We start from the raw sequence: 57671 nt of genomic DNA on the forward strand, positions 1-57671 counted from the left end.
GACGTACCGGCTCGCCCAGTGCGTCGCGGCCGTGGGGCTGTGCTTCCAGCCGCTGCTGCCGTTCCTCGTCATCCGGGAGAGCACGACACCGGCCGGACCCGGGATCTCCGCCGGCGCGCTCTTCGCACTGCTCGCAGCCGCGCAGGCGCTCACCCTGCTGTGGTCGCGCCGGGCGCCGCGTACCGCGCTGAGCGTGCAGCTGCTCCTCGCCGCGCTCTGGCCTGCGGCGATGGCCGCGGGCGGGTACGCCGGACCGGCCGTCCTGCCGCCCGCGCTGAGCATGCTCGCCACGTGCGCGGCACTCGCCGTACGGGCCTCCGGCGCGGCCGAGGCGGACAGCACACCGGTCCGGCACAGACCGGTCCGGCGCGCGGCGGAACCGGACAGCGGTGAGCCGCCGGTGGTGGCTCCGGCGCCGCGCGCCGCGCTGTCCGCCCTGGGCAGTGGCATGGGCAGTGGCAGTGTGCCGTGGTTCCTGGCGCCCGCTGTGGCCGCCGCCGTGCACGCCGCCGCGCTGACCGTGGCCGTACTGGCCCGGGGCGGCACCGCGTCCGCAGGGGCGGTCGCCGGGGCCGCTGCCGCCGCGGCCGGACTGGCGGCTGCCGCGGCGTGGGCACTGGGCACCTGGTACGGCAAGCGGCGGCGCGCCGCCCTGGACGCACACGAGGAGCGCGTCGCCGCGTGGACCGAGGAGGCCGTCCGGGACGCGTGGGCCGAACGCCGGCGCATCACCACCGGACTGGAGACCACCGTGCTGGCCCGCACCGCCGAAGTGATCGAGGAGGCGGAGGCGGGGCGGCTCGCGGAAACGGCGGAGCGCGCCCGCGCGGCCCTGGCCGCCATGCGGGCCCTGCTCGACACCGTACGCGCCGGGGAACAGCACGCCGAACTCCGCCCGCAGCCCACCCTCCAGGCCCTCGACCTGCTCGTCGACCAGTGTCGGGCCGCCGGCCGCACGGTGCGGGTGCGGCTCACCGACCGGGTTCCCGAGCGGCTGCCCGCAGCCGTGGACATCGCCGCCTACCGCGCCGCCGAGACCGTACTGGAAGCAGGCGCCGACGGGGAGCACGGGCCCACCACACTCGTCCTCGACGCCACCGACGACGTCCTGACCGTCACCGCGACCGGCGTGTCCGGCGCGACCCGCCGGGCGGCACGGCAGCGGCTGATGACGCGCACCGCCGCGCTCGGCGGCACCCTGACCACCGCACAGCCGGGCACGGTGGTGCTGCACCTGCCCCTCCCCACCGACTCCGACCAGGAGGAATCCCGATGACCCTCGCCGTGCTGGTCGTCGACGACCAGGCGGTCGTCCGGGCGGGCTTCGCCGCCGTCATCGACGCCGAACCCGACATGACCGTCGTGGGCGAGGCCGCAGACGGCGCCGCAGCGGTGAGCCTCGCCGAGCGGCTCGCACCCGACGTGATCGTCATGGACGTACGGATGCCAGGGCTCGACGGCATCACCGCCACCCGCATCCTCACCGGACGCGAGGACCCGCCGCGCGTCCTCGTACTGACCACCTTCGACCTCGACGCCTATGTCTTCGACGCACTGCGCGCCGGTGCGTCCGGCTTCCTGCTCAAGGACGTGCAGGCGGCCGAACTGCTGCAGGGCATCCGCGTCGTGGCCGCCGGCGAGAGCGTCCTCGCCCCGTCCGCCACGCGCCGGCTCATCGGCCACTACGCCGCGGCGCCGCACCACGGACCGACCACCGGGACCGACGCCACGGTCCTGGACCGGCTGACCGCACGGGAACGCGCCGTCCTCACCCTGGTCGCCTCCGGCCTCAACAACGCGGAGATCGCCACCGAACTCGACATCACCGTCGGCACGGTCAAGTCCCACGTGAACGCGCTGCTGCGCAAGCTCGGGGTGCGTGACCGGGTGCAAGCCACGATCCTCGCGTACGACCTGGGACTCGTCCGCGCCACCCCACCGGGCGCCGCCCCGCCGGGCCCCGGCCCGGCACCCTCCTGACACACCGTCCGCATACCACCCACCCATCCACCCACCCACCCACCGACGAAACGCGGACCGCCATGACCCCCCACACCACGACCATGACGCACACCACGCACAAGGAGCCCACCACCGCCATGAACGACCCCGCGTCCAGCAACCCCGTCCTGCGCACCGTGCGTGACGCGCTCGGCAGCCTGCTCGCCCGTATCTACCTGGCGGTGTGCGCGGCCCTGCTCGTCTGGGCCGTCGTGGTCGGCTACGGCGACAACCCGGACGCCTCCTTCGCCGGCGTGGTGCCGGTGACAGCCACCGCACCGGTCAGCCTCGTCCTGCTCGTCCTGCCGGACTTTCCCGCCATGGGCTTCCTCGCCGTCGCCCTCGGTGCGCTGGTCAACGCTGTGATCATCGGCTGGTGCGCCCGCACCCTGCGCAACGCCCGCGCCGGTCGCTCATAACACCGTCCGCTCACCTCACGGCGCGTGCTGCGCCAACCGGGTACACCTGACCCGCAGGGACGCTCTGCCGGCGCAGTCGACGCATTGCCGCCGTGCGGACGGGTACGAAACGATCACCTATCCGTCCCCCACGGATACGCCGGAGGGCCCGCGCCGGTCGCGGGCCCTCCGTCATGTTCAGCGACTCACACCGGCTCGGCACCGTCCCACAACTCCCGCAGCGCGGCGTTGACGCGGTCCGGCTGCTGCGTGTGCGGGTAGTAGCCGGGCACCACCAGATGCTCGGCCCCGATGGCCGCGGCGATGTGCTCGGCACAGGCGATCAGCGGCTCGCCCGCGTACTTCCGGTACTGCTCGGGAGCCCCTGCCCAGTCCCCGGAGACCATCAGCTTAGGGAAGGGCGCCCCGGCCAGCGGCCCGAGCGGGATGTCCGCGTCCCAGCAGGGACGTTCGGCCATCGTGGCGGCCGCCGCACGCAGCCGCTCGGGCGTCGGCTCGGGCGTCGCCATCCCGACCGATTCGGTGGCACCGCGCAGGAACTCCTCCGGAGTGAGCCCGGCGGGCAGCGCCGCGGTGGCCGCCCGCGCCCGCGCCAGCGCCTCGGCGACGACGGGATGCCCCTCGGCCGGCCGCAGCGCACCGGGCTGGATCAGGGTGAGTGAACGGACCAGATCGGGACGGCGTACGGCAGCGGCCATCGCACCGACCCCGCCGTACGCATGCCCCACCAGATGCGCACCGGTCCCGAGCAGGCCGACGATGTCCTCCGCGTCCACCGCCCAGTCGCTGTGCGCGATGTCCGGACTGCGCCCATACCCTCGGCGGTCCATCACCAGCAGCCGGTACCGGTCCGCCAACGGCCGCTGCGCCGCGAACCCGTACCGCTCGTCATCACCCCAGGTGAGAATCCCATGCACAAAGACGACAGGCGCACGCCCGGCGCCGCCATCACCCCACACGGTGACGTGCACATCGCCAGCAGGCCGCGCCACCTCCGGCACCCCGCCCTGCCCCCCGCGCCCCTCATGACCGTACGAGCCCACACGCCCTCCCCGAACGCACCCTCTCCCTGCCGGACGATCCTCTCTACCGGACGAACAGGCGCGGGGAGAAGGGGCGCGCACATGGTGAACTACCGGCAATTGGCCCGTAGTTCGGTTCGTCAGGTGCGGGGTACCGGGCGGACGGCGAGGAGGGCGATGTCGTCGGCGTTGTCGGCGCTGAGGGCGATGAGGAGTTCGTCGCAGAAGACGTCGAGGGGCTTGCGGGCCAGGGCGGCGGTGTGGCGGCGGAGGCGGGCCATGGCGTCGTTGAGGGACTCGTCGCGCCGTTCGATGAGGCCGTCGGTGTACAGCAGTACCGTCGAGTGGGGCGGCAGGCAGTCCGTCGCGTGGGGGCGGGGCAGGTCGGGGTCCATGCCGAGCAGCAGGCCGGCGGCTCCTCCGAGGTAGCGGGTGTCGCCGTCCTCGGTCGTCAGCAGCGGCGGCAGGTGTCCGGCGGAGGAGTGCTTCAGCTCCCAGGGGCCGCTCTCGGGGCCCGACACCAGGGCGTAGATGCAGGTGGCGGTGGACTCTTCGTGCAGGCTGTGCTGTGCCATGTCCAGCCGGCGCAGGATCTCGCCCGGTGGTTCGTGGCGGTCGATGGCGATGCCGCGCAGCATGCTGCGGAGCTGGCTCATCGCGATGGCCGCCTCCAGGTCGTGGCCGGTGACATCGCCGATGACCAGGGCGGTGTCGCCGTTGGGCACGCGGAAGCTGTCGTACCAGTCGCCGCCGATCTGCGCGGTCATGGAGGAGGGCGCGTACCGGGCGGCCATCTGCAGGTGCGGGATCTCCGGCAGCACGGGCAGCAGGGAGTGCTGGAGGCGCTCGGCGATCTGCCGGGTCTCCTGGTACAGCCGGGCGTTCTCCACGCCCAGCGAGAGGTTGCGGACCAGGCCGTCGATCAGGGGCAGGTCGGCGTCGGTGAAAGGGTCGTCCGGATCGGTACGGGCCAGGGTCAGCGCGCCGAACACCGCGCCGCGTACCCGCAGTGGGGCGATCAGCGCGCTGCCGGCGCCCAGCTGCGCGAAGAGGCGGGCGTACCGGGTGTCGAGGGGGCTCCCGGTCCGGTTCAGCGACGGTGCTTCGGTGAGCAGCAGCGGACCGGCGCCGCGCAGCACCCGGGCCAGTGGTCCGCGCGCGGCCTCGGTCACCGGCGGGAGCCGGCCCGCGCAGGCCTCGGCGGGCAGTTCCCAGGGGTTGCGGTGGCTGATGCAGACCCGCTGCAACTGGTCGGACTCGTCGAGCAGATCCACCACGGACCAGTCGGCGAGCTGCTGGGACAGCAGCTTGCACACTCGTTGCAGCCCCTCGTCCAGGCTCGACGCGCTGCTCAGCGCCTCCGCGATGTCGGTGAGCAGGGACAGCTGCCGCTCCAGCGCCGGCCCGTCGGTCTCCTCGCCGCTCGCCTCACCGCTCGTCCCGCCGGTGACCTGGGGAGCGGCGCCTTCCTCCGTCTCGCCTTCCGCAGCCGTCTCGCCTTCCGCGCCTGCAACGCCGCTCGGCCTCGGGCTCGTGTTCGGGCTGGTGACGAAGGTGTCCCCGGCGTCCGCGACGGGGACGGTGAACTCCTCGTCACCCGGGGGCGGGAGGTCACCCGTGCGCGCGAGGTCTTCCGCGGTCTCCGGCGGGTACGGCCCGCCCGGCTCGGCCGGCATCGCGTACCGGCTCTCCCCGTACTGGCCCGGTGCCGGGGCCCGGGGAGCCGCCCTGGGAGTGAGCTGGGCGATGAACACCGTACGGCCGTCGGTCGTGCCCTGGGTCTGGATGAACAGCCGGATGGGGACCAGGCGGCCGTCCCGGTGCAGGGCCGGGAGCGGTACGGAGCGGCCCAGGATGCGCGACCGGCCGGTCAGCAGCAGCGAGTTGAACGCCGCGATGTGGCGTTCGCGCAGGTGCTCGGGGATGAGGGCGGTGAGCCGCTGGCCGACCAGTTCATCGGCCTGCCAGCCCAGCAGGTCGGCCGCCGTGCCGTTCGCCGCGATGATCCGGTTCTCGTCGTCGGCCGCGATCGTGGGCACCCTGCTCGCCCAGACGTGGGTGGCGTCCACGGGCACCAGCTCGGCGGGGCTCGCGCTCTGCTCGCGGGGCACCACCGTCCAGGCCACGGGCGATCCGCCGGCGAGCTGGCTGGTGATCTGGTCGAGGATCCACTGGCGGAAGAGTCGGTTCTGGGGAAGCGCCGGCCAGGCGAGCAGGCGCTCGTCGCGGGCCACTTCCTCGGCCACGTCGAGTACGTGGCGCAGGGTGATGACCGCCCTCGTGGCGTCCGCCGGGAAGGCGAGGCGCAGGGTGTGGATGTAGGCGGCCGCCGGCTGCTTCTCCAGCTCGGTCGTGACACAGGCGCTGATCACGTTGCTCATGTCGTGCGCCGCCGCGAGGTCTTCCGGGCGTACGCCGAAGTGCTGACCGGCGGACGCGGCGAGGACCATTTCGCGCAGCAGCGCGTGCCGGTGCTGCTGGGACGCCAGGTAGAGGGCGCCGGGCAGGTCGACCAGTGTGACGGTGCGGGTGGGGCCGGAAAGTATCGCGGCGGCCGCGGCGCTCCGCATGTCCGCCCCGTCCGGGGCCGGCCCGGTGGGGTCCGCGCCGGTCGTGATCTGCCAGGAGGACGGCGGGGACGGCGGCCCGCCGGGCCGTACTTCGCACCACACCGTCTTGCGTTCCGCGTCGGCGTCGACCCCGTAGCGGGACGCCAGCCGCTCGACCAGGGCCAGTCCCCGGCCCGGGCCGAGGAGGGGGAGGCGGCCCTGCGGCACCAGCAGCCGGGAGGGCCGCTGATCGGTCACCTGTACGTGCACCCCGTGGTCGAGCGGCCAGGCCGACACCTCGGTCTCGGTGCGCGCATGCAGGATCGCATTGGTCATCAACTCGCTGACCAGCAGTTCGGCCGTCTCCCTCAGCTCGGAGCCGGCGTCCTCGAGGACGGTGCCCACGAAATGCCGAGCCAGCGCCACGTTCTCCGGCCGCGGCGGGAACTTCCGCGTGTGTGCCGTATCCGGCTGCTGACTGATGTGGTCCATGCGGCCAGTGTGCTTCATGGGGCTGCCAGAACGGCCCGCCTCATGTGCATGTCCGATCCGCGACTCCCGGAATCCACCAGCTGGGTGAGGCGTGTCGGGCGGCGGCCGACCGGGGGCACCCGCCCGAGCAGCCCAGTCGACGGAATCGGCCCGAGTGGCCCGTGCTCAGCCGCCCTGACCGGCCCAGCCGGTGGACGGGACGGTCAGGGGCCGGTCGGCGTGATGGGGCCGTCCGGGGCACTGGTGCAGGGGACCGCTTCCGCAGCCAGGGCGCCCGGGGCCGGCGACTCCGGCGGGGCCGGTGACTCCCCGGAAACCGGTGGCTCCGCGGAGACCGGTGCCGCCGCCGGCGCGGTGTTCTGCGTCTTCGTGACCGCCTGCGCAAGGTGGTGCTGTACGGCATCGGGGAGCGCGCCGCCCTGGATGGTGCCCACCAGGTCGTCCGCCAGACGGTGCAGCTTGGTGTTGCTGTTCTGCGAGGCGGCGACCAGCACGTGCCACGCCTCCTCGGGGGTCAGGTTGAAGGAGGCCATGAGGATGCCGCGCGCCAGGTCGATGGTCGGCCGGGTCTGCATGGCTCGCCGCAACTGGGCGATCACGACGTGCGGGTCCTGGTCGTTGTCGTCGCGCGGGCCGGCGTCGTGGCAGGCAGGGTGTGTCATGTTCTCGTAGTCCCGATTCGGGTGGGGAAACAGTGCCCGGGTGCCGGTCAGGCCGAGCAGCCGCTCGACCGCGCGACTGCCGGCACCGATGGTGACCGTCTTGCAGTGGTCCAGTGCTCGCCGGCGCAGCCGGAGAAGGAGGTTGAGGCCGGAACAGTCGCAGAAGGACACTCCGCTCAGGTCCAGGTCGACGCCGCTGACCGAGCGGCTGAGGGCCTGGCGCAGGTCGGACTGGATCTGCTGGCTGGTCTCCAGGTCCAGCTCGCCCCGCAGGGCCACGCCGACCCGGTGGCCGTTCCGCGTGACCTCGACGGTCACCGGGTACGGCAGGGCACCCGCCGGTGCGCGGCCGTCTTCCTGCCCGTGACCGGCGCCCGCACCGGTGAGGGACTGCGCAGAGTACGTAGGCTCCGGCATGGCCTCTCTCCCTCGTCCGCCCCTCGTCCGTGGCTGACCGCCGCCTTCAGGCTGCCTTCCGCGGCCCACGTGCGTCAACTAATACACGAAATACTGTACGTGCTTTTGAATGCGCGTATACCTGGTCGCTAGAGTGGGCACATGGATGGAGTGCCTGAGCCATACACCGGATGGACGTTCATCACTAATCATGCACGGGTACTGGCAGCCATTGCGGATGATCACAGCGCCCGCATCCGTGATATCGCCGCGTACTGCCGCCTGACCGAACGTGCCGTCCAGAAGATCATTGCCGACCTCGAACGGGACGGTTACCTCTCCCATACGCGGGAGGGCCGTACCAATACATACCGGATCGAACCGAGCAAGGTGCTGCGCCACCCCGCCGAGTCGGGGCTGACCGTGGCTGCCCTGCTCTCCCTGCTCGTCCAGGACGAAGCCGACCGCGGCACGTCCCCCGAGCCCGAGGACAAGGCGCGCGTGACGGCCCCCGACGCCAAGAGCCGGCCGCACGTCACGGCCTGACGACCCTGGCGAGCCCCGCACCGTCGCCGCCGCACGCCGTCAGAGGCGGCAGGTACCACGCGGGGCGCTCGCCGACCGTGATCGACTGGTGTCATGGAAGCGCTCTGGGCAAGTGTCGTAGCGGTAGGGGGAACGCTGCTGGGGTCGGTGGTCACTCACGCCTTTCAGCGCGCCGCCTCCAAGCGGGGCGAGGCGTTCACCCGGTCCGAGGCACTCCGGCAGGAGCGCATCACCACGTACAGCGCCTTCGCCGAGGCCGCCGAGCAGTACCGGCACGGCCAGGCCCAGCGCTGGTACGGCAAGCGGGAGGACCCCGGCGGAGAGCCGTTCCGTGCGGCGCGGGACGAGGCGCACCGGCTCAGGACAGTCGCCCGCCAGGCCCTCTACCGGGTCAAACTGCTCACCGACGACCAGGAAGTGGTGCGCGCGGCGGAGCGGGCCTACCGGTGCACCTGGGAAGTGTCGAACGCACAGGACGAGACGGACCACCGCACACGGGATGCCGAGTCCCGGCAGGCCATCGAGGAGTTCGTCGCCAGGGCCGCGCCGCTGGTCCGCTGAGACACCCCCGGCCGCGCGCTGCCCTCCCCTTCCCTCCCCAGGATGACCGACTCGCCGGTGCGTGGGTGTATGACTTCCGGGGCACTGCGGAGAGTGGCACGCTCATCGCAAGAGGTTCGGGGGGCGAGAGGCAGGGCAATGGCATGACGACGTATGAGTTCGTTCCCGAGGCGGGAGACCGCCTGCGGTCGGACCACCAGCCGGCCGGTCCCCTGGCGGCCGAACCGGACGCGGCCGCCGCGCAGCTCAAGGAACGCCTCCACCAGCTGGAACTGACGTGTGATCACTTCCATGTGGCGGTCGACGGCACCACGGCGATCGTCAGCGGTGACGCCGCCGTGCAGGAGCAGAAGGAGAAGATCCTGCTCGCCGTGGGCAACGTCGTCGGAGTGGCACGGGTGGAGGACCGCATCACGGTCGGTCAGGAAGGCCTGAGCCCGCGGTTCGTGACGGTCCGTGCGGGCGAGACCCTCGTCGACATCGCGGAACGCATCTACGGTGACGCCGCGTTCTGCCCCCGCCTCCTCGAAGCGAACCGGCCCCTGCTGTCCGGCATGGACCAGGTCTACCCCGGCCAGGTGCTCCGCGCCCCCGTCTGGGACACGCCGTAACGGTCCGCGCCCGCTGCGCCCATGAGGACATCGGGGTGCATGTTCCCCAGTGGCCGGGGCACTCGCGTGGTGCAAGGCACGACGCACGACGAGATGGAGGAAACAGCCGTGGCTGCATCCAACAACTCGGGCAACTTCGCCAACGACCGTGAGCGCGCCGCCGAGGCCGGCCGGATGGGCGGCCGGCAGAGCGGGGGCAACTTCGCCAACGATCCGAAGCGCGCCGCGGAAGTGGGCCAGGAGAGCAGCGGGAACTTCGCCAACGACCCGAAGCGCGCCTCGGAGGCCGGCCAGAAGGGCGGCCACGAGAGCGGCGGGAACTTCGCCAACGACCGTGAGCGCGCCGCCGAGGCGGGCCGCAAGGGCGGCCGGCAGAGCGGCGGCGGGCAGCAGTAACGGCACAGGACCTACCGAGTGGGCCCGGCAGACAGCGCGTCTGCCGGGCCCACCCCTGTGCGTACGACCGTTACGTGCAGCGGAGGATCACCCGCGGTCCACCACCGGGCACACAGTGGTGGTCAGAAGTCCACGGTGGTGCGGTCGTCGACGCGTGCCACGGACTCCTGGGCGAACTTCTTCTCGTACGCGGACCGGATCTCCTCGATCTTGCGACCGCTGGGCCCCGCCTGAGCCGTGGGGTAGAACACGATCAGCTCGTAGGACCGCTCACGCTCGATGGTCCCGTGCCGGTCCCGGTACTGGCCGGTGCCCTGCTGGACGGTCAGCCCGGCCGGGAAGCGGGGCGTGACGAACTCGTCCACGAAGCGGCGGAACTGCCGGTCGGTGACGGGCGGGCTGCCGTCCGGATGGGCGGTGCCGAAGAAGAGACTGGTCTCGATGTACGGCCGCCCGCGCTCCGGCTGCCCGCCCTCCGGCTGCGGGACGGCGGCGGACACGGGAGCGGCGGATGCGGGAGCGGCGGATGCGGCGGCGGGCGCCACCGCAGGCGCGGACGCCGTCGCGGCGGCGCCCAGCAGGACGGTGGACGCCGCCAGGACGGCCACCCGCACACGGGGCTGGAACAGGGACGTCGATGCCAACGGACTTCCTCTCATGGGACTCGGCCGGTCAACGACAGCGAGCCGCGGAGGATGCGCACGGCGGATGATTCGCAGCACGCCCGCTCCGGGCCATGAGGTACAGTCGCAGGGTCCTGTTGTCTCCGATAGAGGTGGACGTTGCGCATCTGAGGTTCGCGAACATCACGCGGTACGGCATCGGCCGTACGCCCGTCACGTCGACCCGGCCTTCTCGCCGTCCGTGACCCCGCGTGCATGCGACCTCGGTGCTTGAGCTGTCCCTCGCCCTCCGGAGAGCCGCACCCGTCTTCCGCCGGTCCGGTCGCCGCCTGGTGCTCGCACACGTAGCCCCTTCCCACCGCCTACGACTGCGAGAATCATCATGTCCGCACCGGCGACCCCCAGCGCCTCCGTGACCTGCTCCGCCCTGTCCTTCCAGTGGCCGGACGGCACGACCGTCCTCGACGGGCTCTCCCTCACCGTCGGCCGGGGCCGCACCGGCCTCGTCGGCGCCAACGGCACCGGCAAGACCACACTGCTGCGCCTGCTGGCCGGCGAGCTGCGCCCCGCGGCGGGAACGGTGACCGTCGGCGGCCGCCTCGCCCACCTCCCGCAGAACATCACCCTGGACACCGCGCTCCGCGTCGACCAGGCGCTGGGCATCGCCGAACGGCGTGCCGCCCTCCGCGCCATCGAAGCGGGAGACGTGTCCGAAACACACTTCGAAACGGTCGGCGACGACTGGGACGTCGAAGAGCGCGCCCTGGCCACGCTGGGCTCCCTCGGCCTCGGCGACCTCGGCCTCGACCGGACCGTGGGGGAGATGTCCGGCGGCGAGACCGTACTGCTGCGGCTGGCCGCACTGCTGCTGCAGCGGCCCGATGTCCTGCTGCTGGACGAGCCCACCAACAACCTCGACCTGTTCGCACGGCGCCGTCTGTACGGGGCCGTCGACGCCTGGCGCTCCGGCACCCTGATCGTCGTCAGCCACGACCGTGACCTGCTGGAACGGATGGACCGCGTCGCCGAGCTGCGACCGGCGCCGGGCTCCGCACCGGGCACGGGAGCGGCCACGGTGAACTGGTACGGCGGCGGGTGGTCCGCGTACCAGGAGGCACTGGCCGCCCAGCAGGAGGCGGCGGGCCGGGCGCTGCGCTCGGCCGAGGCGGACGTCCGCCGCCAGCGGCGCGAGCTGGAGGAGACCCGGACCAAGGTCGCCCGGCGGCAGCGGCAGAGCAAGAAGCTCGACGCCCAGCGGCGCGCCCCGCGGATCGTGGCGGGGGAGCGCAAGCGCTCGGCGCAGGAGTCCGCCGACAAGCTGCGCGGCCTGCACGAAGACCGCCTCCAGGAGGCACGCGAGCGGCGCGAGGCCGCGGCGGACGCGGTCCGTGACGACGCCGAGATCCGGGTGGACCTGCCGCACACCGCGGTACCGGCCGGCCGCAGGGTCCTGAGCCTCCACGAGCTGCGGCCCCGGTACGGCCGGCTGCGCACCGGCACGCTCGACGTGCACGGCCCCGAGCGCATCGCCCTGGTCGGACGCAACGGAGCCGGCAAGACCACCCTGCTCCGCACCCTCACCGGCGAACTCACCCCTCTGTCCGGTACGGCCAGGACGTACGTGCCGCTGCGGTTCCTGCCGCAGCGGCTGGACGTGCTGGACGATGCGCTGAGCGTCGCCGCGAACGTGGCGCGCACCGCTCCCGGCGTCACCGACAACCACATCCGCGCACAGCTCGCGCGCTTCCTCTTCAAGGGAGCGCGTGCCGAACAGCCGGCGGGCACCCTGTCGGGCGGCGAACGCTTCCGGGCCGCGCTCGCGGCGACCGTGCTCGCGGCGCCCGCCCCGCAACTGCTGCTGCTCGACGAGCCGACCAACAACCTCGACGTGGCGAGCGTGCGTCAGCTGACCAGCGCGCTGGAGTCCTTCGAGGGCGCGTTGGTGATCGCCAGCCACGACCTGCCGTTCCTGGAGGCGGCCGGCATCACCCGCTGGCTGCTGGTCGGCGACGAGCTGACGGAGACCACCGGGGACGAGGTACGGGCCGTCCTCCAAACCCCGCCGGTGAGCTGACCCGGCCACGGCCCCACGCCCACCCGCCTTGTGACGACCCACCGCACCACCAAGGAGATACGTACATGAGCAACACCGCTGCGTCCCGGCGGAGCCGGCCGGACGAGATGCCGGCGACGCCCTTCGACCCGGAGCTGGCCGCCGTCCTGGACGGCATGGGCGACCTGCGTGCCGCCTTCCCCTCTTCGGCCGCCCTGGTCCCGGGCTGGCGTGCCCGGCTGGCCGAGATGGTCCCGGAACCCACCCTGGAACAACTCCGTGCCGGCGGTGCCTACGAGGTGGACGAGCGGACGGCGCCCGGCCCCGCAGGCGCACCGGAGGTCCCGCTGCTCGTCGCCCGTCCGGCCGGCCTGGCGGAGGGCGCACCGGTCGTCTACCACCTGCACGGCGGCGGGATGATCAGTGGCAGCAGCCGCGCGGGCATGGAGCTGATCCTGCGCGAGTGGGCCGAGCCGCTGGGGCTGGTGGTGGTGTCGGCCGAGTACCGGCTCGCACCCGAGCACCCGTACCCGGCCGGTGTCGAGGACTGTTACGCCGGACTGGAGTGGGTCGCGGAGCACGCCGAGGAGCTCGGCGGCGACCCGGAGCGCATCGTCGTCGCCGGGGGCAGCGCGGGCGGCGGCCTCACCGCGGCCGTCGCGCTGATGACGCGCGACCGCCGGGGTCCGGGCATCATCGGCCAGCTGGCGATGTGCCCGATGCTCGACGACCGCAACGACACTCCGTCCGGCCACCAGATGGCGGGGCGCGGGCTGTGGGACCGGCACGCCAACGAGGTCGGCTGGACCGCCCTGCTGGGTGCGGCGCGCGGCACCGCGGAGGTGCCCGCGTACGCGGCTCCCGCCCGGGCCGCCGACCTGTCCGGCCTCGCGCCCGCCTACATCGACGCGGGTGCCGCCGAGACCTTCCGCGACGAGGCCGTGGCCTACGCCACCCGGATCTGGCAGGCCGGCGGGGATGCCGAGCTGCACATCTGGCCCGGCGGCTTCCACGGCTTCGACCAGCTGGCCCCGGACGCCGCCGTCTCCCGCGACGCGCGCCGGGCCCGGGTCCAGTGGCTGCGCCGCGTCCTGAACCGGTGAGGCCGTGTCCTGGACCGGTGAGGCCGCGTCCTGGACCGGTGATCCGGGCGTCCCGGGCGGTCCGGGAGCCCGGTTCGCGACACAACGGCGAACCGCCGCCAGAAAGTTGGGTAAATATGATCGACACCTGGTTCAATGGGTACGTGATCTTGAACCCTCGCCCTTAGGAAGGTCCCGATGACGCCCGTCCTCGACCAGGCCCCGACCGCCGCTGCGCCGACCGCCTCCCACAGAGCCGCGGCGAGCTCCGGTGTGCCTGGCGGGGGCGCCGCGTACCGGTCCCGCACGCGCGCCCGTACCGACGTCCCGCTCGACGCCGCCTGCGTCGACGTGCTCCGCGCCATCTCCGACGCGCGGGCCCCGGTGTTCGCCACCGTACGGGCCGGCGGACGACGCCGGTACGGCTACTGGCAGCCGTACGACTCCCGCACCCACCGGGGCGGCTGCTACGTCGCGCTGCCGACCGACATCTGCGACATGCTGCACGCCGCCGGCCGCATCACCCTCGGCGACGCGCTCGTGGACGCGGCCAAGACCACGTACCGCGTGCTGCCCACCGACACCCCGGCCGAGCCGGTCCGCCGCACCCCCGTGGCCCCGGTCCGCCTCCCGGCCGCCCCGGTGCGCAGGATGCCCCAGACGCTCGCCGCCTGAGACGGTACGGCCGCGGCCGGCGGGCCGGGCCGGCCGCGGTCAGGTGCGGTTCCGCCACAGGTCGCGGAGCAGCGCGACTTCGGCCATGTGGTGGATGAACTCCACGTTGGACCCCATCAGTACGTCGACGTAGGCATCGTCGGGGTCGGAGCCGTACGGGTACTGGGAGAAGCCGATCGTGTCGAGCTGCTCGTCGGTCACGGTCGCCACGCTCTTCCGCCAGCGGTCCAGCAGCGCCCAGAGCCGCTCCAGTGCCAGAGCGGCGGACGGCGTGAAGTCGACGAGCAGCTTCGGCTCCCGCCGGCGCTCGCCGAAGGTCCACTCCCACTGGCCCGCGAAACAGGAGTGCAGATGCCCCAGCCGCCACGCGATCGTGGTGACGGGGGTGGCGTCGGGCTCCGGCGTGCCGGTGTGCGCCAGAACCTGCTCGACGCGCTCGACGCTCACCTGCCAGTCATCGGCGATCTTCGCCACGGTCATGCCGCCGGCGGCCTGCCGGGCGACCTCGGCGTACTCGCTCGCGGGAATGTCCGGGGCGCCCTGGTCGAGCACCCACTCGCCCGGCCCGTAGGCCCTGGGCGTCACGGCCTCGCCCCGGCGCCGGACCGACCAGCAGCCGGCCACCGGCTCCCACAGGTACTCCTCGTCGCTGAGCCCCGTCAGCCGCACCTCGGCCATCTCCCTGGCCCAGTCGAACTGGTCGAGCAGCAGCCCCAGCCGTCCGCTCCGCACGCCCTCGGCACTCATGGCCGTCCCCCTCCACGCCGGTCTCAGGCGGAGGCTAACGGGTCACCCGTACGGAACGCGACGCATTTCCCCACCACCGCTCAATGCCACGTCGTTGGGCCGCACGCCCGGCTCAGGCGGCGAACCACGGCACGCGGCAGGCGTGGGGCGCGCTGCCCTCCGGGCAGAGGGACCTGAGCACCGCCTTGCGGATGGCCCGCCACGTCCGCAGGGAGCACACCAGACGGACCTTCAGGTGGACGGGCTCCCGCGCGCCGCTGTCCTGGCCGGGGTGTTCCCACGCCCACTGCTCCGCCAGGAAGTCGTACAGCTCCGCGGTCGGCAGCCCGCCGTCGCCGACGGTGCGTACGACGGATTTCCCGACGAGCCGGGCGCCGCGGGACGCCACTGCCTCGTCGACGAGCCGGCCGGCCCACGCCAGCCCCTCGTCGTCCGCGTACAGGCCGAAGTTCAGGGTGCGCGTCTTCATCGCGGCGAGCCTCGTCGATCGTCTTGTCGGTACGGAGCAGCACGGTAGCGGGTGGCGGGCGGAGCGGCGAACGGCGGTGCCGGTTCCATTGACCGCCGGGGGAATGGGGAGCAGGCTTTCCGGCACGGGCCCGGTGCTCGGAGGCACGGGGCGGGGGACGACGCGTCGTAGAAGTGACTCGTGAGGCGAAGCGCAGGGAACGACGTGGACGGGCAATCTCATGAGCGGGACGAGCGCACCGCCGAAGGCAAGTTGCTCGACCGGTATCCCCATGTGCGGAAAAAGGTGAGTGCCCTGCCGGAATTCGGCACGTGGCTCGACACCATGCCGAAGGTCGAGGTCGACAACGAGACCTACTGGGTTTCCGGTGGAGACCAACTCAAAGACCTGGACCAGGCGATCGTGGAATGGATCCGGCGATTCCGTCCGGCCATGCTGCCAGGTGGTGAGTGAAGAATGGCGAAGCCGACCGATCCGAAATCGAGTGAAGGGACCGCCGCGTCCCGTGCCGGTGCGGCTGCCGGGGCGGAAGGGGCGGCCTTCGCGCCGCCGCCCGCGCTGCCCATCGACGGCGAGGAACTGTACTGCGTCGAGGGTGACCTGCTCTTCGACGAGGACGAACTGCGCCTCTACCGGGAGGCGCAGCAGGCGCTGGCCGCCCGGAACGAGGCGGCCCGGCTGACCGAGGAAGCCGGCCTCAGCTACCTCAAGCCCCGGGAGAACACGCTCCTCGGCATCGTTCAGGAGGGCAAGCTCGTCCGCTGGGAGCCGGGCACGATCCTGAAGTACTGCGTCCTGCAGCAGACGTTCCCGCGCCAGGAGTGGTACCAGGAAGTGGTCGAGAACATGAAGGCGGCCACCCGGGACTGGTCCGACACCTGCGGCGTGCAATTCGAGTACGTCAGCGCGGCCGACAACAGCGGTTCCCTGCGGCCGCCGGAAGTGCTCTTCGCCGTGCGGCACATCGACGCCAAGGGCGCCTTCATCGCCTCGGCATTCTTCCCGAACGATCCGCCCCACCGGCGGCGGGTGCTCGTCGATCCCTCGTACCACACGACCGACTTCGACCGGGCAGGGGTTTTCCGGCACGAACTCGGCCACACGCTCGGATTCCGGCACGAGCACATTCGCTCCGGGGCTCCGGCCGTGTGTCCCGACGAGGACACCACCGGCACGATCGATCTCACCCAGTACGACCCGAAGTCGGTCATGCATTACTTCTGCGGCGGTGTCGGCACGCGTGAACTGGCGATCACCAGCATGGACCGGGACGGCTCCCGCAGCGTCTACGGACCGCCGCTGTCGACGTTCGAACTCGTCGCGGCACGGTAGGCAGGCGCCCCGGCCCGTACCTCGGCCGCTAGGTTCGTCAGCCGTGGCCCGCCCTCGGCGGGCCACGGCTCACGCATGTCCAGGGGCAGGTGGGCGGGCCACGAGGAGCGTCCGGCCGGAAAGCCCTTGCTCTGTTATTCCGGAATAACGTAATCTCCGGAGCGTGACGGACGAGTCCTTGGCAGCGCGCGTGGCCGCGCTCGAAGAGCGGGTGGCGCGGCTGGAGACCGGGTCCGACGTGGCCCGGGACGATGTCTTCTGGGCTCTGGAGGAGCTTCGCCGGCGCGTCACGGGGAGCGGGCAGGTGCTGTTCACCGGTGCGGTGGACCTGCCCACCGGCGAGCACTACGAATGGCAGCAGGGCGCGGTGGCGGACGGCCTGCTCGCGGCGGACTGGTCCGCGCACGCCGCGCCGTACGCCGCGCTCGGCCACCCGGTGCGGCTCACGCTGCTGCGTGCGGTGCTGCGCGGCATCCGGTCGGCGGCCGAGCTGCAGGAGACCGCCGCGCTGAACACCACAGGGCAGCTGTACCACCACCTCAAGCAGCTCACGGCAGCCGGCTGGCTCCAGGCCGAGGGGCGCGGCCAGTACCGGGTGCCCGCAGGCCGGGTCGTACCGCTGCTCGTGCTGCTGTCAGCGGTGGTGCCGGCGGACATGACGACGGGGGAGTGACCCAATGGACCGACGGACGTTTCTTCTCACGGCCACCGCGGCGGCGGCCGGGGCAGGGTTACCGCTGCTCTCCGGCACCGCCGCCGCCGACGGTGGCCTGCCCGCGCGCGTACGGGACTGCCTGGACCGGGCGCTGGCCGCCGGCAGCCCGGGCGCGGTCTGCGGGGTGATCCAGGGCGGCCGTACGTACGTCGCGGGCGCGGGCAGAAGCGGTGCGGAGCGCATGAACGGCACGCGAGGCGCTGCGCCCGACGGCCGTACCGTGTTCCAGCTCGGCTCCATCGGCAAGACGCTCACCGCCACCGCCCTCGCACGGGCCGTCAGCGCGGGCACGACCCGTCTCGACGCACCGCTCACCCTGCCCGCCCGGTTCCGTGTCCCGCGCAAGGGACCCCGGCGGATCACACTGGCCGACCTGGCGACCCACAGCTCCGGCCTGCCGTCCCTGCCGCCGAACCTCCTCGCGGAAGCCGACCCGCTGGACCCGTACGCGCACTACACACTGGACGACCTGGCGATCGGCCTGCGCAGGACGCGGCTGGACACCGAGCCGGGCAGCACGTACGCGTACTCCAACCTCGGCTTCGGGCTGCTCGGCCAGGCGCTGGCCTTCGACGACGTGGACGCGATGGTGCGGCGCACCGTGACGCGGCCGCTCCGGCTGCCGGACACCACGACGGCACTGCGGCCGGACATGGCGGTGCGCAAGGCCGTCGGCCACCTCGCCGGGCAGACCGTCCCCGACTGGCACGACGCGGTGCTCAGCGGCGCCGGCACGTCGATGTACAGCACCGCCGACGACATGCTGCGGTACCTGGCCGCGCAGCTCGACCCGCGGCGTACGCCGCTGCGGGCCGCGATCGAGCTCACCCAGCGGCCCCACTTCACCGCCCCCGGCAGCAGCCTGCGGATCGGGCTCGGCTGGCACCTCAGCCCGCTGTCCACCGGCCGCACCATGACCTGGCACAACGGCGGGACCGGCGGCTTCAGTACCTGCGCCGCCTTCAGCCGGGAGAGCGGGACGGCGGTCGTGATGATGGTGAACACCTTCAGCGAGGAGACCGCTGGCAAGGCGCGACCGGTCGACGCGCTCACCTTCCAGCTGCTCACCGAACTCGACGCGGGCTGAGCTGCGCGATCACCCCGGGAAGGCGTCGTACGGACGCGGTGGCCCGGCCGCATGGCGCTCGCGCGTACGACGGCTTCCCGGCAGCCGCAAGCCGGCGGGCGCGGATGCCGTCGTACGTCAGCTTTAGGGGTGAGATGTGTGATTGACCGGTGACGTCAGGGGAACCCGGAGGCAGACAGAGGCTGACGTGCAGGTACCGCTTGTTCCTCTGAGGTGCGGGCCTGTGGGAGCGCATGCGGAGGCGGTATGAGCGAGAAGCAGGCGTCGTCGGCGGGCAGGTTCACGGGGCCGCTTCGCGCGATCACGCCCGACCTGAACCGGGTACCCGGCATGGCCGAGGCCAAGAAGGCGGCCGAGGGCGCGCTGAACGCGGTGGGCGTGGTGTCCCCGCACGGCCGGCGCATCGCGGCGTACACCGGTGCGGGCCTGCTCGGCGTGGCCGGCCTCATCGAGTGGCCGGTGGCGGCGGCCGGCGCGGCCGCCGTGTGGCTCACGCAGCCGCGCCCCAAGGAGGACGGCCAGGACGGCGGCGGATCGCAGAGCCGCACCACGACGCAGGGTGGCACCACGGCGCACAGCGGCACCAAGACGCCGACCGGCAGCAAGGCACAGGGCGGCCACACCGGTACCAAGACACAGGGCGGCACCAAGACGCAGAGCCGGACCACGGCCGGCGGCACGACCCGGACCCGTAGCCAGAAGAAGACGCAGTCCGCGTCCGCGAGCAAGTCCAGGCCCGCGGCCAAGAGCACGGCCAAGGGAACGGCCAGGACCACGGCCAAGAGCACGGGGAAGGCCACGGCGAGCGGCACCCGCTCACGGTCCGCTTCGGGCACGAACGCGACGAAGCGGTCGGCGTCGCGCACCAAGGCTTCCTGACCGTGGAGCTTCCCCAGGGGGCGGGCGGCGGCACGCCCGTACCTCTGGAGCCGGATACCCGTGTGTGCGGGACATGCGATGAGGGTGGGACATGGTTCTTGGGCTGTTGACCCGTCTGCCTGCGGCGGGCCTGGGGGTGGCGCTCTCCGCGCCCGGTTACGTCGCCCGTGGCGCGGCGGCGTGTGCCACGGCGGCGAACGATGCCGTCGGCGCCGGTCTGCGTGCCGCTTCCGACGGCGCGTCGGCGCTGGCCGGCACCACGGCGCACGTGGCGCACGTGGCACACAACGCACTGCCGGGCGGTCCGGAGGAATGGCGGGCCGGCTCGCGGGTGCACCTGGCGCTGCGGCCGGCCTCGGACGCCCGCGTACGGCGGGCGGGCGGCGTGGAGGCGGTGGCCAGGCGGGTGGCCGGCGCGCTCGCCGAACACCCGGACGTGCTGCTCGCCTACTGGGACGGCGGCCTGGCACGGCTGGTGGTCACCGCCTCGCAGGAGGCGGCCACCGACCGCGTGGTGGAGAAGGCCACCGAGCTGGCCGAACGGTACGGGCTGACGCACGACGACGCGCCCCTGCACGACTTCGCGCACCCCGAGGGCACCACGGCCGTACGGGTCGCGGCGACCGCACTGGCGATGGACGCGGTGGGCGTGGCCGCCGCGGTCACCGGCAAGGTGTTCCGGGTGCCGCGCTCGTCCAGGGTGGTGACCGCCGGCGTCACACTGCTGCGCGAGAACCCGCGGTTCCGGGCCCTGCTGACCACCCGGCTCGGCGCCGCCGGAGCCGACCTGGCACTGGCGGCGGCGAACGCCGTCGTGCACGGCGCGGGCCAGTCCCCGACCTCGCTGGTCCTGGACGGCATGCTGCGCGCCGGCCAGTTGGTGGAGAGCGTCTCGCGGGCGGCCGTCTTCGACGCGGCACACGACCGGGTGTGCGCGCCGGACAGGTCGAGTGCCACACCGCGGGAGGTCGCCCGGCCGCCACTGCGGCCGACGCCGGCCCAGCAGTACGCGGCCCACGCCGCGACCGGCAGCATGATGGGCGCCGCCGCGACGCTGCTGCTGAGGCGGAACCTCAACGAGGCGGCGGAGGCGGTCCTTTCGGGCTCCCCGAAGGCCGCGCGGTACGGCCCCGCGGCCTTCTCCGCGGCCCTGGGCGGCGCCCTGGCGCGCTCCGGCGTCCTGGTCCGCGACCCCGAGCGGCTGAAGCAACTGCAGCTCGTGGACACGGTGGTGCTGCACCCCAGCGCCCTGCGCGGCAGCAGGCGCACCCTCTGCGAGGTGCACCCCAGCGCGGAGGGCTGGGACCGCGAGCGGCTGTGGCGGGCGGCGGCCGCGGCCATCGACCAGGACGAGGGCGGCGAGCAGCCGACGGACAGGGCCGGCGAGGCACCGGCGGACACGGGCGGGGCAGAACTGCGTCCGGTACCGGGCGAGCCGTCGGCGGAGACGGGCATGATGATCGTGTCGGTCGACGGGCGGGACGTCGGCACGGTCACGGTCGGCCGCGAACTCGACCCGCTCACCGAGGCCGTACTGGACGCGGCCCGGCAGGCGGACCAGTACACCGTCGTGGTGGACGACCCGGCGCTGGCGGACTTCGCCGCGCTGGCCGACGAAGTCGTCTCGGCGGAACATCCCCTCGCGGACCACGTACGGCACCGGCAGAACGACGGGCACGTGGTCCTGACCGTGGCGCGCGTGCCCGCACTCCACCCCGACGAGCCGGGCCGCCCGGGCGAGGACGACGAACTGCTCGCCGGGCTGCTGAGCAGCGACGTTGCCGTGGCCGTCACCGACGAGGACAGCGCCGTCGTCTGGGACGCCGACGCCCTGGTCTTCGGCGGCCTGGAGGACGTGTGGCGGCTGCTCGTCGCCGTGCCCGCCGCCCGGTCCGTCGGCCGCCGCTCGCAGGTACTGGCCCGGGCGGGCGCGGCACTGTCCGGCCTGCTCGTCGCCACGGGCGCACAACGACGCGGCCTCGCCGTCCTCGCCGGCTCGCAGCACGGCCCGGTCAACGCGGCGGCCCTGGGCGCACTGGTGACGGGGTGGGCAGCCGCCGTCCGCGTGGCCGCCACCCCGGCCCCGCGGCCCCGCCCCCGCGTGCCGTGGCACGCGCTGGAACCCGACGAGGCCGTGGCCCGGCTGCGCGACGGCCGCCCCGGCGAGCCGACGGCGCTGGCCGGCGCGGTGACGACGGCCCGGGCCCTGGCCGGACGGGTGGCGGGCCACCCCGTCCTCGCGCCGGCCCGGTGGTCGTTCCAGCTCGCCAACGCGGTACGGGCCGAGCTGGACGACCCCCTCACGCCCGTCCTCGCGGTCGGCGCCGCGGCCTCCGCCATCACGGGGTCGGCCGTCGACGCGGCCCTCGTCGTCGGGGCGATGGGCATGAACGCGCTCGTCGGCGGCGTACAGCGGCAGCGCGCCGAACAGGCACTGACCACGCTGGCCAAGGGCCAGAAGCAGAAGGCACGCCGCGCCGACGGCAGCGGCGGGCGCACCACCACGGTGGACGCGGCACGGCTGGCACCCGGCGACGTGATCAAGCTGGAGGTGGGGGACGTCGTCCCCGCCGACGCCCGCCTGCTGGAGCTGACCGGCCTGGAGGTCGACGAGTCCTCGCTGACCGGCGAGTCCCTGCCCACCGCCAAACAGCTCTCCGCGACGCCGCAGGCGGCCATCGCCGACCGCCGGTGCATGGTCTTCGAGGGCACCACCGTGGTCACCGGTCAGGCCACCGCCGTGGTCGTGGACACGGGGGAGCACACCGAAGCCGGCCGGGCCGTCGCGCTCGCCTCCCGCACCCCGCCGGCCGAGGGCGTCCAGGGCCGCCTGCAGGAACTCACCCGCAAGGCACTCCCGCTCACCCTCGCGGGCGGCGCCGCGGTCACCGGCCTGTCGCTGCTGCGCGGCCGCCCGATCCGCGAGGCCGTCGGCGGCGGCGTGGCCGTCGCGGTGGCCGCCGTACCCGAGGGCCTGCCCCTCGTGGCCACCGTGGCGCAACTGGCCGCAGCCCGCCGCCTCACCCGCCGCGGCATCCTCGTCCGCACACCGCGCGCCCTCGAAGCCCTGGGCCGGGTGGACACGGTGTGTTTCGACAAGACCGGCACGCTCACCGAGAACCGGCTGCGCGTCGTCCGGCTCACCACCGCCGACGGCACAGTGTGCGAACCGCGGGACGAAGCCGCGGCCGACGTCCTGCGGCTGGCGGGACGCGCCTGCCCGCAGGAGGCCGAGGACGCCAACGGCCGTCAGGCGCACGCCACCGACGAGGCCGTACTGGCCGCCACCCCGGCCGACCCCGACTGGACCGCCACCGCCGGACTGCCCTTCGAAGCCAGCCGCGGCTACACCGCTGCCGTCGGCGAGACCGGTACGGGCGACCGTCTGCTCGTGGTCAAGGGCGCGCCGGAAACCGTCCTGGACGCCTGCCCCGGCCTCCCCGCCGAGGCCGCCGAGTGGGCACAGTCCCTGGCCGGCGAGGGGCTGCGCGTCCTCGCCGTCGCCACCCGTTCCCTCACCGGCGGCCAGGACGCCGACGACATCGTCAACGAGCCTTTGGCGAAGCTGGAGTTCGCGGGTTTCGTCGCACTCGCCGACACCCCGCGCCCCGGCTCGGCGCCCATGGTCGAGGGGCTGCGGGCGGCCGGGGTGACGCCCGTCATGCTGACCGGCGACCATCCGCACACCGCCCGCGCGGTCGCCGTGGCGCTGGGCTGGCCGGAGGATACCGGCGTCGTCACCGGCGACGAACTCGCGGCCGCCGACCGGGCGGGCCGCGCCCGCCTCCTCAGCGGCGTGGGCGTCATCGCGCGCGTCGCTCCCGAGCAGAAGCTCCAGGTGGTCGAGGGGCTGCGGGCCGCCGGCCGGGTGGTCGCGATGGTCGGCGACGGCGCCAACGACGCGGCGGCGATCCGGGCAGCGCACGTCGGTGTCGGCCTCGCGGCGCGCGGCTCGGCCGCCGCGCGCAACGCCGCCGACCTGGTACTGACCGAACCGGACCTGGCCGTACTGGTCGACGCCGTCCGGGAAGGACGCGCCCTGTGGCGCAGCGTCGCGGACGCCATCAGCATCCTCATCGGCGGCAACGCCGGCGAGGTCGGCTTCACCGTGCTCGGCACGCTGATCGCCGGAGCATCGCCCCTGTCCACCCGTCAGCTCTTGCTGGTCAACCTGCTGACGGACATGTTCCCCGCGATGGCCGTGGCCGTCACACCGCCGGACGACCACAGTACGGAGCAGGCCGCGGCGGAGGGCAGCACACCGGTCGGCACCAGCGCACTGGGCGCTCCGCTGCTGCGCCAGATCCGCCAGCGGGGCATCGTGACCGCGCTGGGCGCCACCGTCGCATGGCTGATCGGCCGCTTCACGCCCGGCACCGCGCGCCGTACCAGCACCATGGCCCTGTGCGGAGTCGTCGGCGCCCAGCTCACCCAGACGCTCATCGGCCGCCAGCGCAGCCCGCTGCTGTGGGCGACCACCGTCGGCTCGGCCGCGGCGCTGATGGCGGTCGTGCAGACGCCCGGCCTCAGCCACTTCTTCGGCTGTACGCCGCTGGGGCCCGTGGCCGGCATGGGCGTGGCCGCCGCCATCGTGACCAGTCTCCTCGGGCCGCGCGTCACCCCGCCGGTCGAACGCCTCGTCGCCGACCTGCAGGGCAGGCTCCAGGGGCGGCTGCGTGCGGCGGGCGCCGCGGTGGTGTAGCGCGTACGGCCCGCCGCTTCCGGGCAGTGGCGGGGGAGATGCCCGAAAGGGCGCCTGACTCTTCCCCGCCCGCTGCCCGGACGCCCCTGTGGCGCCGCCGCCGGCCGTGACACGCTCAAGGGTGCCGAGCCGGCGCGGACCCGGCGGCGCGGGCCCGCCATGCGGCCGGCCCATGACGGAGGAGAAGGGCGACCATGGTGCGGCGGCCACAGCAGGACGGGATGCCCCGGCACGCGGTTCCGCAGCCCCTCCGGCGACCGGCAACTCCGGGCGCCACCGGCACGGCGGCCCGTACGGCGGCGGACCTCGTCGGGCGGGGGCTCGCCGGCCGCGCCGACGCCGAGGCCCTGGCCGTACTGCAGCGCAGCGCGGGCAACGCCGCACTGGCCCGGGTGGTCGGTGCGACGGGCGGCACCCGGAGCGACCGGCGCACCGAGGGCCCGAGCGACGGTGCGTCCCTGCACGCCGTCCAGCGGCTCGGCTCCGTCCCCGGCGGCAGCTACCCCACCCATGCCGAACCGGGCGAGAAGGGCCCGCACTTCATGGCGCAGGAGCAGGAGGCGCAGGTCGTGGTCGGCAGTGGCGCGACCCTCGGCCCGCGCGGCATCCCCGAGCGCGTCCGCTACCCGGCCCGTGAGGTCAAGCCCGCCGAGGCGGGGCTGCGGGTCGCGGACGACGGCACGCTCGCGGTGCTCGACAAGGACGAGCCCAAGGAGTTCTACGCCGTCGGCGAGGTCGTCGACAACGCCAACGCCTCCCTGGCAGCGGCCGGCAGCATCGTGCGCCTGGCGCTCCAGGGCCGGAGCATCACCGTGGGTGAGCGGCGTCTGTCCCGCGTGCAGCCGGTGCTGGCCCAGCAGGCCCGGCAAGCCCCGCCGGCCGGCGAGGAGTTCGTCTCGCTCGTACGCAGTACGTGCATCACGGTGGCCTGCAGGCTGATGGGGTCGGACCGGGACAAGACGAGCCGGGTGGTGCTGGGCGGCGGCGCCGGCGGGTTCGAGATCACCCCCGGCTCGGACAGCGACGCGCGCGTCAGCAGCCTCGCCGGGCAGATCGCCACCACCTCCGACGGTGGCCTGGACGTACCGGGCGCCGTGGACGCGGCGGAGGCCAGGGACCGGAAGGCGCCGGACAACGGCAGGGCGTACGGCGAGGCCATCAGGGACGGCGGCCGGGACGCGACCGCGGCACGGCTGGGCGTCAACCAGTACGCCTCGCCCGGGGTCGGCGAGGGCTTCGCCATCTTCAGCATGGCCGCCCAGGACGAGCGCGACCACTCCGTGAGCCCGCCGGCGGCCCGCGGCGACGACGTCTGGGGCTACCACTTCGCCGCCGTGGTCGCCTCCTCCCTGGACGGCACCTGCCGGGTGACGCTGGAGAACTACGCACGCAACGACTTCGACCGCATCGCGCGTGAGGAGCTGTACGACACGCTCTACCGGCGCGCGAAGGAATCCGGCGGCTGGTTCAGCGGCCTGAGCGAACTGAAGCCGGAGGACGGCCAGCAGGCGTTCAAGAAGAAGTTCGACGACGTGCTCCGCAAGCTGTGCACGGACCCGGCCATCAAGGACATCCACGGGCTGCCCCGGCGCCGGCTGCAGGAAGACTTCGAGGACCACACCGGCCGCGCCTGGTTCTTCCGCGTCTACGGCGGCGGCCCGGGCGAGTCCTTCCACGAACAGCAGTCGGCCTCCGGCTACTTCAACAATCCGCTGACGGTGCGTGTGGCCAAGCCGTGAGCGGGGACGGCCTCCCCGCCGTATGGTGAGCACCGGCGGAGCCGCCGGGCCGCCGACGAGAGCCGACCGTACCGAGGAGGAGCGTCATGGCGGAGGAGCAGCCCGAGGTGCCGGACCACACTGCCGTGCGAACCGCTCTCTGGCGGGCGTTGCACCTTGAGGTCGATGCGCCGCCGCACGTGATCGAGGACGAGGTGGGGCTGCGGCTCGCGGACCCCGGCGACGGCTGGCGCGCCCGTCCGGACATGGACCCGCAGGCCACCCGGGGATTCCGCGCGGCCATCGTGGCACGCGCCCGGTTCATCGAGGACCTGGTGACGGAGCAGGCCGATCGCGGCGTCACCCAGTACGTCATCCTGGGCGCGGGGCTGGACACCTTCGCGCAGCGCCGGCCCGAGGTCGCGGCACGGCTGCGGATCTTCGAGGTCGATCAGCCGGGACCCCAGGCGTGGAAGCGCCGCCGCCTGCACGAACTCGGCTACGGCATCCCCGACGGGCTGCATCTGGTGCCGGTCGACTTCGAGGCCGCCACGCCCTGGCCCGAGCAGCTGGCCGCCGCCGGGTTCGACCCCGGCCGGCCCGCGGTCGTCGTCTCCACCGGCGTGACCATGTACCTCACCAAGGACGCCACGGCCGACACCCTGCGCCGGATCGCCGCGTTCGCCCCCGGCTCGACGCTGGCCATGACCTTCCTGCTGCCGCCCGAACTCCTCGACGACGCCGACCGCCCCGGCCTGCGGGCCAGCCAGGAGGGCGCGCAGGCGTCCGGTACGCCGTTCCTCAGCTTCTATCCGCCGGAGGAGATGCTGGCGCTGGCGCGTGAGGCGGGGTTCGCCGAGGTGCGGCACGTGTCGGGGGCCTCGTTCGCCGAGCGGTACTTCGCCGGCCGGGCCGACGGCCTCCGCCCGTCGAGCGGCGAGGACCTGCTGCTGGCCCGCAGCTGAACCGAGGGCGGCGGCGTCCTGCGCCGATGCGGTCTCCGGCCGGCGCCGTGCGGCCGGCCGCACGACTGGCCGAACGTGCACACGCACCGTGTGCGGTGTGCCGCATAGAGTGAGTTTCTGTGTGCGAGTGTCCTGGTTTGCCGTGTTGTGCCCTGTCCCGTGTCGCGCGGTGCCGCCTGCGGCGCCCTGCCGCCGTTTCAGCTGTTTCAGGCCGGTCATCGCGGCTACTGGGCAGGCGGGCAGGCCGCACATCGGAGGATCCGCTGCTCAGGATCCACGCACCGGCTGACTGAGGGCCGGCCCCGCACCGGCTCACGGGTGGCCGGCCGACCGACATGAAGGAGTTCTCGACGATGGACGACGCCAACCCTCTGAAGCAGGCCGCGGAGAAGGTCACCGACGCGCTGCGGCACTCGACCGGGCCAGAGGAGGGCATCCCGGGCAAGCCCGGACCCGAGACGCCGCCCGTCGACGAGCCGGTCGAGCCGCGCGGCCCGCTGCCGCCCAAGCCCGACCAGAGCGGCCCCGCGACGATGTCGCCGACCGGCGAGCCCACCGGTGCGGACCAGGCGGACGTCGCGCAGCGCGGCGAACGGCTGACGGACGCCCAGGGCGTCCGGCTCCCCGACACGGACCACTCCCTGAAGGCCGGACCCCGCGGACCGGTCCTGATGCAGGACCACCACCTGCGCGAAAAGGTCATGCACTTCGACCACGAGCGCATCCCGGAGCGCGTGGTGCACGCGCGCGGCGCCGCGGCCCACGGCGGCTTCCAGGGGTACGGGACGGCGGCGAACGTCACCAAGGCGGCGTTCCTCGGCAAGGACGTGGAGACGCCGGTGTTCGTACGGTTCTCCACCGTCCTCGGCTCCCGCGGCTCGTCCGACACGGTGCGCGACACCCGCGGCTTCGCGACGAAGTTCTACACCTCCGAGGGCGTCTTCGACCTGGTCGGCAACAACATCCCGGTCTTCTTCATCCAGGACGCGATCAAATTCCCGGACATCATCCACGCCGGCAAGCCGCACCCCGACCGGGAGATCCCGCAGGCCCAGAGCGCGCACGACACGTTCTGGGACTTCGTCACCCTGCACACCGAAGCGGCCCACCACACGCTGTGGAACATGTCCGACCGCGGCATCCCGCGCTCCTACCGGATGATGGAGGGCTTCGGCGTCCACACCTTCCGGCTGGTCAACGCCGAGGGCGCCACGACCCTGGTCAAGTTCCACTGGAAGCCGAAGCTCGGCGTGCACTCGCTGGTCTGGGAAGAGGCTCAGATCATCAACGGCGTCGACCCGGACTTCCACCGCCGGGACCTCGCCGACGCCATCGAGGCCGGTGCCTACCCGCAGTGGGAACTGGGCATCCAGACCTTCCCCGACACGCCCGAGCAGACCTTCGAGGGCATCGACCTCCTGGACCCGACGAACCTCGTCCCCGAGGAGCTCGCCCCGGTCCAGCCGATCGGCCTGCTCACCCTCAACCGCAACCCCTCGAACTTCTTCGCCGAGACCGAGCAGGTGGCGTTCCACGCCGGCCACCTCGTCCCCGGCATCGACATCACCGACGACCCGCTGCTCGCCGGGCGGCTCTTCTCGTACCTGGACACCCAGATCACCCGGCTGGGCGGCCCGAACTTCCCGCAGCTGCCCATCAACCGCCCGCACGCCCCCGTCAACGACATGCTGCGCGACGGCATGCACCAGACGGCGGTGCACCGGGGCGTCGCGCCCTACAAGCCCAACTCGCTCGACGGGGGCTGTCCCTTCGTGGCGGGCGCGGACGCCGGCGCGTTCGTCGAGACACCGGTCGAGGTGCCGGCGGCGCGGAAGGTGCGGGAGGCCCCTGAGTCCTTCGCCGACCACTTCAGCCAGGCCCGCCGCTTCTGGCTGAGCATGTCGCCGGTGGAGCGCGAGCACATCATCGACGCGTACACCTTCGAGCTCGGCAAGTGCTACGAGCAGGCCGTCAAGGAGCGGGGCCTGAAGGTACTGGCCAACATCGACCCCGAGCTCTGCGCCCAGGTCGCGACGGGCCTCGGCCTGCCGGCACCGGAACCCACCGAGGAGCTCGCCGCGGTGGAGCCGAGCCCCGCGCTGTCGCAGGTCGGCAAGGTGTGGCCGGTGGACGGCCGGATCGTCGGCATCGTCACCGACGAGACCGGTGACCTGGACGGCGTACGCGCGGTGCGGCAGGCCGTGCTCGACGCGGGCATGGTGCCGCTCGTCATCGCACCGGCCGGCGGCAAGCTGGGAAGCGGCGACGACGCGCTCACGGTACAGCGCACCTACGTCACCGCCCGCTCCGTAGAGTTCGACGCCGTCCTCGTCGCGGGCACCCCCGGCACCGGCAAGGACGCCCTCGGCGCACGGGACGCCAAGGCGGCCGCTGGCCCGTCCGGCGAGCAGGCGGCGGCGACCGATCCGCGGGTCGGCCTCCTGCTGTCCGAGGCCTTCCGGCACGGCAAGGCCATCGGCGGCTGGGCGGGCGCCGACGCCGTACTGGGCACCGCCGGCGTCCCGGCCGACGCGCCCGGCGTCGTGCTCGGCGACAGCGGACCCGCCACCCTGGAACGCATCACGCAGCTCCTCGGCAGCCACCGCGTGTGGGAGCGCTTCGCCACCTCCGTGTGACGCGGCAAGTCCCCAGCGGCACGTACGTCGGGTGAGACGTCAGTGGCCGGCCGCCTTCTCGGCGGCCGGCCACTGTGCGGTGTTCAGCCCCGCAGCCGCTCGGCGATGTCCGCCAGGTGCCGGCCCTGGTAGCGCGCGGCCTCCAGCGTCGCCGCGTCCGGGCCCTCGCCGCCGCCGCTGGGCCAGCTGGTGCCGTACGGGTTGCCGCCCGCCGCGTACAGCAGCGGGTCGGTGTAACCGGGCGGCACGATGATGCAGCCCCAGTGGTAGAAGACGTTGTTCAGCGACAGCAGCGTGGACTCCTGCCCGCCGTGCCGGTTCATCGCAGAGGTGAAGCTGGTGGCCGGCTTGCTGTGGAAGACGCCCGCCTGCCACAGCCCGCCCGTGAGGTCGATGAACTGCTTCAGCTGCGAGGACACGTTGCCGAACCGGGTCGGTGTGCCGAAGGCGTAGGCCGTCGCCCACTCCAGGTCCTCCAGCGTCGCCTCCGGCACCTGGTTCTTCGTCGCGTCGACATGCGCGCGCCAGGCGGGATTGGCGTCGATGGCGGCATCCGGCGCCAGCTCCGTCACCCGGCGGAGCCGTACCTCGGCGTTGCGGCCGGCGGCTCCGTCGGCGACGGCCTGGGCCAGCTGGTGAACGTTCCCGGTGGCGCTGTAGTAGATGACAGCGACGCGCACACTCATGAGCAAGCTCCTGACATAGGGGGTGCGGAACTCCCACTGTTCCCGACAAAGCGGAAGTCGAACGGGTGACACACCGTGGCACCGCCGCAGAAGTGACACTCACTCCCCATGAGTATGTAACGCGTGTTACTTTCCCCGTGTGAGTGAGGAAACGGCGAGGCAATGGGTGGTGCTGATCGTGCGGTTGCCCGCACAGCCGTCGCGCCACCGGGTGGCGGTCTGGCGGGAGCTGCGCAAGGTCGGCGCGCTCTCGCTCGGCCAGGGCGTCTGGGCGGTGCCGGACGTGCCGGTCTTCGCCGACGGCGTGCGGCGGGCCCTGGAACTGGCCGAGCGCGCCCAGGGCGAGACCGTGGTGCTGCGGGCCGCCGGCCGGGAACCGCGGGACGCGGCCCGGTTCGAGGCGATGTTCACCGCGGCGCGCGAGGAGGACTGGGCCGAGTTCACCGCCGACTGCGGTAAGTACACGGCGGAGCTGGACAAGGAGATCGCGCAGCGCAAGTTCACCCTGGCCGAGCTGGAAGAGGAGGAGCAGTCGCTGGAGCGGCTGCGCCGCTGGCACCGCGATCTCAAGGCCCGCGACGTGTTCGGCGCGCCGGGCGGCGCGGCGGCCGACCGGCGGCTCGCCGAGTGCGCGCGGCGCTTCGAGGGCTACAGCGAACGGGTCTTCGCCCACCTCCACGCGTTCTCCGACGGCAGCGAGGGAGAGGCGTCGTGAGCGGACAGCCGGCCACCGGCGCCACCGCCGCACCGGCCACGGACGGGCGGCGGATGTGGCCGCTGTACGCCGCCGGCTTCACCACCGCCTTCGGCGCGCACGGCATCGCGGCCAACCTCGGCGCAGGCGACGCCGACCTGGTCAGGTCGGTGCTGTACCTGGGCGTGCTGCTGGCGCTGTACGACGGTGCCGAGGTCGTCCTCAAGCCCGTTTTCGGCACCCTCGCCGACCGCGTGGGCGCCCGGCCGGTCCTGCTGGGCGGGCTGGTCGCGTTCGCCGCCGCCTCCGCCGTGTTCGTCGCCGTACGGGATCCCGGCTGGCTGTGGGCCGCCCGGCTGGGCCAGGGCGCCGCGGCGTCCGCGTTCTCGCCGGCCGCCTCCGCGCTGGTCGCCCGGCTGAACCCGCAGGCCAAGCACGGCCGCGCGTTCGGCTCGTACGGCTTCTGCAAGAGCATCGGCTACACCGCTGGGCCCCTGCTCGGCGGTGCGCTGGTGTGGGCGGGCGGACTGACGCTGCTGTTCGCCGTCCTGATGGTGCTGGCCGCGGCCGTCGCCGTGTGGGCCGCGCTCGCCGTACCCGCCGTGCCGCCCCTGCCCAAGCAGCGCCAGACCCTCCTGGGCCTGGCCCGCCGGCTCGCCGACGGCGCCTTCCTGCGGTCGGTCGCCGCGCTGGCCGCCGCCACCGCTGCGCTGTCCGTGGGCGTGGGATTCCTGCCCCTGTCCGGCGCGGCCGACGGCCTGCCGCCGCCGGCCACCGGCGCCGCCGTCTCCGTCCTCGCGGCGTGTGCCGCCGTGGTCCAGCCGTGGGCCGGGCGCGCGCTGGACGAGGGCCGGCTGACCGCCCGCACGGGGCTGGCCGTGGGGCTCGCCGTGACGGCGTGCGGCCTGGCCGCCGCACTGCTGCCCGGCGTGGCCGGACTCCTGACGGCCGCCGTCCTGATCGGCGCCGGCACCGGCCTGATCACCCCGCTCGGCTTCGCCGCCCTCGCCGGCGCGACGCCCCGGGAACGCATGGGCCAGACCATGGGCGCCGCCGAACTCGGCCGCGAACTCGGTGACGCCGGAGGCCCGCTCCTGGTCGCCTCCATCGCCACCGCCGCCACGCTGACCTGGGGCTATCTGGCCCTCGCCGTGCTGACGGCCCTCCTGCCACTGGCCCTGGCGGTCCGCCGCCCGAACGGCAGCTCCTGAAGGTGCGTCAGACGGCGACGCGGGGCTCTGCGGGGCTCAGGTACCGCACGCCGACGTCGTCGCTGTGCGCGGCGAGCAGGCCGCGCAGTTCCTCCGCCGCGGTCTTCAGCAGGTCGCCGTCGCGCGAGGCGGCGACGGTCTCGAGGGCGAACACGACGTGCGCGGAGTCCTCGGTGACACGGGTGCGGTGGGCGTCGCGGTGGTTCCAGTGCCGGGTCAGTACGCCGGCGGAGTCGACGTAGACGACCTCACCGGGCTTGGGGTGCTCGACGGTGCCGGGCTCGCCGAGCGGGGTGAAGGACTCGGTGCCGTCCGCGTACCGGATGATGACGTCACCGGTGACGGTGGTCAGGTCGAAGGCGCCGGCGGGCAGGCCGTGGCGCACCGAGACGGCGTTGTACGAATCGACGGCCGGGTTGATGCGCGGCAGCGTGCCCTTCTTGGCGAGACGGCGGCCGAGCGCGTCGACGCTGGGGCGGATGCGGCGGGGGTTGGTGCCGAAGGCGCGGTAGGCGGTGTGCCAGCTCTCGATGCGGGGGTCGCTCTCGTCGGCGGGCTGCCAGGAGCCCTCGGCGAGCCGCTGCTCCAGCTCGGCCAGCGCGGCGCCGGTGTCGGGCCAGTCTTCGCGACCGCGCAGGCCGGTGGCCGTGACGAGGGCGATCAGGGTGTCGGGGAAGGCGTCCGCGACGGCGGGGGCGAGGAGGAAGGAGGGCATGGGAGAGGTTCCGTTCCGTGCGTGGGGTGGGGTGGGCTGGGGTGGGCTGGGGGGGATGCGCTGATGCCAGGGGGTTCGGGCTGCCCGCCCTGCTGACTCGCTCAGGTCAGGGCCAGCAGGCTGACCGCGACGGCGGCGGTGCCCAGGCCGACGAGCTGGCCGCGGTGGATGCGCTCGGCGAGCACGCCACGGGCGAGCAGTACCGTGCCCGCCGGGTACAGGGCCGTGATCACGGCGACGACGGCGAGGTCCCCGCTGCGGGAGGCGAGCAGGAACAGCAGGTTCGCCACCGAGTCCAGCGCTCCCGCGCCTGCCGACATCGCGTACGCGGGCCGCTCGGAGCCCAGCCGGCGGCGCATCAGGCCCGCCGCTGCCAGGGTGACCGCCGAGGAGACCGCGCGCCCGACGATCAGCGGGGCCACGCCGCTGTCGGACGGCGCCTGGTGCAGACAGATCAGCTGGAGCGCGATGGCGGCGCCGGCGCCGAAGGCCAGCAGCAGCGCGGTACGCGAGGGTCGTGCCGAGCCGGCGCCGTGCCCGGCGCTGACCAGCACCACCGCCACCAGTGCGAGCGGCAGGCCGACCAGCCCGGCGGTGGCCAGGTGCTCGCCCTGCAGCAGCCCCACCCCGACGGGGAGCGCGGCGGAGACCAGCGCGGTGACGGGGGAGAGCACGTTCATCGGGCCGATGGCCAGCGTGCGGTAGAGCAGCGCGAACGCGGCGGCCGAGGCGAGCCCGGAAGCGGCGCCCCAGCCGACGGCGGAGGCGCTGAAGGAGGCGCCCAGTACGGGCCACAGCAGCAGTTCGACCGCCAGACTGGCCGGCGCGGCGATCATGACGGTACGCAGCACATGGGCCTTGCGGGCGCCGAGTCCGCCGAGGAAGTCGGCGCACCCGTAGGCGAGGGAGCTGCCCAGAGCCAGCAGCAGAGCGATCACGGTACATCCCTTACAATCTCATTGGAACGACCGAACCGTACAACGAAATGACCGGCGCGTGTCAACCGAACGACCGCGTGGTGCAATCCACTGGCCCGTCGGTGAGGCCGGTGCCCGCCGGTGAGGAGGGTGATCAGGTGCCCGAGACAGCCGCAGCCCTGCGGACGGTCGCGCACAACGTCCGGGCGGCCCGCGTCCGCGCGGGCCTGTCCCTGGAGGAGCTCAGCCGGCGCGCCCAGGTGAGCAAGGGCGCCCTGGTCGGCCTGGAGAAGGCCCAGGGCAACCCCAACCTGGCCACGCTGGTGCGGCTGGCCGACACCCTGGGCATCTCGGTGTCGGCGCTGATGCAGGGACGGGCCGAGGGCCGGGTCCGCATCGTGGCCGCCGACACCGTCGCACCGCTGTGGACCGGCAACCGGGGCAGCGAGGCCCGGCTCCTGCTGACCACCTCCGGCCCGGCCCCCGTCGAGGTCTGGCGCTGGCAGCTGGAACCGGGCGAGGAGTACCCCAGCCACCCGCACCAGGCCGGAGTGGTGGAGACCGTCAGCGTCACCGCCGGGCGGATGACGCTGATCGTGGACGGCACCGAGCACACCGTCGAAGCCGGCCGGACCGCCACCTTCGACGGCGACACCGCACACACCTACCGCGGCGCCGGCACCACCACCTGCCACCTGATCATGACAGTCCACCTCCCACCCGGCCCGTCACCGACGCCCTGAACGGCGCGGGGCCGGCGGCTGGCCGGCCCCTCGCCCGAAGCCGGAAGTGCAGGTCGGTGGCGTCGGCGGCGGTAGCCATACGTACGCGACCGATCTGTTCCGGCGGGGCCGGGGCCGGAGTGAACAGCGGTACGGGAGCGGTGGTACGGGCCGTTGCTGCTGCCGGGCCCGAAGCCGCGCATCGCGGCCGATATATCTCCTCCGGGATCGGCTGATCGGTGCCTCACCCGCGCCGGGCGGTGTGCCTACTGTGGCAGCATGCCGACGAGCAGGAGGTAGCCTTCCATGGCGCCGCAGCGTGGAGTGTATTTCCTGGCGAACGATGGATTCCTGGACTACGCGACCGCGTTCCTCAACAGCTTCCGGCGGTTCAACCCCGACCTTCCGCTGTGCCTCATTCCCTTCGCCGACGACACCGGCGCACTGCGCGCGCTTCAGTCCAGCCACGGCTTCTCGGTACTGGACGACCGCGAGGTACTGCACGCGTGCGACACGGTCGGGGCGGCCATCCGCGGCACTCCCCGTGGCCACTTCCGCAAACTCGCCATGTGGGAAGGGCCGTTCGAGGAGTTCGCGTACTTCGACTCCGACACCGTCGTCCTGCACAGTGCCGACTTCGTCTTCGACCTGCTCGCCGACTACGGCTTCCTCACCGCCCACGGCAACGACCCCACCACCCGCCGGTTCGTCTGGAACGACTCGATCGAGACGACCGGACGGCTCACCGAGGAACAGTTCGGCTTCGCCGGCGCCACCGGCTTCGTCGCCTCCCGCAAGGAGTGCCTGCCGCTCGCGGACGTCGTCCGGCGGCTGCCCGAGGTACGCGACCTGCTGCCGCACATGTGCCCGGGGCTGAACGACCAGCCGATGCTCAACTACCTGATGGTGACGTCCGGTTACCGCTACGCCAGCCTCAGCGCACTGGCCGACGCGGGCGCCGAGGGCCTCGCGGTGGAGTGGTGGGGCGGCGATCCGGTCGGTGCGGTCGAGGACGGCCGGGTGGTGTCGCCGGACGGCCACCCGCCGCTGTTCGTGCACTGGTCCGGCACGTTGAAACAGGCGGCCGCACCGCTCGTCAACCGCGCGCTGTGGGAGACGTACCGAGCCGGCGCCGCACCGGGCTCGCCGGCCGCGGCCGGGACGGATGCGGTGACCGGCGCGGCGGCGGACAACGCCTCGCCCACCGGCTCCGGTGCGGGCGCCGTCACCTGCACCTTCGAGGACGGGACGACACAGGGCTGGTCCTGCCGCGTGGGCAGCGCCCGGGTGACGGTCAGCGACGCCTGCGCCCACAGCGGCACCCACAGCCTGCTGTGCAGCAGCCGCACCGAGCCGTGGGAGGGGCCCCGGCTGGCACTGCCCGCCCCGCCGACGCCCGGTGCTGCGTACGCCTTCCGGCTGTGGGCCCGGCTCGCCCCCGGCGAGGCACCCGCGGACCTCAAGCTCACGATGGAACGCCACCACACCGGCGGCACCTGTTACGACACCGTGGTACCGGACACCCGCGTCGCGGCTGATCACTGGACCGAGCTCGGCGGCACCTACACCCTCACCCACGAGGCCACCCGGCTCGTCGTCTACGCCGAATCCCTCCACGGCACCGTGCCCTTCCACCTCGACGACTTCACCATGACCGTCTCCGGCCCCGCGCCGGCGTCCGCCGGCCACACGAGCCCGTACGGCCTGACCAGCGAGACGGACGGCGAACTGATCGGGACCGTGCTGCTGAACGCCGCCGCGTACCGGGACGGGCAACGGGACGGGGGAGGAGGTAAGCGGCCGCTGCGGGTCCTGGAGTGGGGCTCCGGGCGCAGCACCCTCGCCTTCCCGCAACTGCTCGCCGACGCCGGCGTACCGTGCCACTGGACCAGCCTGGAACACCACCGCGGCCACCTCGACACCGAACTGCCGCCACTGCTCGCCGCACGGCCGGGCGTCTCCGTGCGGTACATGGACGGGGAACCGGCCACCGGCCACGACGAGGCGGCCGGCACCGACGGCGTCCCGTACACACCCGGCACCGACGGCGTACGGATCGACGTGGTGTGCTGGGACAGAGGCCCGCTGCACCCGCACTTCGGCGTCAGCCACTACGCGGACCGCGCCGCCGACCTCGACGACTACGTCGCCTACCCCATGACGGCTGCCGGAGCGGCAGAGGCTCCGGGACCGTACGACGTCATCCTGATCAACGGGCGCAAGCGCCGCCGCTGTCTGCTGACCGCACTGCGGCTCCTCGGTGAGCGGACGGCCGTCCTGCTGCACGACGCCGGCCGCCCGTACTACCACTGCGCCCTGGAGGCGTACCCGGCCGGCCGGTTCCTCGGAGACGCGCTGTGGATCGGCGGCAAGGACCAGGACCTGCTCACCGACCTCGCGTTCTCGCCCGCGCCGACGCCACGGAGCTGCCCTTGAGCGTCACCGTCGCCATACCGACCACCCTCGAACGCCCCACGGTGCGGTCCACCGTCGAGTCAGCGCTGGCCGCCGCGGCGTACGACCCGCACGCCGAGGTGCTGGTCATGGTCAATGGCACCCCGCCGTCCCCCGACCCCCTGGCTCACCTCGGCTCGCCTCAGGTGCGGGTGCTCCACCTGCCCCGGCGGAGCGCGCCCGGCGCCCGGAACGCCGCACTGGAGACGGCATGCCACGACACCGTGCTCTTCACCGACGACGACTGCCGGCTGCCGGCGACCTGGTGCACGGACCTCGCCACGGCACTGCACCTGCCCGCGGAGGTCGCCGTGGCCGCGCCGGTCCGCGCCGAAGGGCCGGGCCCGCTGCTCGCCTACATGAACTACCAGCGCCTCTTCGACGCGCCACCGGACGGTGCGGGCGGTGCGGCGTACGTGGTGACGGCCAACTGCGGCGTGCGGCGCGACCGGCTCCCGCACCGCATGCGCTTCGACGACACCCACTTCAACAACGCCGCCGAGGACGCCGACTTCGGCCTCCGGCTCCGCGCCGCCGGACACTCCCTCCGATGGCTGGCCCGGTCGGCCCCCGTCACCCACCGGCTCTCCGGCGCCATCGTGGAGATCTCGGACCGGTGGCTCCGTTACGGCCGGGCCCACGTCCGCCTGCACACCCGCAAGCGGCATCCCGGTACCGCGCTCGGCGGCGTACGCCGCTGGTACGCGGCCATGTGCCAGGACACCGCACGCGTCCACCGCTGCTTCAGCGAGCTGGCCGACCCCGTACTGCGCGAGGCCTTCACCGCGTACGACCTCATCCTGGGCGCCTCCTTCCTCATCGGTTACCTCGAAGAGCTCGGCAGTGAGTGGGGGCGCCCGCTGATCACGGTGGACCACGACAAACTCACGGCCGGCTGGGACCGCGTGGCACGGTGGCAGGAAGCACTCGTCTCCGCCACACCGGACGGGCCGCCGCCGGAAGTCCGGCCCGATTACCACCGGTTCGGCATCGCGGCGGGGGAGTGGCTGCCGGTGCCCGAGTGGTACACCAGCCTGCTCCAGACGTACGCGAGTCCGCTCCCCGACGGCGACGGCGACACCGGCGGGAACAGCAACGGCAACGGGACCAGCGACGGGAACGCGAACGGTGACGGCACCGCGTACGCACGCGATCTCGCCGCCTTCCTGCGTTCCCCGCACCCCGCACCGCCCGGCCCGACCGCCGAGGAACTGCACCGTGCCTGGACCGCCTGTCCCGGCGGCGCGCCGCGGAACGCGGACGAGGCCGACCGGGCGCTGCGCGGAGCCGGCGCCTGCATGAGGGAAGGCGGCCGCGTCCTGGAGGCGTACCTGCCGGCGCGCCCACTCCTCGGGAGCCGCACATGACGCGGCACCCGCAACCACCCGGAGGTCGCACATGAGCCGCCGTCAGACCGTGGTCGTCGCCGGCGGGGCCGGCTTCGTGGGCTCCCACCTGTGCCGGTGCCTGCTCGACGGGGGACACGCGGTCATCTGCCTCGACAACCTGCTCACCGGCGACCTCCGCAACATCGCGGGGCTCGGCCGGCGCGGCCCGTTCCGCTTCCGGCGGCACGACATCACGGAGACCACCGCACTTCCCGGCCCCGTCGACGTGGTCTTCCATCTCGCCTCGCCCGCCTCGCCCCGCGACTACCTCAGCCATCCGCTCGCCACGCTCGCCGCAGGCTCGGCCGGTACGGACAACCTGCTGCGGCTGGCCCAGGAGAAGTCCGCCCGCTTCGTCCTCGCCTCCACCTCCGAGGTCTACGGCGACCCGCTCGTCCATCCGCAGCCCGAGACGTACTGGGGCAATGTCAACCCCACCGGCCCGCGCAGCGTCTACGACGAGGCCAAACGCTTCGCGGAGGCGCTGACGGCCGCCCACCGCAGGGCCCGCGGCACCAGCACCGCGATCGCCCGCATCTTCAACACCTACGGGCCGCGCATGCGCCCCGCCGACGGCCGTGCCGTGCCCGCGTTCGTCACCCAGGCGCTGCGCGGCGACCCGGTCACCGTCGCGGGCGACGGCCTGCAGACCCGTTCCCTCTGCTACGTCGACGACCTCGCCGAAGGGCTTCTGCTGCTGGCCGCGGCGGCGACGCCCGGCCCGGTCAACCTCGGCAACCCGTACGAGATCACCATGCTCGACCTCGCCCACCAGGTCATCCGCATGACCGGCTCCGCATCTCCCGTCGTCTTCGTCGAACGCCCGCCGGACGACCCGTCGTTGCGCCGCCCCGACATCACACGGGCGCGGGAGGAGCTGGGCTGGAAGCCGACCACCGGCCTGCCGGAAGGGCTGCTCCGTACCATCGCGTGGTTCCGCTCGACGGCGACCGCGCCCACGTCGGCCCTCTCCTGACCTTGGGCGCATCTTGACCCTCAGCGAACTGGCCGCCCGGCACGGACTCGTCTTCGGCACAGCGCTCACCGAGCGGGGCCTCGCCGATCCCCGCTACCGGGCGCTCGCCGCGACCCAGTTCAGCAGTGTCACCCCCGAGAACGCCATGAAGTGGGACCACGTGGAACGCGAACGCCACACCCGCACCTGGGCCGCGGCCGACGCGATCGCACGCTTCGCCGCGCGGCACGGCCAGGAAGTGCGCGGCCACCCGCTGGTCTGGTACGACCAACTGCCGCCCTGGCTCACCGGGGGCCACTTCACCCCGGGTGAGCTGACCACCCTGCTCCGTACGCACGTCACCACCCTGGCCCGGCGCTACGCCGGCACGGTCACGGCCTGGGACGTCGTCAACGAGCCCCTGGCGGACGACGGTTGCCTGCGCCGCAGCATCTGGCACGAAGCGCTCGGCCCCGACCACATCGCCCAGGCCCTCACCTGGGCGCACGCCGCGGACCCCGGAGCACGTCTCTACCTCAATGAGTTCAACACCCTTGAGGAGAACCCCAAGAGCAAGGCGCTGTACGACCTGGCCGGCTCACTCCTCGACCGGGGCGTCCCCCTGCACGGCATCGGCTTCCAGTGCCATCTGCTGCTGGGACAGGAGATGCCGGCCGTGGCCCGGACGCTGAACCGCTTCGCGGAACTCGGCCTGGAAGTGGCCGTCACCGAGCTCAGTGTGCGAATGCTGCCGCCGGTCACCCCCGCGAAGCTGGCCGCCCAGGCCGCCGCCTACCGCGCCGTCGTCGAGCAGTGCCTCGCCGCGCCCGCCTGTACCGGCCTCACGGTCTGGGGCGTCGGCGACGCGGATTCCTGGGTGCCCCAGGGCAGCCGCAGCCCGTACGGACACCCCACCCTCCACGACGAGGACTACCGCCCCAAACCCGCCAGGGAAGCCGTGGCCCGCGCCCTGGCCGCCACGCCGCGCGGCCTCGGAGAGCGGTCCCGGCACGTGGGCCGAGCGCATGGCCCTGCGCTGATCAGGACGACCGACCACGTACCGCCTCCCCCGGGACCAGCCCGCGCTCCCGCTCCGTGAGCCAGTCGGCGACCCGCCGCGCGCGGCGAACCCCGATGACGACGATGCGTCAGGCGGCCGCCGCGCAATTGCGCCACTGAGCCGGCGTACCCAGCGGGACCGGTCTCAGGTGGTGGCCCCCAGGTCCACGTCCAGGTCCTCGGTTTCCGTCCAGAAGCCGTCGTCCGCCTCCTGGAGCCGCGCCGCGGCGTGCTTCAGATGGCGGCGGGCGGCCGCGCACGCCGCCTCCGCGTCGCCGGACTCGATGGCGGCCAGGATGGCGTGGTGCTCCTGCCGGACCGCCTCGAAGAAGTCCGTCCGCCGCGCCTCGTTCGCCCGCGTGACCCGGATGCCGCTGCGCAGCACCTCGCCGAGGTACCGCAGCGTCGACACCATCACCGTGTTCCCCGTCGACTCGGCGATGGACCGGTGAAAGGCGTAGTCCTCGTCGGCGCCGTCACCACCGGCCGCGACCGCGGCGTCGATCGCGTCCAGCGCCTCCCGCATCCGCGCGACGTCGTCCGGCGTGGCGCGGGTGGCCGCCAGCGCGGCCGCCTCGCCCTCGATGGCACGGCGCAGCTCCACGATCTGCCGCACCTTCGCCTTGGTGTCGTCCGCCTCGGCCTCCAGGTCGAGCGGCCGGGTGCGCCGGGGCATGACGAACACACCGAGGCCCTGGCGCGGTTCGACCAGACCGGCGTTGCGGAGCCGGGAGACCGCCTCGCGCACCACCGTGCGGCTGACACCCAGCTGCTTGACCAGTTCCACCTCGGTCGGCAGCTTGTCGCCCTCGGCGAGCCGCCCGGACTCGATCTCCTCGGAGAGCACCGCGGCGACCCGGTCCGCCAGCCGCACGGGACCACTCAACTTGGACAACATGGTCATCAGTCTACGGGCGCGGGCCCGCCGCCACCTGCGCGGCATCGACGGCCACCACGGCGTCGGCGTGGTCGCGGAGGTAGTCCCGCACCACCGTCTCGAAGTCCGGGTCGGGCGCCAGCCCGAGCGCGGTCGCGCGGGCGTTGTCGAAGCGCGCCGGCCAGGACCCCACGATGGCCTCGACGGCCGGGTCAGGCGCCACCGTCACCAGGTCGGCGACGGCGTCACCGGCCACCTTCCGCAGTGTGTCCAGCATCTCGGCGACCGTGACCGTGAGCGCCGGCAGGTTGACGGGCAGCCGCCCGTCGAGCTGCCCGGGCCCGGTGCCGCGCTCGGCCTCGGCGACCCGCAGGATGCCCTCGACCGTACGCCGCGGCGAGGCCAGCGCCACCCGCAGCCCGGGATCGACCGGGCAGGTCGCCGGGAGGCCCGCGAGCGGCTCGCGGACGATGCCGGAGAGGAAGCCGGAGGCGGCCGCGTTCGGCTTGCCGGGCCGCACCGAAACCGTCATCAGCCGGGCCACGCGCCCGTCGAGGTATCCACGGCGCGTGTACTCGCCGACCAGCTGCTCGCAGACGAACTTCTGCACCCCGTAACTCGACCGGGGCGTGGGCAGGGTCGCCTCGCTGACCACCGGCGGCAGCGGCAGCGCGGGGTCGGAACCGTAGATCGCGACGCTGCTGGAGAACACGATCCGCGGCGTGGGCCCGCCGCCGGCCGACTGCGCCCTGGCGGCTTCGAGCAGCGCACGCGTGGTGTCCACGTTCGCGCTCATGCCGAGGTCGAAGTCGGCCTCGCACTCGGCCGACACCGCGGACGCGAGGTGGATCACGACGTCCACCGGCTCCGCGAACAGCTCACCGAGGCGGTCGGTCAGGTCGCCCTGCACGACGTCCACGAGCGGATCGGCCGCCTCCGGGGCCCCGGACGGCACGAACCGGTCGGCGAGTACCAGCCGGTCGACGGGCACACCGGCGAACGTACGCGCCTCCAGCAGCGCGCCGGCCACCTGCCGGCCCAGGAAGCCGAAGCCACCCGTGATGACGATCCTCATGCCTTCTCTCCTCGGTAGTCCTTGAGCCAGCCCAGACCCTCGGTCGTGCCGGCACGCGGGCGGTACTCGCAGCCGACCCAGCCGTCGAACCCCACCTCGTCGACGACGCCGAAGAGGTGCCGGACGTCGAGTTCGCCGAGGTCCGGCTCGTGCCGGTCGGGCACGCCCGCGATCTGCAGATGGCCGACCCGGCCGGTCGGCAGGTCACGGCGCAGCGTCGTGGTGAGGTCGCCCTCGACGATCTGACAGTGGTACAGGTCCAGCTGCACCTTCAGGTTCGGCGCGCCCACCTCCTGTACGACCGCGTGGGCCTGCGCCTGCGTGCGCAGGAAGTACCCCGGCATGTCGCGCTGGTTGATCGGTTCGATGAGCACGTCGACATCCACTGCCGCCGCGCGCTCCGCGGCCCAGGCGAGGTTGGTCAGGTACGTCGCGTGCTGCGCGTCCCGCTCGGCGGGCGCCGCGTCCGGGCTCACCAGCCCGGCCATGACGTGCACGCGCGGGCAGCCCAGCGCCGCCGCGTACTCCAGGGCGCGGTCGATCCCCGACCGCGTCTCCGCCTCGCGCCCGGGCAGCGAGGCGGTCCCGCGCTCGCCCGCGTCCCACGCGCCCGGCGGCGCGTTGAAGAGCACCTGCAGCAGGCCGTGGTCGTCGAGCCGCCGGCGCAGCGCGGCGGCCTCGTAGTCGTACGGGAAGAGGTACTCGACGCCCTCGAAGCCGTCCGCCGCGGCGGCGGCGAAGCGGTCGAGGAAATCGTGTTCGGTGTACATCATGGAGAGGTTCGCGGCGAACCTTGGCATGGTGGCTCCTGCGTTCGGACCGGTAACGGACGGGCTCCGTACCGGATTCTTCCGGGCGGCGCGGCGCGGCGCGGATGCGGTCGGTGATTTCCGCGGCTTCAGCGCCTTCCGCGGCTTGAGTGGTTTCGCCGGCTTCAGCGGTTGACGACCTGCTTCTTGGTGAGGAGCACCGCGGCGGCGCCGACGACGAGGCTGAGCGCCAGGACGTACATCGGGATCGACGCCGAGCCGGTGGCGTCCTTGAGCGCGCCGATCATGTACGGGCTGACGAAGCCGGCCAGGTTGCCGACCGAGTTGATCACGGCGAGCCCGGCCGCCGCCGCGGTGCCGCCCAGGAACGCGGTGGGCAGCGACCAGAACAGCGGCGCGCAGGTCAGCACCCCGGCCGCGGCGAAGGACAGCGCGATCAGGGACAGCACGGTCGACCCGGCCCAGCCGGCGGCCAGCGAGAATCCGACGGCGCCCATGAGGGACGGGACGACCAGGTGCCAGCGGCGCTCGCGGCGCTTGTCGGCCGAAGCGCCGAACAGGTTCATCGCGACGAGCGCGGCCAGGTACGGCACGGCGCTGAGCGCACCGATCGCGAAGTTGCCCTTGATGCCGGTGGACTGGACGAACGTCGGCATCCAGAACGTCAGCGCGTACTGCCCCATCACGAAGCAGAAGTAGATGAGGCACATCAGCCACACCTTCGGCTCGCGGAAGGCGTCCCAGACCCGGCCGTGCACGGTGTGGTGCGCAGCGTCGTCCTCCAGCGCGCGCTCCACGACGGCCTTCTCCTCGTCGGTGAGCCACTTGGCGCTGCGCACACTGTTGTCGAGGTAGAACAGCGTGGCCACACCGACGGCGACGGCGGGCAGCCCTTCGAGCAGGAACAGCCACTGCCAGCCCTGCCAGTCGTTGACGCCGTGGAACGTGTCCATGATCCAGCCGGAGAGGGGGTTGCCGAAGATGCCGGCCACCGGGATGGCGGACATGAACAGCGCGATCACCCGGGCGCGGCGGTGCGAGGGGAACCAGTAGGTGCAGTACAGGATCACGCCCGGGTAGAAGCCCGCCTCCGCGGCACCGAGCAGGAACCTCAGCACGTAGAACGTCACCTCGTTGGTGACGAACATGAACGCCGCCGAGACCAGCCCCCACGTGATCATGATCCGGGCGATCCAGGTACGGGCACCGACCCGCTGCAGCAGCAGGTTGGAGGGCACCTCGAAGAGGAAGTACCCGATGAAGAACAGGCCGGCACCGAGGCCGTAGGCCGCCTCGCTGAACCCGAGATCGTCGGACATCTGCAGCTTCGCGAAGCCGACGTTGACCCGGTCGAGGTAGGAGACGACGTAACAGAGGACGAGGAAGGGGACGAGGCGTCTGATGACCTTGCGGAAGACGGCGTTCTCACGGGCGAGGCCGGCGGCCTCGCCCGTGGGGGCGGCGGGAAGCGACATGACGAATCCTTCTGCGGCTCAGGGATTCTCTGACGGGGGTCAGTGGGGGGTTGCGCAAAGCTGTAGAGGGGGTGTGCCGGGGGCTTTGGTGTGCGGGGGCCTGAGGAGAGCGCCTGCCGCCACCTGGGAAGTTCTTCGGCGGGAGAGCGCGTCACCACGCCGCGCCGAACGCGGACCTCAGTTCGTCGATCGCGTCGGCGGGAAGGGGGTCGGGGCGCCGGCCGGTGGTGAGCCAGAGGCGCGCCGTCTCCTCGAGTTCTTCGAGGACGGCGAGGGCGGCGGCCGCATCGGGCCCCCAGACGACCGGCCCCAGCCGGTCGAGCAGGACGGCCCTGATCGGTGTGCCGCTCGCGGCGCGGTCGGCGATCCGGTCGGCCACCAGATCGGCCACGCGCGGGTCGCCGGGCCGGTGGTAGGGGATGAGCGGCACGTGCCCGACCTTCATCACGTAGTACGGGGTGAGGGGCGGCAGCACGTCGTCCGGACGCCACACCCCGGCCAGCGTCAGCGCGACCAGGTGCGTGGAGTGGGTGTGCAGGACGAACCGCGCCGTGGGGTCGGCGTCGTAGATGCGCCGGTGGAGCGTCAGCGTCTTGCTGGCCCGGTCGCCGGCGAGCTGCTCACCACCGGCGTCGACCAGCGCCAGACGCCGGGGTTCGAGGAAGCCCAGCGCGGCGTCGGTGGGTGTGATCAGGTACCCGTCGGCCACCTTCGCGCTGATGTTGCCGGCGCTGGCGTGGACGTACCCCCGCGCGAACAGGCTCGTCCCCACCCGGACGATCTCGCCCCGCGCCTCGTCGGCGGTGGCGTACGGAAACTGGGTCACGAGGTCTCCCGGTCCAGGCAGGCGAACGATGCGGTGAAGAAGTCCGGCCCACCGAAGTTGCCCGACTTCAGAGCGATGTGAAGCGTGTCTCCGCCGGAGTGGGGGGTGTCCCCGCCGGTGTCGAGGGTGTCCCCGCCGGTAGGGGGCGTCTCCCGGCCGGTACGCAAGGCGTCCTTGTGCGGCAGGGTTGCCGCGCACCACGGCACGCCGGGGTCGATCTGCGGCCCGATCCGCAGCCCGGTGATGCCGAGCGCCTGGACGACCGCGCCCGAGGTCTCGCCGCCCGCGACGACGAGCCGGCGCACACCGAGCTCGACCAGTCCGCGTGCGACGCGCGCGAGAGTACGTTCCACCAGCTCACCGGCTTCGGCGGCACCGAGCCGGCCCTGCACGGTCCGCACCGCCTCGGGCGCCTCGGTGGAGTAGACGAGGACCGGCCCGTCGGCCAGGTGCGCTGCCGCGAACTCCAGCGCCTGAGCGGCCACGTCCTCGCCGTCCGCGATGCGCAACGGGTCCACACTGAACGCGGGCCGCCCGGTGTCCAGGAACGCACGGACCTGGCGGTTCGTGGCGGCGGAGACCGACCCGGCGATGACGGCCGCGTGACCGCCGGCCGGCGGCAGCTGCGCGGCGGCCGGGGACGGCTTGACCCCCCAGTTCGCGGGCAGCCCGATCGCCAGCCCGGAGCCTGCGGTCACCAGCGGCATCCCCTTCACCGCCGCGCCCAGCCGTACGAGGTCGTCGTTGGACACGGCGTCCACGACGGCCATCCCGCGGCCTTCCGCGCGCAGGGCGCCGATCCGCTCCCGGATCGCTTGGGGGCCGTCCGCGACGACCGTGTGGTCGATGAGCCCGACCGCGCGCGTCGTCTGCGCGCCGAGTACGGAAACCAGGTTGGAGTCGGTCATCGGCGTCAGCGGATGGTCCCGCATGCCGCTCTCGCTCAACAGCACGTCGCCGACGAAGAGATGACCCTTGAAGACCGTGCGCCCGTTGTCCGGGAACGCCGGCGTCGCGATGGTGAAATCGCTGCCCAGCGCGTCGAGCAGGGCCTCGGTGACCGGCCCGATGTTCCCGGCCGGCGTCGAGTCGAACGTCGAGCAGTACTTGAAGTAGATCTGCTCGGCGCCCGCCGACCGCAGCCAGTCCAGTGCCCGCAGCGATGCCTCGACGGCTTCGGCGGCCGGCACGGTACGGGACTTGAGCGCGATGACCACGGCATCCGCGTCCATGGCATCCACGTTCATGGCATCCGCGTTCATGGCATCCGCGTCCACCACCTGCTCGGCCGCTGTCCGAGCGGCCGTTGACCGATCGGCCGCTGCCTTTTCGGCCGTTGTCCGATCGGGGCCGACCGGCGGTACGTCGATCAGCTGGACCACGCGCATGCCCGCGCGTACGAGGTTGTTCGCCAGGTCGGTGGCGCCGGTGAAGTCATCGGCGATGCAGCCGAGTCGGATACCCATTCTCATGCCTCCGTCGGCTCGGGCAGGTCGATGCCAGGGAAGATCTTGATGACCGCGCTGTCGTCCTCGCCGCCCAGCCCGGAAGCCGATGCCTGCAGGAACATCTGATGCGCTGTGGCGGCGAGGGGCAGCGGGAACCTCTCCGGCCGGGCGGAATCGAGCACGATGCCCAGGTCCTTGACGAAGATGTCGACGGCGGAGAGCGGTGTGTAGTCCCCGGCGAGCACGTGAGCCATCCGGTTCTCGAACATCCAGGAGTTGCCGGCGCTGTGCGTGATGACCTCGTAGAGCGCTTCGGCCGGGACGCCGGCCTTGAGGCCCAACGCCATCGCCTCGGCCGCCGCCGCGATGTGCACGCCCGCGAGCAGCTGGTTCACGACCTTGACCTTCGAGCCGAGGCCGGCCCGGTCGCCGAGGCGGTAGACGGTGCTGCTCATGGCCTCCAGCACGGGGTCGGCGACCGCGTACGCCTCGGCGGCGCCCGACGTCATCATGGTGAGCTCGCCGGTCGCGGCCCGCGCCGCGCCGCCCGAGATCGGTGCGTCCAGGTAGCGCACGCCCCGCTCGGCCAGCCGCCCTTCGAGCGCCTCGGACCAGCCGGGGTCGACGGTGGAGCACATCACGAACACGGCTCCCGGCCGCAGCCGGCCGGCCGCCCCGTCGGCGCCGAACAGCACCGACTCGACCTGCTCCGCATTGACCACCACGCTGACCAGAACGTCCACCTCGGCGGCCAGGTCACCGGGGGAGGGGAAGACGGTCCCACCGTCCCGCGCGAAGCCGGCCGCGACGTCGGGCCGCAGGTCGTGGACCCCCACGTCGTACCCGGCCGCCCGCAGACTGCGCGCCATCCCGAGCCCCATGGCCCCGAGCCCCACCACGCCCACACGCGGCCGTGCCGACCCGTCCTGATCGTTCATGCCCACCCTCGTATCCACTGCTGTCCGGGCGCGGTCCGCCCCGAGGAGGCGGCGCGATCAGGTCATATGATGACCTGAGGACGTCGGGCGGGTACACCGTGATGTCGGTCACACCTCTTCCCGCTGCGACCCTCGCGCCCGGACCCGCCATGCGGCGCTGAATGCGCCCTGGACTCGCGGGCATGATGGCCCGGTGACAACGACGACAACATGGATGCGCTGCTACTGGGACGAAGAGGACACGTGGTTCTACTTCGAGGTCGACGCCCAGGGCTGGGTGCAGCGCCAGGTCGAACTGCAGGGCCCGGAGGCGACACCGCTCGTCGCCGCGTCCCTCGCCGAGTGGCAGCGGGCCCACGATGCCGGCCGGCCGGCAGCTTACGAGCGCCGCTTCGGCCTTACCGCCGAACCGCCGGTCCCGGACTGGGAGGGGCACCACCCCGAGTACCTGACGGCGAACGATTTCGAGCAGATCTGGGCTGCCGCACGGAAACACCTCACCGCCCGGCCCAACTGACCTCTCTCAGGCAATGAGGCGGAGCCCTATCGCGGTACGCCGCCGTTGGTCTGCCCCTCGGGAGCGGCCTCCCGCCGACGAGGCGCCCCGAAGGCGGAGCCGACGTGCGTCAGCGTCCGGCCGCACCGGGCGCAACGCCGCTCGTACTCGTAGCGCGAAGACGGCGGCGGCTGCTTGCAGGAGGCGCGGCAGGGCAGGCAGATGAACGACGACTTCGAGGGCGGCATGCGCACAGGGCAGGTGGCGGAAGGCCTGGTCAGCGAGGAGATTTACGGTGCCGGTGGGTGAGGTTGGGGCGCCCGGTTGGTGGTTGGGCGGACCCGGCGGGTCGGGTAACTCGGCGCCGCGCTTGCTCAGTTGGTCGGCGTGCCGAACCACTTCGAGAGGTGGTCGGCGACATCCTCCTGATCGTCGCCGACCCACGCCACATGGCCGTCCGGCCGCAGTAGCACGGCCGGTGCGTCCAACTCCTCGCTGACGTCGGTGACATGGTCGACGCGGTCCGTCCACCCGGCGGTCGAGAGCCGGCCGGTCTGGTCGAGCAGCAGGCCGCGGCCGCTGTGCATCAGCTCGTACAGGCGGGTCCGCTTCAGCTGCACGTCCCGCAGCCGCCGCCCGATGAGTCCGTGAGGTTGGCCTCGGCCTCGGCCTTGGCCCTGCTCGTGGCCGTCGCCGAAGTCGTAGCGGATGCCGACCGCGGTGATCTTCTCGATCAGGTAGCGGTTGACCTCCTCGAAGTCCATCAGCTCCGCCAGCACCCGGCGCACCGCCCGCGGGCCCGGCTCCTGGGACAGCAACTCCGATTGCGCACGCGTGTTGTTGAGTACGTCGTCGGCCACCGGCTGCCGTTCGACCTGGTAGCTGTCCAGCAGCCCGTCCGGAGCCCAGCCGTTGACCGTGGCGGCCAGCTTCCAGCCCAGGTTGAACGCGTCCTGGACGCCGAGGTTCAGCCCCTGCCCACCCAGCGGCGGGTGGACGTGCGCCGCGTCCCCGGCCAGCAGCACTCGCCCGACCCGGTACCGCTCGGCCAGCCGCGTGGCGTCGCCGAAACGCGACAGCCAGCGCGGCGCGTGCACGCCGAAGTCGGTGCCGGCGAACACCCGCAGCCGCCGCCTGACCTCGTCCAACGTCGGCGGTGACGTACGCTCCTCGCCCGCGGCCACCCCCTCGGCCGGCACGACGAACCGGTGCGCCCCGCCCCCGATGGGCCCGACGCCGAACCCGCGGTACGTCGTGCGGACCTCGGCCACCACCGCCGCCAACTCCTCCGGCGGCGTGGTCACTTCCGCCTCACCCAGCAGCCACTCGTTCTTGGCAGGCTCGCCGGGGAAGCCGACACCGAGCCGCTTGCGCACCGTACTGCGGCCACCGTCACACCCGACCAGGTAGCGCGAGCGCAGCGGTGCGCCCTCCGCCGGCTCGACGGTCACCCCGTCCTCGTCCTGGCTCAGCCCGACCACCTCGCACCCGCGCCGGATCTCGGCACCGACCTCCGTCGCGTGTTCGGCCAGCAGGCGGTCGGTGACCGTCTGCGGAATGCCGAGGATGTACGAGTGAGCCGTGTCCATCCGGGCGGGCCACGGTTTATCGATCCCCGCGAAATAACCACCGAGCGCGCGCTTCCTGCCGTGCGCGAGAAATCGTTCCAGAAGCCCGCGCTGGTCCATCACCTCGATACTGCGGACGTGCAGTCCGAGCGAGCGGACGACCCTGGTCGGCTCCGGGTCCCTTTCCAGTACGAGTACGCGCACGCCGTGCAGGCGCAACTCACTGGCCAGCATCAACCCGGTCGGTCCGGCGCCGACCACGATCACGTCAATCATCAGGACACCCGTTCAGTGAGGGGAATTCCGGCCGGCCGCCATGCCCGGCCCTGCGGCGGTCGGGACACCCAAAGCACACGCACCTCGCGAATAATCGAATTTCCGCAGGTGCTGGCCTGGGCCGGAGATTCTGCAGCATCACCACGGCCTTGCCGCAAGCCCCACACTGGGCTATATCTTGAAAGTGGCAAGGAGCGCATGACCTCCTTGCCTTTGTTCTGCTTTCACCCCTGTCTACGGCATGGGCACGCACTCCGGCCTATCTCACCGTCCCTGCCGGGCGAGGCGCGTACGGGTCCACAGGGTGATGTCGCTGCTGGTGGCGACGGCGAGGGTGTGTCCGGACGGGGAGAAGCCGGCGGTGCGCAGCGTGGAGTAGTGGGCATCGTAGATGTGCCACCAGCCCTCGCCGTGCGGCCCGTCGTGCGGCATTCCGCCGTCTGCCGAGAGCAGGACGCGGTGGTGCGGCCACTCCGGGCTGACCACCTCCACGTTCCAGCCGTCGTACGTCGTGGTGTGCAGGCCGCCTCCGAAGAGGCCCGCGATGGGTACGCGCGCCCCGGCGAGCGGCCCGAAGCCGGGGCAGGACAGGTCCGGCGCGGCGTCCGGGGTGCTGCCATCGGGGTCCGGATCCCGGTCGCGGGCGATCTTCTCCCCGGTGAGGGCGTCGAAGATGCCGTGCCCGTCGGAGGAGACCACCATGACCAGCTCATGACCGGTGACAGGATGCACCGCGAAGCCGATGCCGAGCAGCCCGCCGACGGGCTGCCGGTGGTCCCAGACCGACCGCCAGGGGGCCGGCGGAGCGGTCTCGGGAACGGACAGGAACCGTTCGCGCAGCCGCCGCTGGTAGTCCGTGAGCATGTCTCTCCTCGTCATTGCGGGGCGCCGGCTCCCACCTGGGACGACGATGAGCCAGTCGCCCGGGGAGGGAGCTTGACGCTTGTCAGGCCGGGGGCTTTAGTGATCGTGACTGTCTCAAACGATCACGTACTCGCGCGGTGATCGGCGACCTCTTGGGGGAAATCGATGCGTACTTTTGTCTCGGCCGGGGCCATCCTCGCCGCCGTCGGCCTCGGCCTCGTGCTGAGTTCCGCACCGGCATCCGCGACGCCCGCCGCTCCTGCCGTGCCCGGCGCTTCCCAGCCGACCGCCGCGGCCGCGCCGGAGGCGAAGGCTCCGCCGAAGTCGGGCAAGGACAGCATCACCTGCAACGAGTCGAACGCGCGGGTCAACTTCTCCTGGAAGACCGGCTGGTCGAGCACCACGGTGTACTACAACAACCACTGCCTGGGCGGGACGCGCGTCACCGCGGCCTTCAAGTTCTACAACGACGGATCGACGCCGTTCTACAAGTGCGTCACCTTCCAGGGCGACACCCAGGGCAAGTACAAGTTCGCGCACATCAACGAGATCATGGACGTCAACAAGGACACCAAGAAGTGCAAGAACAACTAGCGGTTGCCGACGGGCAGTAGGGCTGCTTTTTGCCGGGTCGGCAAATGTGCTCGTCTTCTCGGTGGGTGTCGCTCATGATCGGCGTTGAGGTCGTGGAACGCCGGTCATCAGTGACCAGTGCCAGTGCCAGTGCCAGTGGCCAGTGACCAGCCAACAGTCAACTGTCGTGGAGGAGACGCATGTCGCAGCATGCCGCAGCCGGCATCACCCATCGGTCGGTCCCCTCGCCCGCAGGCCGGATCCACCTCGTGGAGCAGGGGAGCGGGCCGCTGGTGCTGCTCGTACACGGCTTTCCGGAAAGCTGGTACTCCTGGCGTGCGCAGCTGCCGGTGCTCGCGGCGGCGGGATACCGCGCGGTCGCCATCGACGTACGCGGTTACGGACGCTCCTCCAAGCCGGCCGTGACGGACGCGTACCGGATGCTCGACCTGGTCGAGGACAACGTCGCGGTGGTGCGCGCCCTCGGCGAGGAGTCGGCCGTGATCGTCGGCCACGACTGGGGCGCCACCATCGCCGCGAACTCGGCCCTGCTGCGGCCGGAGGTCTTCCGCGCGGTGGGCCTGCTGAGCGTTCCGTACGCCCCGCGCGGCGGCCCCCGGCCCAGTGACATCTTCACGCAGATGGGCGGGGACGAGGAGTTCTATGTCTCGTACTTCCAGGAGCCGGGCCGCGCCGAGGCCGAGATCGAACCCGATGTACGCGGCTGGCTCGCGGGCTTCTATGCGGCGTTCTCCGCCGACACCATGCCCGGACCCGGCGCCCCCGACCCCCACTTCGCCAGCAAGGGAGGGACGCTGCGCGAGCGATTCCCGGCCGGCCGGCTGCCCGAGTGGCTGGGCGAGCGGGACCTCGACTTCTACGCGGGGGAGTTCGAGCGCACCGGCATGACCTACGCACTCAACCGCTACCGGAACATGGACCGGGACTGGGAGGACCTGGCCGCGTTCGACGGCACGCCCATCACCCAGCCGTCGCTCTTCATCGGCGGCAACCGGGACGCGTCCACGACATGGCTGGCCGACGCGATCGAGGCGTACCCGGTCACGCTGCCGGGCCTGGTCTCCTCCCACCTCCTCGACGGCTGCGGCCACTGGATCCAGCAGGAACGCCCCGCCGAAGTCAACCGCATCCTGACGGGCTGGCTCGCCGAGCTGCCCGCCTGATCCACGAAGGGACGAAGGCAGAGGCGCCGCCGCAGTGGGACGTGCTGGCGTGCTGGCCCTGGAACGCGTCGTGGTGTTGCGCGAGGCGAGCTACTCGGTGGCGAGCCCGCCCGTCCCCTACTGGCGGTGCGTTGCCGCTTCCGGGTCCGGGCCCGTGCCCGTGCCGGGGGCCGGCGAGGCCGGGTCGGTTGCCCCGCCCGTCACCGAGTCCGTCGCGCTGTCCGTCACCGAGTCCGACGCCCCGTCCGTGGCCCTGCCCGCCACGTCGTCCAGGCCGCGGCCCGTCGTGCGCGGGCCGAGGAGGCTGACGTCCAGGACGATGGCGGCCATGGCGCAGCCGATGACCAGGAAGACCCCGTTGGCTCCGCTGCTGTCGAGCAGCGGCAGCAGGACGTACGGCATGGCGGCGGTCGCCAGCCGGCTGAGCGAGTAGCCCGTGCCGGCACCGCGGGCGCGCAGGGTCGTCGGGTACAGCTCGCCCGAGTAGACGTGGAAGGCGTTGGAGAACAGGTTGCTGGCGATGGTGTAACAGGTACCGAAGACGATGATGAGCGCGGGCTCGTCGCAGTAGCCGAAGGCGAGGCCGCACGCGAGCATGATCAGTGCCGAGGCGCTGATGAGGGTCTTGCGTTCCATGCGCTCGATCACGAAGACCGAGCAGAGCGACCCGAGCGGATAGCCGAGGAAGGTCAGCGCGCTGAACGCCAGGCTGTGCACGATGTCGTAGCCCTTGCTGGCGAGGACCAGCGGCGCCAGCGTGCCGAAGCCGTAGTAGCCGAACACCTGGAGCACCTGGAAGACCCACAGCATGACGGTCCGCTTGCGCCAGGGCGCCGCGAACAGCTCGCGCATGGGAGCGGGCTTCACCGGCGCGGTCGTCGGCGCGGTCGCCGGGGCGGCCGGGGGGTGCTGCACCGGCTGCTTCTCCGTCTCTGCCGCCACCGGCTCCGGCCTCTGCCCCGCCGAGGCCGCGAACCAGTCGACCACCGCGGCGGCCTCGTCGTGCCGGCCCACCGCCGCCAGCCATCGCGGCGACTCCGGCAGCCCGCGGCGCAGCAGCCAGCACACGGCCGCGCCCAGGCCGCCGATCAGGAACATCCAGCGCCAGCCCGCGAAGCCCAGCACGGTGTGCGGAACGAGCCCGAGGGCGAGGAAGCCGGCTCCGGGCACACCGCAGAAGCCGATGGTGTACGCCCAGCCGATCAGCCGGCCGCGGCAGCGGGCGGGCAGCAGGTCGGAGAGGTACGCGTCGCACAGCGGCAGTTCGCCGCCGATGCCGACACCCGCGAGGAAGCGGCAGATGATCAGCATGTCCACGTTGACGCTGAACGCGGCGAGGACGGAGAACGCGGAGTAGATGCCGAGCGTGAGGTAGAACGCGCGGCGGCGGCCGAGCCGGTCGGCCACCCGCGTCATCAGTATCGCGCCGAGGAAAGCGCCGACGAACGCGGACGCGAGGATCGGCTTGAGCTGCCCCTCGGTGACGTGGAAATCCTCGGTGAGCGCCGTACTGAGCGTACCGGCGAGGAACACCTCGTACAGGTCGAAGAAGATGCCGACGCCGACAACGACCACGGCCATCCAGTGGCGCCGAGTGAGGGGCAGTCGGTCGAGCCGTTCTGCGATGGTCGGTGCGGGGTGCATGGGCCCTCCGGGAACGTGACTGCGCAACGAAGCGGTGCCGCGCAGGAGAGGGTGTTCCGTGGCGCCACGGCCGAGACGCACCAGGTGAGCGGGATGTTGGCCCACGCACCATGCGCCGAGGGAACGCATGTAGATGGCATGCATCCCCCGGATCACCGGGACGATACACCGTGCGGGCCGTGAGGGGAGCAGTCACGGCGGAGACCGGTGAGGTTCCGGGGGAGTGCCCGCGTCAGCCCTTCAGTCTCTCAGCCCCTCAGCCGCGCAGCCTCAGCCGCGCGAAGCCTCGGCGGGCGCGGGCCCGTCGGCCGTCCGCCCGTCCGACGCCCGCTCATCCGACGCCCGCTCCTCCGACGGCCGTTCGTCCGCCGTCGGCACCGCAGGTGTCGTCGTCCGCGCGCCCCGCAGGACGAGCGTCAGGCAGGCCAGCGCCACCACGGCCACGCCACCGAGCATGACCGGGTACGAGAGCCAGTCCGACAGCGTGGCCAGCAGGGCCGGGAGGAGGAAACCCGAGTAGGCCAGCGCGTAGTAAACGCCCGTCAGACCGGCCAGGTCCGCTTCGCCCGCCATCCGCTGGATCTCCAGCAGCCCGGAGACCACTGCGATGCCATAGGCCGCGCCCAGGACGATCGCGGCCACTGCGGCCAGCCACGGCGAACCCAGTGCGGCGTTCAGCGCGCACAGCACCGCACCGACCAGCATCACGGTCATCGCGACCACGGAGGCACGCGCGTTTCCGCGGCCGTTCGACCGCCCGGCCGCCTGGTGCAGCCGCTTGGCCACCGGCTGTACGGCCGCGCCGGTGCCCAGGGTCAGCACCGTCAGCGCGGTCGCGAACGCCAGCTCCCAGTGACCCACGTGCGAGGCGACCAGCTGGGGCATCACCGCGTACGCCAGGCCCGCAGCGCCGAAGACCCACGGCGCGAGGGGAACCACCACGAGCCGGAAGCGCCGCCGTGCCGCCTGAGGGACGCGCAGGTCGTCGGCCAGGCTGCGGAGCAGTCCGCGATCCGAGCCCGCCGCCGCCGAGGAAGCGGGCGTGCGCGTCTCCGGCACCCGCAGCAGCAGCGCGGGGACGGCGGCGGTGATGAGGATGTGCACGACGTACGGGGTCACCATCGGCCACGGCCCCCACTGGGCCAGCGCGCCCGCGACGCCGGCGCCCAGCGCGAAGCCCGCCGTCTGGCAGAGCGCGGCACGCCGCGCGGCGAGCCCGGTGTCCGCTCCGGTGGAGAGTTCCTTGACCCAGCTGCTGCCCACCGACATGGCGATGCCGACCGCGACGCCCGTGAGCAGCCGGCCGGCGTAGATCGCCCACGCGCCGTCGGCGCCGAAGCTCAGCACGAGGCTGGCGAGCGCGGACGCCACGGTGCCGAACACCAGGACCGGCCGGCGCCCGCGCCGGTCGGACACCGGCCCGGCGAGCAGCAGCCCGGGTATGAGGCCGATGACGTAGGCGCCGAGGAAGGCGTCGACGCTGATCGCCGAGTAGCCGCCGAGCCGGCGGTACATCAGCAGCAGGGGAGTGAACTGGTTGCCGCCCCAGCCGCAGACGAACATCGCTGCGGCGACCGGACGCCACGAGCCCGAACGGGGCTCGACGGCCGGCGACTCGGCGACCCGTTGGGTTTTGAGCATGGTGATGACAGGTTCCTTGTGCGTCGTACGTGAGCGGCGGCTCGGCGCGGCCGCCGGTGTTCAGTGCTTTCCGCCGGTGAGTTCAGTGCTCGCCGCCGGTGGGTTCAGCGCTTGTCGGCGGGCCGTTCCGGCGAGCCGTGGGTCGCGGCGAGGTGTGCGCGCAGGGCGTGCCCGAAGGCGGCGGCTTCCCCGGCGGTGAGGTGGGTGAGCAGCGTCTCGTGCTCATCGGCGAGTACGTGCAGCCGCTGCGGCCGGGGTCGCAGCGCCGACATGCTCATCCGCCGCTGCCGGTCGCCGAGGGTGGCGTAGAAGCGGCTGGCGAGGCGGTTCCCGGACACCTCGACGATGCCCCGGTGGAACGCCTCGTCGGCCGCGGCGAACCCATTGAGGTCCCCGGCCTCCGCGAGTTCCCGCTGCCGGGCGACCAGCTCGCGCAGCCGCGCCTCGTCGTCGGCCGCCAGGCCGTCCTGGGCGATCCGCTCCGCTGCGGACTGCTCCAGTGCCTGCCGCAGCTCCAGCACGTCCGCGGCCTCGCCCGCGGGCACGGGCACGACGACGGCGCCGCGCTTGGGATGCAGGGCCAGCAGCTCCTCGGCCTCGAGCCGGAGGAACGCCTCGCGTACCGGCGTACGGCTGACCTGCACACGCTGGGCGATCTCGCCCTCGCTGATCAGCGTCCCGGCGGACAGCTCACCGCTGAGGATCAGCTCCTTGGTCATGTCGTACACCGTCTGCGCGGCTGAGGCGCGCCCTGCTTTCTTGGTCACCGTTCGACGGTAACACTCATAGATACAAGCTTGCATCTATGAGGCGGGCGATGCGGACGGCGCTGTTCGGTGCTGGTCAGCCGCATGCCGCGGGGTCGTTTGAGACCGACTCCCACCTGGCGGCGCGCCTGGCCCCGATCCCGGCCCGTTCGGGCCGCGCGGCGCAGTAGCTTCGCCTGCGAAAGCCCGCGGGTGTGCGAGACGGGCCTACGAGATCACCAGTCCGAAAAGCGCCCTTTGGTGGGAATGACGCAATTCCGACTGACGCAACGCCCGGTCGGCAGGAAGGATCAAGCTCGGCCAGGGGCCGAGCCCCCGTGCTTCGGCCCCCACCCCGTGTCCTGTGTCTACTGACCGAGGGAGCATTTGTTGATCACGCGCCGTTCGGCCGCGCTCGCCGCGCTGGCCGTTGCTGCCGCCACGCTCACAGCGCCCAGCGCGCACGCTGCCGACGCCTCCGGCACGTCCGAGCCCACCGCGGCAACCAGCATCACCCGGAACGAAGTGCTGGCCCGTACGAAGTTCTGGTTCGATCGCCAAGTGCCCTACAGCCAGGCCCGCACCTACCCCGACCCGCAGGGCAAGCGGTACCGCACCGACTCCAGCGGCTATGTCTCCATGGCCCTGAACCTGCCCGCGCCCGGACGCAACACCCAGGGCCTGGCCGACCCCGCCATCACCAAGAAGATCACCAAGGCCGAGCTCCAGATCGGCGACCTGCTCCTCAACAGGAGCAAGCACGTGGTCATCTTCGCCGGGTGGGCCAACGCGGCCAAGACCAGGTACTGGACGTACGAGCAGACCCCGCCGCGGGTCAAGAACCGCACCGTCCCCTACCCCTACTTCGCGGGCAACGGGAAGTTCGAGCCCTACCGCTACAGGTACATCAAGTAGTACCCGGGCAGCGGCTTCGGCTCGTACGGCCGGCCGGACAGGGTCAGTACGAGCCGAAGCCGCCCGGGCTGAAGTAGTTGCTGGACGGGCCGTAATGGCGCTGGGAGGAGCCGCGCTCCTCCGGGCGGGTGGGGTGCTCGTCGACGAGGTGGCCGGTGATCTCCTGCCATGCCTCGGCGGTGCTGCCCCGCCACTCCTCCATGGCGCGCCCGGTGT

At 72.8% G+C, this 57671-nt stretch carries 51 protein-coding genes and 1 pseudogene (1 of these 52 running past the window's edge); 30 read left to right on the forward strand and 22 right to left on the reverse strand.

The genetic code is table 11. The features are described 5' to 3' along the window. The 3 genes and pseudogenes from C3486_RS37860 to C3486_RS03445 all read left to right on the forward strand — a co-directional run. Positions 1–1276 (forward strand): annotated as a pseudogene (locus tag C3486_RS37860) (histidine kinase); the annotation flags it as partial. Further along, entirely contained in the window at positions 1273–1980 is a 708-nt protein-coding gene (locus tag C3486_RS03440) for a response regulator transcription factor (protein WP_103831040.1), read from the forward strand. The pseudogene C3486_RS37860 and the gene C3486_RS03440, both read left to right, overlap by 4 nt. 62 nt (positions 1981–2042) lie before the next feature. Continuing rightward, on the forward strand, positions 2043–2420 hold the full coding sequence (locus C3486_RS03445) for an SCO4225 family membrane protein (protein WP_308461214.1): 378 nt from the start codon (positions 2043–2045) through the stop codon (positions 2418–2420). Positions 2421–2605: 185 nt separating this feature from the next. On the opposite strand, the gene C3486_RS03450 is transcribed toward C3486_RS03445, so the two are convergent. The 3 genes from C3486_RS03450 to C3486_RS03465 all read right to left on the reverse strand — a co-directional run bounded on the left by C3486_RS03450 (position 2606) and on the right by C3486_RS03465 (position 7562). Beyond that, entirely contained in the window at positions 2606–3391 is a 786-nt protein-coding gene (locus C3486_RS03450) for an alpha/beta fold hydrolase (protein WP_103831041.1), read from the reverse strand. A gap of 191 nt (positions 3392–3582) precedes the next feature. Next, complete coding sequence (locus C3486_RS37865) at positions 3583–6483, reverse strand: SpoIIE family protein phosphatase (protein WP_258052567.1); 2901 nt, start codon at positions 6481–6483, stop codon at positions 3583–3585. Between the two features lie 203 nt (positions 6484–6686). Continuing rightward, a complete protein-coding gene (locus C3486_RS03465) occupies positions 6687–7562 on the reverse strand; it encodes an anti-sigma factor antagonist (RefSeq protein WP_103831042.1) in 876 nt (291 codons plus the stop codon). 141 nt (positions 7563–7703) lie between these two features. On the opposite strand from C3486_RS03465, the gene C3486_RS03470 reads away from it, so the two are divergent. The 4 genes from C3486_RS03470 to C3486_RS38715 all read left to right on the forward strand — a co-directional run bounded on the left by C3486_RS03470 (position 7704) and on the right by C3486_RS38715 (position 9655). Beyond that, a complete protein-coding gene (locus C3486_RS03470) occupies positions 7704–8087 on the forward strand; it encodes a helix-turn-helix domain-containing protein (RefSeq protein WP_103831043.1) in 384 nt (127 codons plus the stop codon). Positions 8088–8180: 93 nt separating this feature from the next. After that, positions 8181–8648, forward strand: a complete 468-nt coding sequence (locus C3486_RS03475) for a hypothetical protein (protein ID WP_103831044.1) — start codon at positions 8181–8183, stop codon at positions 8646–8648. A 143-nt stretch (positions 8649–8791) separates the two neighbouring features. After that, positions 8792–9259 carry a peptidoglycan-binding protein LysM gene (gene lysM / locus C3486_RS03480; RefSeq protein ID WP_103831045.1) on the forward strand — a complete coding sequence of 156 codons (468 nt, stop codon included), beginning with the start codon at positions 8792–8794 and terminating at the stop codon, positions 9257–9259. Between the two features lie 108 nt (positions 9260–9367). Then, complete coding sequence (locus C3486_RS38715) at positions 9368–9655, forward strand: general stress protein (RefSeq protein WP_374936834.1); 288 nt, start codon at positions 9368–9370, stop codon at positions 9653–9655. A gap of 122 nt (positions 9656–9777) precedes the next feature. On the opposite strand, the gene C3486_RS03490 is transcribed toward C3486_RS38715, so the two are convergent. Then, positions 9778–10314 (reverse strand): DUF3574 domain-containing protein, encoded by a 537-nt coding sequence (locus tag C3486_RS03490; RefSeq protein ID WP_103831047.1) that lies wholly within the window; start codon positions 10312–10314, stop codon positions 9778–9780. Positions 10315–10660: 346 nt separating this feature from the next. Between C3486_RS03490 and C3486_RS03495 the strand changes: the two genes are divergently transcribed. The 3 genes from C3486_RS03495 to C3486_RS03505 all read left to right on the forward strand — a co-directional run bounded on the left by C3486_RS03495 (position 10661) and on the right by C3486_RS03505 (position 14088). Beyond that, positions 10661–12352 carry an ATP-binding cassette domain-containing protein gene (locus C3486_RS03495; protein WP_103831048.1) on the forward strand — a complete coding sequence of 564 codons (1692 nt, stop codon included), beginning with the start codon at positions 10661–10663 and terminating at the stop codon, positions 12350–12352. Between the two features lie 65 nt (positions 12353–12417). After that, complete coding sequence (locus C3486_RS03500; protein ID WP_258052569.1) at positions 12418–13434, forward strand: alpha/beta hydrolase; 1017 nt, start codon at positions 12418–12420, stop codon at positions 13432–13434. Between the two features lie 177 nt (positions 13435–13611). Then, complete coding sequence (locus tag C3486_RS03505) at positions 13612–14088, forward strand: hypothetical protein (RefSeq protein WP_258052570.1); 477 nt, start codon at positions 13612–13614, stop codon at positions 14086–14088. A 39-nt stretch (positions 14089–14127) separates the two neighbouring features. On the opposite strand, the gene C3486_RS03510 is transcribed toward C3486_RS03505, so the two are convergent. After that, complete coding sequence (locus C3486_RS03510) at positions 14128–14835, reverse strand: DinB family protein (RefSeq protein ID WP_103831049.1); 708 nt, start codon at positions 14833–14835, stop codon at positions 14128–14130. A 112-nt stretch (positions 14836–14947) separates the two neighbouring features. Then, positions 14948–15304 (reverse strand): hypothetical protein, encoded by a 357-nt coding sequence (locus tag C3486_RS03515; protein ID WP_103831050.1) that lies wholly within the window; start codon positions 15302–15304, stop codon positions 14948–14950. A 204-nt stretch (positions 15305–15508) separates the two neighbouring features. Between C3486_RS03515 and C3486_RS03520 the strand changes: the two genes are divergently transcribed. The 9 genes from C3486_RS03520 (at position 15509) to C3486_RS03560 (ending at position 29338) form a co-directional block, all read left to right on the forward strand. Then, positions 15509–15757 (forward strand): hypothetical protein, encoded by a 249-nt coding sequence (locus tag C3486_RS03520; RefSeq protein WP_103831051.1) that lies wholly within the window; start codon positions 15509–15511, stop codon positions 15755–15757. Positions 15758–15760: 3 nt separating this feature from the next. Beyond that, entirely contained in the window at positions 15761–16636 is an 876-nt protein-coding gene (locus C3486_RS03525) for a matrixin family metalloprotease (protein ID WP_103831052.1), read from the forward strand. 163 nt (positions 16637–16799) lie between these two features. Beyond that, positions 16800–17309 carry a helix-turn-helix transcriptional regulator gene (locus tag C3486_RS03530; RefSeq protein ID WP_258052571.1) on the forward strand — a complete coding sequence of 170 codons (510 nt, stop codon included), beginning with the start codon at positions 16800–16802 and terminating at the stop codon, positions 17307–17309. Positions 17310–17313: 4 nt separating this feature from the next. Further along, the gene (locus tag C3486_RS03535; protein WP_103831053.1) at positions 17314–18438 is read left to right on the forward strand and encodes a serine hydrolase; all 1125 of its coding nucleotides are present in this window, start codon (positions 17314–17316) and stop codon (positions 18436–18438) included. 246 nt (positions 18439–18684) lie between these two features. Then, positions 18685–19317, forward strand: coding sequence for a hypothetical protein (locus C3486_RS03540; RefSeq protein ID WP_103831054.1), 633 nt, complete (start codon positions 18685–18687; stop codon positions 19315–19317). A gap of 91 nt (positions 19318–19408) precedes the next feature. Continuing rightward, complete coding sequence (locus tag C3486_RS03545) at positions 19409–24019, forward strand: cation-translocating P-type ATPase (protein WP_103831055.1); 4611 nt, start codon at positions 19409–19411, stop codon at positions 24017–24019. Positions 24020–24213: 194 nt separating this feature from the next. Beyond that, positions 24214–25758, forward strand: a complete 1545-nt coding sequence (locus C3486_RS03550; RefSeq protein ID WP_103831056.1) for a hypothetical protein — start codon at positions 24214–24216, stop codon at positions 25756–25758. Between the two features lie 86 nt (positions 25759–25844). Beyond that, positions 25845–26702: a class I SAM-dependent methyltransferase gene (locus C3486_RS03555; RefSeq protein WP_103831057.1), complete on the forward strand. Its 858-nt coding sequence runs from the start codon at positions 25845–25847 to the stop codon at positions 26700–26702. A gap of 353 nt (positions 26703–27055) precedes the next feature. Continuing rightward, entirely contained in the window at positions 27056–29338 is a 2283-nt protein-coding gene (locus C3486_RS03560; protein WP_103831058.1) for a catalase, read from the forward strand. Positions 29339–29421: 83 nt separating this feature from the next. Here the strand turns inward: C3486_RS03560 and wrbA are convergent, their stop codons facing one another. Next, positions 29422–30024, reverse strand: coding sequence for an NAD(P)H:quinone oxidoreductase (gene wrbA, locus C3486_RS03565; protein WP_103831059.1), 603 nt, complete (start codon positions 30022–30024; stop codon positions 29422–29424). Positions 30025–30163: 139 nt separating this feature from the next. On the opposite strand from wrbA, the gene C3486_RS03570 reads away from it, so the two are divergent. Further along, positions 30164–30739, forward strand: coding sequence for a Chromate resistance protein ChrB (locus C3486_RS03570; protein WP_103831060.1), 576 nt, complete (start codon positions 30164–30166; stop codon positions 30737–30739). A gap of 53 nt (positions 30740–30792) precedes the next feature. Next, positions 30793–31929 carry an MFS transporter gene (locus C3486_RS03575; RefSeq protein ID WP_103831168.1) on the forward strand — a complete coding sequence of 379 codons (1137 nt, stop codon included), beginning with the start codon at positions 30793–30795 and terminating at the stop codon, positions 31927–31929. Between the two features lie 7 nt (positions 31930–31936). On the opposite strand, the gene C3486_RS03580 is transcribed toward C3486_RS03575, so the two are convergent. Both C3486_RS03580 and C3486_RS03585 read right to left on the reverse strand, forming a co-directional pair. Further along, on the reverse strand, positions 31937–32644 hold the full coding sequence (locus C3486_RS03580) for a B3/4 domain-containing protein (protein WP_103831061.1): 708 nt from the start codon (positions 32642–32644) through the stop codon (positions 31937–31939). Positions 32645–32745: 101 nt separating this feature from the next. Next, positions 32746–33582 carry an EamA family transporter gene (locus C3486_RS03585; protein WP_103831062.1) on the reverse strand — a complete coding sequence of 279 codons (837 nt, stop codon included), beginning with the start codon at positions 33580–33582 and terminating at the stop codon, positions 32746–32748. Positions 33583–33719: 137 nt separating this feature from the next. On the opposite strand from C3486_RS03585, the gene C3486_RS03590 reads away from it, so the two are divergent. The 5 genes from C3486_RS03590 to C3486_RS03610 all read left to right on the forward strand — a co-directional run bounded on the left by C3486_RS03590 (position 33720) and on the right by C3486_RS03610 (position 40179). After that, positions 33720–34304 carry a helix-turn-helix domain-containing protein gene (locus tag C3486_RS03590; protein WP_103831063.1) on the forward strand — a complete coding sequence of 195 codons (585 nt, stop codon included), beginning with the start codon at positions 33720–33722 and terminating at the stop codon, positions 34302–34304. Between the two features lie 285 nt (positions 34305–34589). Continuing rightward, positions 34590–36719, forward strand: a complete 2130-nt coding sequence (locus tag C3486_RS03595; protein WP_146074946.1) for a carbohydrate binding domain-containing protein — start codon at positions 34590–34592, stop codon at positions 36717–36719. Beyond that, positions 36716–38104, forward strand: coding sequence for a glycosyltransferase family 2 protein (locus tag C3486_RS03600; RefSeq protein WP_146074947.1), 1389 nt, complete (start codon positions 36716–36718; stop codon positions 38102–38104). Before C3486_RS03595 ends, C3486_RS03600 begins: the two co-directional genes overlap by 4 nt. A 31-nt stretch (positions 38105–38135) precedes the next feature. After that, the gene (locus C3486_RS03605; protein ID WP_103831066.1) at positions 38136–39101 is read left to right on the forward strand and encodes an NAD-dependent epimerase/dehydratase family protein; all 966 of its coding nucleotides are present in this window, start codon (positions 38136–38138) and stop codon (positions 39099–39101) included. A 13-nt stretch (positions 39102–39114) separates the two neighbouring features. Continuing rightward, positions 39115–40179, forward strand: a complete 1065-nt coding sequence (locus C3486_RS03610) for an endo-1,4-beta-xylanase (protein WP_181138428.1) — start codon at positions 39115–39117, stop codon at positions 40177–40179. A 105-nt stretch (positions 40180–40284) separates the two neighbouring features. On the opposite strand, the gene C3486_RS03615 is transcribed toward C3486_RS03610, so the two are convergent. The 7 genes from C3486_RS03615 to ltnD form a co-directional block, all read right to left on the reverse strand. Then, positions 40285–41037, reverse strand: a complete 753-nt coding sequence (locus C3486_RS03615) for a FadR/GntR family transcriptional regulator (protein ID WP_103831169.1) — start codon at positions 41035–41037, stop codon at positions 40285–40287. Between the two features lie 10 nt (positions 41038–41047). After that, positions 41048–42091 (reverse strand): D-erythronate dehydrogenase, encoded by a 1044-nt coding sequence (denD, locus tag C3486_RS03620; protein ID WP_103831068.1) that lies wholly within the window; start codon positions 42089–42091, stop codon positions 41048–41050. Continuing rightward, complete coding sequence (gene otnI / locus C3486_RS03625) at positions 42088–42891, reverse strand: 2-oxo-tetronate isomerase (RefSeq protein WP_103831069.1); 804 nt, start codon at positions 42889–42891, stop codon at positions 42088–42090. Before otnI ends, denD begins: the two co-directional genes overlap by 4 nt. Before the next feature lie 134 nt (positions 42892–43025). Beyond that, on the reverse strand, positions 43026–44336 hold the full coding sequence (locus C3486_RS03630; protein WP_103831070.1) for an MFS transporter: 1311 nt from the start codon (positions 44334–44336) through the stop codon (positions 43026–43028). 151 nt (positions 44337–44487) lie between these two features. Further along, positions 44488–45162 carry an aldolase gene (locus C3486_RS03635; protein ID WP_103831071.1) on the reverse strand — a complete coding sequence of 225 codons (675 nt, stop codon included), beginning with the start codon at positions 45160–45162 and terminating at the stop codon, positions 44488–44490. Then, positions 45159–46628, reverse strand: a complete 1470-nt coding sequence (gene otnK, locus C3486_RS03640) for a 3-oxo-tetronate kinase (protein ID WP_103831072.1) — start codon at positions 46626–46628, stop codon at positions 45159–45161. The genes C3486_RS03635 and otnK overlap by 4 nt, the downstream gene beginning before the upstream one ends. Positions 46629–46630: 2 nt before the next feature. After that, positions 46631–47548 (reverse strand): L-threonate dehydrogenase, encoded by a 918-nt coding sequence (ltnD, locus tag C3486_RS03645; protein ID WP_103831073.1) that lies wholly within the window; start codon positions 47546–47548, stop codon positions 46631–46633. A 214-nt stretch (positions 47549–47762) separates the two neighbouring features. Here ltnD and C3486_RS03650 point away from each other — a divergent pair, with 214 nt between their 5' ends. After that, positions 47763–48065, forward strand: a complete 303-nt coding sequence (locus tag C3486_RS03650; RefSeq protein WP_103831074.1) for a hypothetical protein — start codon at positions 47763–47765, stop codon at positions 48063–48065. 353 nt (positions 48066–48418) lie between these two features. On the opposite strand, the gene rox is transcribed toward C3486_RS03650, so the two are convergent. Together rox and C3486_RS03660 are read right to left on the reverse strand one after the other, a co-directional pair. Beyond that, the gene (gene rox / locus C3486_RS03655) at positions 48419–49888 is read right to left on the reverse strand and encodes a rifampin monooxygenase (protein WP_103831075.1); all 1470 of its coding nucleotides are present in this window, start codon (positions 49886–49888) and stop codon (positions 48419–48421) included. Positions 49889–50152: 264 nt separating this feature from the next. Beyond that, positions 50153–50752: a hypothetical protein gene (locus C3486_RS03660; RefSeq protein ID WP_103831076.1), complete on the reverse strand. Its 600-nt coding sequence runs from the start codon at positions 50750–50752 to the stop codon at positions 50153–50155. A gap of 165 nt (positions 50753–50917) precedes the next feature. On the opposite strand from C3486_RS03660, the gene C3486_RS03665 reads away from it, so the two are divergent. Together C3486_RS03665 and C3486_RS03670 are read left to right on the forward strand one after the other, a co-directional pair. Continuing rightward, positions 50918–51346 (forward strand): hypothetical protein, encoded by a 429-nt coding sequence (locus C3486_RS03665; protein ID WP_103831077.1) that lies wholly within the window; start codon positions 50918–50920, stop codon positions 51344–51346. 179 nt (positions 51347–51525) lie between these two features. Next, positions 51526–52509 carry an alpha/beta fold hydrolase gene (locus C3486_RS03670; RefSeq protein ID WP_103831078.1) on the forward strand — a complete coding sequence of 328 codons (984 nt, stop codon included), beginning with the start codon at positions 51526–51528 and terminating at the stop codon, positions 52507–52509. A gap of 117 nt (positions 52510–52626) precedes the next feature. Here the strand turns inward: C3486_RS03670 and C3486_RS03675 are convergent, their stop codons facing one another. The 3 genes from C3486_RS03675 to C3486_RS03685 all read right to left on the reverse strand — a co-directional run bounded on the left by C3486_RS03675 (position 52627) and on the right by C3486_RS03685 (position 56561). Next, positions 52627–54153, reverse strand: coding sequence for an MFS transporter (locus C3486_RS03675; RefSeq protein WP_103831079.1), 1527 nt, complete (start codon positions 54151–54153; stop codon positions 52627–52629). 270 nt (positions 54154–54423) lie between these two features. Beyond that, positions 54424–55794, reverse strand: coding sequence for an MFS transporter (locus C3486_RS03680; protein ID WP_103831080.1), 1371 nt, complete (start codon positions 55792–55794; stop codon positions 54424–54426). A 104-nt stretch (positions 55795–55898) separates the two neighbouring features. Next, positions 55899–56561 carry a GntR family transcriptional regulator gene (locus C3486_RS03685; protein WP_219822180.1) on the reverse strand — a complete coding sequence of 221 codons (663 nt, stop codon included), beginning with the start codon at positions 56559–56561 and terminating at the stop codon, positions 55899–55901. A 369-nt stretch (positions 56562–56930) separates the two neighbouring features. On the opposite strand from C3486_RS03685, the gene C3486_RS03690 reads away from it, so the two are divergent. Then, the gene (locus C3486_RS03690; RefSeq protein ID WP_103831082.1) at positions 56931–57455 is read left to right on the forward strand and encodes a hypothetical protein; all 525 of its coding nucleotides are present in this window, start codon (positions 56931–56933) and stop codon (positions 57453–57455) included. A gap of 43 nt (positions 57456–57498) precedes the next feature. On the opposite strand, the gene C3486_RS03695 is transcribed toward C3486_RS03690, so the two are convergent. Then, a protein-coding gene (locus C3486_RS03695) for a hypothetical protein (protein WP_103831083.1) crosses the window boundary here: on the reverse strand, positions 57499–57671 show its end. Its footprint extends 739 nt past the window's final position; the window shows 173 of its 912 coding nt (coding positions 740–912); its start codon lies off the right edge, out of view; its stop codon occupies positions 57499–57501.

It is taken from the genome of Streptomyces sp. Ru73, from assembly GCF_002920575.1.
In the GTDB taxonomy this organism is placed as follows: Bacteria; Actinomycetota; Actinomycetes; order Streptomycetales; family Streptomycetaceae; genus Streptomyces.

Coding starts and splice junctions, on each gene's coding strand:
- C3486_RS03465 (WP_103831042.1), bottom strand. CDS start 7,562: ATGCCGGAGCCTACGTACTCTGCGCAGTCCCTCACCGGTGCGGGCGCC.
- C3486_RS03545 (WP_103831055.1), top strand. CDS start 19,409: ATGGTTCTTGGGCTGTTGACCCGTCTGCCTGCGGCGGGCCTGGGGGTG.
- C3486_RS03580 (WP_103831061.1), bottom strand. CDS start 32,644: ATGCCCTCCTTCCTCCTCGCCCCCGCCGTCGCGGACGCCTTCCCCGAC.
- C3486_RS03665 (WP_103831077.1), top strand. CDS start 50,918: ATGCGTACTTTTGTCTCGGCCGGGGCCATCCTCGCCGCCGTCGGCCTC.
- otnI (WP_103831069.1), bottom strand. CDS start 42,891: ATGCCAAGGTTCGCCGCGAACCTCTCCATGATGTACACCGAACACGAT.
- C3486_RS03650 (WP_103831074.1), top strand. CDS start 47,763: ATGCGCTGCTACTGGGACGAAGAGGACACGTGGTTCTACTTCGAGGTC.
- C3486_RS03490 (WP_103831047.1), bottom strand. CDS start 10,314: ATGAGAGGAAGTCCGTTGGCATCGACGTCCCTGTTCCAGCCCCGTGTG.
- C3486_RS03630 (WP_103831070.1), bottom strand. CDS start 44,336: ATGTCGCTTCCCGCCGCCCCCACGGGCGAGGCCGCCGGCCTCGCCCGT.
- C3486_RS03605 (WP_103831066.1), top strand. CDS start 38,136: ATGAGCCGCCGTCAGACCGTGGTCGTCGCCGGCGGGGCCGGCTTCGTG.
- denD (WP_103831068.1), bottom strand. CDS start 42,091: ATGAGGATCGTCATCACGGGTGGCTTCGGCTTCCTGGGCCGGCAGGTG.
- C3486_RS03540 (WP_103831054.1), top strand. CDS start 18,685: ATGAGCGAGAAGCAGGCGTCGTCGGCGGGCAGGTTCACGGGGCCGCTT.
- C3486_RS03510 (WP_103831049.1), bottom strand. CDS start 14,835: ATGAGTGCCGAGGGCGTGCGGAGCGGACGGCTGGGGCTGCTGCTCGAC.
- C3486_RS03575 (WP_103831168.1), top strand. CDS start 30,793: ATGTGGCCGCTGTACGCCGCCGGCTTCACCACCGCCTTCGGCGCGCAC.
- C3486_RS03675 (WP_103831079.1), bottom strand. CDS start 54,153: ATGCACCCCGCACCGACCATCGCAGAACGGCTCGACCGACTGCCCCTC.
- C3486_RS03525 (WP_103831052.1), top strand. CDS start 15,761: ATGGCGAAGCCGACCGATCCGAAATCGAGTGAAGGGACCGCCGCGTCC.
- C3486_RS03615 (WP_103831169.1), bottom strand. CDS start 41,037: ATGTTGTCCAAGTTGAGTGGTCCCGTGCGGCTGGCGGACCGGGTCGCC.
- C3486_RS03495 (WP_103831048.1), top strand. CDS start 10,661: ATGTCCGCACCGGCGACCCCCAGCGCCTCCGTGACCTGCTCCGCCCTG.
- wrbA (WP_103831059.1), bottom strand. CDS start 30,024: ATGAGTGTGCGCGTCGCTGTCATCTACTACAGCGCCACCGGGAACGTT.
- C3486_RS03560 (WP_103831058.1), top strand. CDS start 27,056: ATGGACGACGCCAACCCTCTGAAGCAGGCCGCGGAGAAGGTCACCGAC.
- C3486_RS03595 (WP_146074946.1), top strand. CDS start 34,590: ATGGCGCCGCAGCGTGGAGTGTATTTCCTGGCGAACGATGGATTCCTG.
- C3486_RS03500 (WP_258052569.1), top strand. CDS start 12,418: ATGAGCAACACCGCTGCGTCCCGGCGGAGCCGGCCGGACGAGATGCCG.
- C3486_RS03475 (WP_103831044.1), top strand. CDS start 8,181: ATGGAAGCGCTCTGGGCAAGTGTCGTAGCGGTAGGGGGAACGCTGCTG.
- otnK (WP_103831072.1), bottom strand. CDS start 46,628: ATGGGTATCCGACTCGGCTGCATCGCCGATGACTTCACCGGCGCCACC.
- ltnD (WP_103831073.1), bottom strand. CDS start 47,548: ATGAACGATCAGGACGGGTCGGCACGGCCGCGTGTGGGCGTGGTGGGG.
- C3486_RS03440 (WP_103831040.1), top strand. CDS start 1,273: ATGACCCTCGCCGTGCTGGTCGTCGACGACCAGGCGGTCGTCCGGGCG.
- C3486_RS03515 (WP_103831050.1), bottom strand. CDS start 15,304: ATGAAGACGCGCACCCTGAACTTCGGCCTGTACGCGGACGACGAGGGG.
- C3486_RS03535 (WP_103831053.1), top strand. CDS start 17,314: ATGGACCGACGGACGTTTCTTCTCACGGCCACCGCGGCGGCGGCCGGG.
- lysM (WP_103831045.1), top strand. CDS start 8,792: ATGACGACGTATGAGTTCGTTCCCGAGGCGGGAGACCGCCTGCGGTCG.
- C3486_RS03670 (WP_103831078.1), top strand. CDS start 51,526: ATGTCGCAGCATGCCGCAGCCGGCATCACCCATCGGTCGGTCCCCTCG.
- C3486_RS03445 (WP_308461214.1), top strand. CDS start 2,043: ATGACCCCCCACACCACGACCATGACGCACACCACGCACAAGGAGCCC.
- C3486_RS03680 (WP_103831080.1), bottom strand. CDS start 55,794: ATGCTCAAAACCCAACGGGTCGCCGAGTCGCCGGCCGTCGAGCCCCGT.
- rox (WP_103831075.1), bottom strand. CDS start 49,888: ATGATTGACGTGATCGTGGTCGGCGCCGGACCGACCGGGTTGATGCTG.
- C3486_RS03470 (WP_103831043.1), top strand. CDS start 7,704: ATGGATGGAGTGCCTGAGCCATACACCGGATGGACGTTCATCACTAAT.
- C3486_RS03555 (WP_103831057.1), top strand. CDS start 25,845: ATGGCGGAGGAGCAGCCCGAGGTGCCGGACCACACTGCCGTGCGAACC.
- C3486_RS03660 (WP_103831076.1), bottom strand. CDS start 50,752: ATGCTCACGGACTACCAGCGGCGGCTGCGCGAACGGTTCCTGTCCGTT.
- C3486_RS03505 (WP_258052570.1), top strand. CDS start 13,612: ATGACGCCCGTCCTCGACCAGGCCCCGACCGCCGCTGCGCCGACCGCC.
- C3486_RS03550 (WP_103831056.1), top strand. CDS start 24,214: ATGGTGCGGCGGCCACAGCAGGACGGGATGCCCCGGCACGCGGTTCCG.
- C3486_RS37865 (WP_258052567.1), bottom strand. CDS start 6,483: ATGGACCACATCAGTCAGCAGCCGGATACGGCACACACGCGGAAGTTC.